The 56299-nt window shown below is 73.5% G+C and carries 48 protein-coding genes and 1 tRNA gene (1 of these 49 cut by a window edge); 28 read left to right on the forward strand and 21 right to left on the reverse strand.

The window, feature by feature from the left end:
- Positions 1-162 precede the first annotated feature (162 nt).
- The gene (locus tag ACZ6KO_RS24540; RefSeq protein WP_469306147.1) at positions 163-951 is read left to right on the forward strand and encodes a bestrophin-like domain; all 789 of its coding nucleotides are present in this window, start codon (positions 163-165) and stop codon (positions 949-951) included.
- Positions 952-960: 9 nt separating this feature from the next.
- On the opposite strand, the gene ACZ6KO_RS24545 is transcribed toward ACZ6KO_RS24540, so the two are convergent.
- Complete coding sequence (locus ACZ6KO_RS24545; protein WP_469306148.1) at positions 961-1821, reverse strand: TIGR03619 family F420-dependent LLM class oxidoreductase; 861 nt, start codon at positions 1819-1821, stop codon at positions 961-963.
- A gap of 135 nt (positions 1822-1956) precedes the next feature.
- Entirely contained in the window at positions 1957-3069 is a 1113-nt protein-coding gene (locus tag ACZ6KO_RS24550) for an ADP-ribosylglycohydrolase family protein (RefSeq protein WP_469306346.1), read from the reverse strand.
- 762 nt (positions 3070-3831) lie between these two features.
- Between ACZ6KO_RS24550 and ACZ6KO_RS24555 the strand changes: the two genes are divergently transcribed.
- Positions 3832-4908 carry a tyrosine-protein phosphatase gene (locus ACZ6KO_RS24555; RefSeq protein WP_469306149.1) on the forward strand — a complete coding sequence of 359 codons (1077 nt, stop codon included), beginning with the start codon at positions 3832-3834 and terminating at the stop codon, positions 4906-4908.
- 129 nt (positions 4909-5037) lie between these two features.
- Positions 5038-6261 carry a tyrosine-protein phosphatase gene (locus ACZ6KO_RS24560; RefSeq protein WP_469306150.1) on the forward strand — a complete coding sequence of 408 codons (1224 nt, stop codon included), beginning with the start codon at positions 5038-5040 and terminating at the stop codon, positions 6259-6261.
- A gap of 19 nt (positions 6262-6280) precedes the next feature.
- On the opposite strand, the gene ACZ6KO_RS24565 is transcribed toward ACZ6KO_RS24560, so the two are convergent.
- The 3 genes from ACZ6KO_RS24565 to ACZ6KO_RS24575 all read right to left on the reverse strand — a co-directional run bounded on the left by ACZ6KO_RS24565 (position 6281) and on the right by ACZ6KO_RS24575 (position 12027).
- Positions 6281-8860 (reverse strand): bifunctional FO biosynthesis protein CofGH, encoded by a 2580-nt coding sequence (locus tag ACZ6KO_RS24565; RefSeq protein ID WP_469306151.1) that lies wholly within the window; start codon positions 8858-8860, stop codon positions 6281-6283.
- A gap of 40 nt (positions 8861-8900) precedes the next feature.
- Positions 8901-9683 (reverse strand): SDR family oxidoreductase, encoded by a 783-nt coding sequence (locus ACZ6KO_RS24570; RefSeq protein WP_469306152.1) that lies wholly within the window; start codon positions 9681-9683, stop codon positions 8901-8903.
- A gap of 1141 nt (positions 9684-10824) precedes the next feature.
- Positions 10825-12027, reverse strand: a complete 1203-nt coding sequence (locus tag ACZ6KO_RS24575; RefSeq protein WP_469306153.1) for an aminotransferase-like domain-containing protein — start codon at positions 12025-12027, stop codon at positions 10825-10827.
- Between the two features lie 138 nt (positions 12028-12165).
- On the opposite strand from ACZ6KO_RS24575, the gene ACZ6KO_RS24580 reads away from it, so the two are divergent.
- Entirely contained in the window at positions 12166-13029 is an 864-nt protein-coding gene (locus tag ACZ6KO_RS24580; protein WP_469306154.1) for a hypothetical protein, read from the forward strand.
- Between the two features lie 136 nt (positions 13030-13165).
- Here ACZ6KO_RS24580 and ACZ6KO_RS24585 read toward each other — a convergent pair whose 3' ends face one another.
- The 3 genes from ACZ6KO_RS24585 to ACZ6KO_RS24595 all read right to left on the reverse strand — a co-directional run bounded on the left by ACZ6KO_RS24585 (position 13166) and on the right by ACZ6KO_RS24595 (position 15503).
- Positions 13166-13378: a DUF397 domain-containing protein gene (locus tag ACZ6KO_RS24585; protein WP_401453195.1), complete on the reverse strand. Its 213-nt coding sequence runs from the start codon at positions 13376-13378 to the stop codon at positions 13166-13168.
- 226 nt (positions 13379-13604) lie between these two features.
- Positions 13605-14489, reverse strand: coding sequence for a helix-turn-helix domain-containing protein (locus tag ACZ6KO_RS24590; RefSeq protein WP_469306155.1), 885 nt, complete (start codon positions 14487-14489; stop codon positions 13605-13607).
- A 246-nt stretch (positions 14490-14735) separates the two neighbouring features.
- Positions 14736-15503, reverse strand: a complete 768-nt coding sequence (locus tag ACZ6KO_RS24595; protein ID WP_469306156.1) for a GOLPH3/VPS74 family protein — start codon at positions 15501-15503, stop codon at positions 14736-14738.
- Between the two features lie 183 nt (positions 15504-15686).
- Between ACZ6KO_RS24595 and ACZ6KO_RS24600 the strand changes: the two genes are divergently transcribed.
- The 4 genes from ACZ6KO_RS24600 (at position 15687) to ACZ6KO_RS24615 (ending at position 21688) form a co-directional block, all read left to right on the forward strand.
- Entirely contained in the window at positions 15687-18926 is a 3240-nt protein-coding gene (locus tag ACZ6KO_RS24600; RefSeq protein WP_469306157.1) for a D-alanyl-D-alanine carboxypeptidase family protein, read from the forward strand.
- A 60-nt stretch (positions 18927-18986) separates the two neighbouring features.
- On the forward strand, positions 18987-20864 hold the full coding sequence (locus ACZ6KO_RS24605) for an MFS transporter (RefSeq protein WP_469306158.1): 1878 nt from the start codon (positions 18987-18989) through the stop codon (positions 20862-20864).
- A 109-nt stretch (positions 20865-20973) separates the two neighbouring features.
- Positions 20974-21174 carry a hypothetical protein gene (locus ACZ6KO_RS24610; protein ID WP_469306159.1) on the forward strand — a complete coding sequence of 67 codons (201 nt, stop codon included), beginning with the start codon at positions 20974-20976 and terminating at the stop codon, positions 21172-21174.
- 208 nt (positions 21175-21382) lie between these two features.
- Positions 21383-21688, forward strand: a complete 306-nt coding sequence (locus ACZ6KO_RS24615; RefSeq protein ID WP_469306160.1) for a hypothetical protein — start codon at positions 21383-21385, stop codon at positions 21686-21688.
- Between the two features lie 24 nt (positions 21689-21712).
- Here the strand turns inward: ACZ6KO_RS24615 and ACZ6KO_RS24620 are convergent, their stop codons facing one another.
- From ACZ6KO_RS24620 to ACZ6KO_RS24630, 3 genes are all read right to left on the reverse strand, one after another.
- Entirely contained in the window at positions 21713-22588 is an 876-nt protein-coding gene (locus ACZ6KO_RS24620) for a nitroreductase/quinone reductase family protein (RefSeq protein ID WP_469306161.1), read from the reverse strand.
- A 224-nt stretch (positions 22589-22812) separates the two neighbouring features.
- A tRNA-Arg gene (locus ACZ6KO_RS24625) sits at positions 22813-22885 on the reverse strand.
- Positions 22886-23052: 167 nt separating this feature from the next.
- Positions 23053-24747 carry a hypothetical protein gene (locus ACZ6KO_RS24630; RefSeq protein WP_469306162.1) on the reverse strand — a complete coding sequence of 565 codons (1695 nt, stop codon included), beginning with the start codon at positions 24745-24747 and terminating at the stop codon, positions 23053-23055.
- 203 nt (positions 24748-24950) lie between these two features.
- On the opposite strand from ACZ6KO_RS24630, the gene ACZ6KO_RS24635 reads away from it, so the two are divergent.
- Positions 24951-25898, forward strand: coding sequence for an endonuclease/exonuclease/phosphatase family protein (locus tag ACZ6KO_RS24635; RefSeq protein ID WP_469306163.1), 948 nt, complete (start codon positions 24951-24953; stop codon positions 25896-25898).
- Between the two features lie 15 nt (positions 25899-25913).
- On the opposite strand, the gene ACZ6KO_RS24640 is transcribed toward ACZ6KO_RS24635, so the two are convergent.
- Both ACZ6KO_RS24640 and ACZ6KO_RS24645 read right to left on the reverse strand, forming a co-directional pair.
- Positions 25914-26393, reverse strand: a complete 480-nt coding sequence (locus ACZ6KO_RS24640) for a RidA family protein (RefSeq protein WP_469306164.1) — start codon at positions 26391-26393, stop codon at positions 25914-25916.
- 67 nt (positions 26394-26460) lie between these two features.
- Positions 26461-27738, reverse strand: a complete 1278-nt coding sequence (locus ACZ6KO_RS24645) for a M6 family metalloprotease domain-containing protein (RefSeq protein ID WP_469306165.1) — start codon at positions 27736-27738, stop codon at positions 26461-26463.
- A 350-nt stretch (positions 27739-28088) separates the two neighbouring features.
- Here ACZ6KO_RS24645 and ACZ6KO_RS24650 point away from each other — a divergent pair, with 350 nt between their 5' ends.
- The 4 genes from ACZ6KO_RS24650 to ACZ6KO_RS24665 all read left to right on the forward strand — a co-directional run bounded on the left by ACZ6KO_RS24650 (position 28089) and on the right by ACZ6KO_RS24665 (position 32701).
- Positions 28089-28709 carry a TetR/AcrR family transcriptional regulator gene (locus tag ACZ6KO_RS24650; RefSeq protein WP_469306347.1) on the forward strand — a complete coding sequence of 207 codons (621 nt, stop codon included), beginning with the start codon at positions 28089-28091 and terminating at the stop codon, positions 28707-28709.
- 104 nt (positions 28710-28813) lie between these two features.
- Entirely contained in the window at positions 28814-30358 is a 1545-nt protein-coding gene (locus tag ACZ6KO_RS24655; protein ID WP_469306166.1) for an MFS transporter, read from the forward strand.
- A 153-nt stretch (positions 30359-30511) separates the two neighbouring features.
- Positions 30512-31279, forward strand: coding sequence for a dioxygenase family protein (locus ACZ6KO_RS24660; protein ID WP_469306348.1), 768 nt, complete (start codon positions 30512-30514; stop codon positions 31277-31279).
- A 435-nt stretch (positions 31280-31714) separates the two neighbouring features.
- The gene (locus tag ACZ6KO_RS24665; protein WP_469306167.1) at positions 31715-32701 is read left to right on the forward strand and encodes a sigma-70 family RNA polymerase sigma factor; all 987 of its coding nucleotides are present in this window, start codon (positions 31715-31717) and stop codon (positions 32699-32701) included.
- Positions 32702-32805: 104 nt separating this feature from the next.
- Here the strand turns inward: ACZ6KO_RS24665 and ACZ6KO_RS24670 are convergent, their stop codons facing one another.
- Positions 32806-33774, reverse strand: a complete 969-nt coding sequence (locus ACZ6KO_RS24670; RefSeq protein ID WP_469306168.1) for a helix-turn-helix transcriptional regulator — start codon at positions 33772-33774, stop codon at positions 32806-32808.
- A 61-nt stretch (positions 33775-33835) separates the two neighbouring features.
- On the opposite strand from ACZ6KO_RS24670, the gene ACZ6KO_RS24675 reads away from it, so the two are divergent.
- The 3 genes from ACZ6KO_RS24675 (at position 33836) to pfkB (ending at position 37296) form a co-directional block, all read left to right on the forward strand.
- Positions 33836-35404 carry an MFS transporter gene (locus ACZ6KO_RS24675; protein ID WP_469306169.1) on the forward strand — a complete coding sequence of 523 codons (1569 nt, stop codon included), beginning with the start codon at positions 33836-33838 and terminating at the stop codon, positions 35402-35404.
- Positions 35405-35590: 186 nt separating this feature from the next.
- On the forward strand, positions 35591-36352 hold the full coding sequence (locus ACZ6KO_RS24680) for a DeoR/GlpR family DNA-binding transcription regulator (RefSeq protein WP_469306170.1): 762 nt from the start codon (positions 35591-35593) through the stop codon (positions 36350-36352).
- Positions 36349-37296 carry a 1-phosphofructokinase gene (pfkB, locus tag ACZ6KO_RS24685; protein ID WP_469306171.1) on the forward strand — a complete coding sequence of 316 codons (948 nt, stop codon included), beginning with the start codon at positions 36349-36351 and terminating at the stop codon, positions 37294-37296. The genes ACZ6KO_RS24680 and pfkB overlap by 4 nt, the downstream gene beginning before the upstream one ends.
- Before the next feature lie 56 nt (positions 37297-37352).
- Here pfkB and ACZ6KO_RS24690 read toward each other — a convergent pair whose 3' ends face one another.
- The gene (locus ACZ6KO_RS24690; RefSeq protein WP_469306172.1) at positions 37353-38141 is read right to left on the reverse strand and encodes a DUF6227 family protein; all 789 of its coding nucleotides are present in this window, start codon (positions 38139-38141) and stop codon (positions 37353-37355) included.
- 191 nt (positions 38142-38332) lie between these two features.
- Here ACZ6KO_RS24690 and ACZ6KO_RS24695 point away from each other — a divergent pair, with 191 nt between their 5' ends.
- Positions 38333-38974: a vitamin K epoxide reductase family protein gene (locus tag ACZ6KO_RS24695; protein ID WP_469306173.1), complete on the forward strand. Its 642-nt coding sequence runs from the start codon at positions 38333-38335 to the stop codon at positions 38972-38974.
- A 107-nt stretch (positions 38975-39081) separates the two neighbouring features.
- On the opposite strand, the gene ACZ6KO_RS24700 is transcribed toward ACZ6KO_RS24695, so the two are convergent.
- Positions 39082-39492 carry a rodlin gene (locus ACZ6KO_RS24700; RefSeq protein ID WP_469306174.1) on the reverse strand — a complete coding sequence of 137 codons (411 nt, stop codon included), beginning with the start codon at positions 39490-39492 and terminating at the stop codon, positions 39082-39084.
- A gap of 270 nt (positions 39493-39762) precedes the next feature.
- Between ACZ6KO_RS24700 and ACZ6KO_RS24705 the strand changes: the two genes are divergently transcribed.
- Together ACZ6KO_RS24705 and ACZ6KO_RS24710 are read left to right on the forward strand one after the other, a co-directional pair.
- Positions 39763-40260 carry a hypothetical protein gene (locus tag ACZ6KO_RS24705; protein ID WP_469306175.1) on the forward strand — a complete coding sequence of 166 codons (498 nt, stop codon included), beginning with the start codon at positions 39763-39765 and terminating at the stop codon, positions 40258-40260.
- A gap of 120 nt (positions 40261-40380) precedes the next feature.
- Positions 40381-40620 carry a chaplin gene (locus ACZ6KO_RS24710; RefSeq protein WP_469306176.1) on the forward strand — a complete coding sequence of 80 codons (240 nt, stop codon included), beginning with the start codon at positions 40381-40383 and terminating at the stop codon, positions 40618-40620.
- 98 nt (positions 40621-40718) lie between these two features.
- On the opposite strand, the gene ACZ6KO_RS24715 is transcribed toward ACZ6KO_RS24710, so the two are convergent.
- The 4 genes from ACZ6KO_RS24715 to ACZ6KO_RS24730 all read right to left on the reverse strand — a co-directional run bounded on the left by ACZ6KO_RS24715 (position 40719) and on the right by ACZ6KO_RS24730 (position 43420).
- A complete protein-coding gene (locus ACZ6KO_RS24715; RefSeq protein ID WP_469306177.1) occupies positions 40719-41060 on the reverse strand; it encodes a hypothetical protein in 342 nt (113 codons plus the stop codon).
- Between the two features lie 155 nt (positions 41061-41215).
- Positions 41216-42442: a chaplin gene (locus ACZ6KO_RS24720; RefSeq protein ID WP_469306178.1), complete on the reverse strand. Its 1227-nt coding sequence runs from the start codon at positions 42440-42442 to the stop codon at positions 41216-41218.
- Positions 42443-42576: 134 nt separating this feature from the next.
- Positions 42577-42810 (reverse strand): chaplin, encoded by a 234-nt coding sequence (locus tag ACZ6KO_RS24725; protein WP_469306179.1) that lies wholly within the window; start codon positions 42808-42810, stop codon positions 42577-42579.
- 199 nt (positions 42811-43009) lie between these two features.
- On the reverse strand, positions 43010-43420 hold the full coding sequence (locus ACZ6KO_RS24730) for a rodlin (RefSeq protein WP_469306180.1): 411 nt from the start codon (positions 43418-43420) through the stop codon (positions 43010-43012).
- Between the two features lie 276 nt (positions 43421-43696).
- Here ACZ6KO_RS24730 and ACZ6KO_RS24735 point away from each other — a divergent pair, with 276 nt between their 5' ends.
- The 9 genes from ACZ6KO_RS24735 to ACZ6KO_RS24775 all read left to right on the forward strand — a co-directional run bounded on the left by ACZ6KO_RS24735 (position 43697) and on the right by ACZ6KO_RS24775 (position 55278).
- Positions 43697-44800, forward strand: coding sequence for a DUF3344 domain-containing protein (locus tag ACZ6KO_RS24735; RefSeq protein WP_469306181.1), 1104 nt, complete (start codon positions 43697-43699; stop codon positions 44798-44800).
- A gap of 46 nt (positions 44801-44846) precedes the next feature.
- Positions 44847-46031 carry a glycosyltransferase gene (locus tag ACZ6KO_RS24740; RefSeq protein ID WP_469306182.1) on the forward strand — a complete coding sequence of 395 codons (1185 nt, stop codon included), beginning with the start codon at positions 44847-44849 and terminating at the stop codon, positions 46029-46031.
- A complete protein-coding gene (locus tag ACZ6KO_RS24745) occupies positions 46028-47557 on the forward strand; it encodes an exopolysaccharide biosynthesis polyprenyl glycosylphosphotransferase (protein WP_469306183.1) in 1530 nt (509 codons plus the stop codon). Before ACZ6KO_RS24740 ends, ACZ6KO_RS24745 begins: the two co-directional genes overlap by 4 nt.
- 2 nt (positions 47558-47559) lie before the next feature.
- Positions 47560-48966, forward strand: coding sequence for an O-antigen ligase family protein (locus ACZ6KO_RS24750; RefSeq protein WP_469306184.1), 1407 nt, complete (start codon positions 47560-47562; stop codon positions 48964-48966).
- A 353-nt stretch (positions 48967-49319) separates the two neighbouring features.
- Complete coding sequence (gene murJ, locus ACZ6KO_RS24755) at positions 49320-51029, forward strand: murein biosynthesis integral membrane protein MurJ (RefSeq protein ID WP_469306349.1); 1710 nt, start codon at positions 49320-49322, stop codon at positions 51027-51029.
- On the forward strand, positions 51019-51807 hold the full coding sequence (locus tag ACZ6KO_RS24760; protein WP_469306185.1) for a polysaccharide deacetylase family protein: 789 nt from the start codon (positions 51019-51021) through the stop codon (positions 51805-51807). Before murJ ends, ACZ6KO_RS24760 begins: the two co-directional genes overlap by 11 nt.
- A gap of 53 nt (positions 51808-51860) precedes the next feature.
- Positions 51861-53030 carry a glycosyltransferase gene (locus ACZ6KO_RS24765; RefSeq protein WP_469306350.1) on the forward strand — a complete coding sequence of 390 codons (1170 nt, stop codon included), beginning with the start codon at positions 51861-51863 and terminating at the stop codon, positions 53028-53030.
- A gap of 122 nt (positions 53031-53152) precedes the next feature.
- The gene (locus tag ACZ6KO_RS24770; protein ID WP_469306186.1) at positions 53153-54139 is read left to right on the forward strand and encodes a YveK family protein; all 987 of its coding nucleotides are present in this window, start codon (positions 53153-53155) and stop codon (positions 54137-54139) included.
- Positions 54136-55278, forward strand: a complete 1143-nt coding sequence (locus tag ACZ6KO_RS24775) for a GNAT family N-acetyltransferase (protein WP_469306187.1) — start codon at positions 54136-54138, stop codon at positions 55276-55278. Before ACZ6KO_RS24770 ends, ACZ6KO_RS24775 begins: the two co-directional genes overlap by 4 nt.
- A 5-nt stretch (positions 55279-55283) precedes the next feature.
- Here ACZ6KO_RS24775 and ACZ6KO_RS24780 read toward each other — a convergent pair whose 3' ends face one another.
- On the reverse strand, positions 55284-56299 hold the 3' portion of the coding sequence (locus tag ACZ6KO_RS24780; protein ID WP_469306188.1) for a glycoside hydrolase family 26 protein. Its footprint extends 556 nt past the window's final position; only the last 1016 of its 1572 coding nucleotides appear in the window; its start codon lies beyond the right edge, outside the window; it ends in the stop codon at positions 55284-55286.

A 56299-nucleotide genomic window follows, 5' to 3' on the forward strand; every position in this document is an offset into this window, starting at 1 on the left:
TACGTCCCCCCCCCCCCCCCCCCCCCCCCCCCCCCCCCCCCCCCCCCCCCCCCCCCCCCGGCCCCCCCCCCCCCCCCCCCCCCCCCCCGGGGGGGGGGGGCGCGGGCGCGGGCCCCCCCCCCCCCCCCCACGCCTCGCCGCCCGCTGCTCGTTGATCCGGGCATGGCCCTCTGGTTACTGAACACCTTCAGCACCTTCGTGCTCGCCGTCGTCCTCGTCGGCGGCCTCGTCCTGCTGGCCGTCGCCGGCAGCCTCGCCGCCCGCCGCCGCTTCCCGCACCTCGCGGCCGGCGAGCACAACGAGATGGTGGGCGTCATCCTCGGCATGTTCGGCGCGATCTACGGCATCATCCTGGCCTTCGTCGTCGTCACCCTGTGGACGCAGATGGAGAGCACCCAGAACATCGTCGCCGCCGAAGCGACCGACCTGGCCCTCGTCGTCCGCAGCGCCGAGGCCTTCCCGCCCGCCGACCGCGCCCGCGTCGAGCGCTCCGTCGGCGACTACGTGCACGCCGTCGTCGACGACCAGTGGCCCAGGATGCGCGCCGGCAGACCCAGCTACGAGGCCACCGCCGAGGAGACCCACGCCATGTACCGGGCCCTGCAGGCGTACGAACCGTCCGGCGCCCGCGCCCAGACCTTCTACGACGAGGCCGCCGCCCACCTCAACGCCGCCGCCGGCCAGCGCCGCGCCCGGATCACCATGGCGGAACAGGCCCTGCCGACCCTGCTCCAGGTCCTCGTCTACGGCGGCGCGCTGGTGATCGTGCCGCTCACCTTCCTCTTCGGCCTGCGCAGCCTGAAGATGCAGCTGCTGTTCGTCTCCGCGGTGGCGGCGCTCATCGGCTTCAGCCTGCTGCTCGTCCTGGTCCTGGACCGCCCGTTCGCGGGCGAACTGAGCGTCAGCGCCGCCCCGTACAAGGAGGCGGCACTGGCCCAGTTCTGGCGCTAGACCCTCTCCTCAGAGGTACTGCGCGAAGTCGTCCAGGACCCGCAGGATCTCCGCCTCCGGTGCCGACGGCAGCTGCGCCACGACCTCCTCGATCCCGAGGGAGGCGAAGTGCGCCAGCTTCCCCGGGGTCGGGTGCACGGCGTACGGCACCACCTGGAGCGCCTTCGGATCGCGGCCGGCGGTCTCCCACACCGCGCGCAGCACCGGCAGGGACTCCGTCAGGCCGCCGCCGCCGATCGGCATCCAGCCGTCCGCGTGGTCGGCGACGGCGGCGAACAGCTTCGGCCCGGCCGCGCCCCCGATCAGGGTCCGCGGCCCGTGCAGCGGGACCCCGGCGGCCAGTTCCCGGGGCATCTGCACCGGCTTGGGGTACGCCGAGCTGGCCCGCACCGAGCAGAACTGGCCGACGTACGCCGTCGGCTGCGGCGCCCACAGCGCCCGCATCAGAGCCATCCGGTCGCGCACCAGCTCCCGCCGCGTGGCCCACTCGACGCCGTGGTCGGCGGCCTCCTCGACGTTCCAGCCGTACCCCAGGCCCAGTGTGAACCGCCCGCCGCTGAGGTGGTCGAGGGTCGCGACCTGCTTGGCCAGCCCGATCGGATCGTGCTGCGCCACCAGGGTGATCCCCGTCCCCAGGTGCAGCCGCTCGGTGACGGCGGCGGCCTGCCCGAGCGCGACGAACGGATCGAGGGTGCGCCCGTACATCTCGGGCAGCTCCCCGCCCATCGGGGCGGGGGTGTCCCGGTCGGCGGGGATATGGGTGTGCTCGGGCAGGTAGAGCCCCCCGAACCCACGCTCCTCCAGGGCCCGTGCGAGCCGGACGGGCGTGACCGTCCGGTCGGTCAGGAAGATGGTTGTGGCGATCCGCATGTGCGCTGACACCTCCGTCGCGTAGGGGGCACACGGTAGGGCGTAACGCCTGGGGACGGCAGGGGGCGCGGCCGCCCGGTGTGCCGGGCGCGGCCGGCGCGCCGCGGGCGGCCGGCGCGCCGCGCGTGGCCGTGGTTACGCGCGGGGGTAGCGGGTCAGCCAGGCCGGGGAGGACTGGGCCGGGCCGTGGAGGGCCGGGCCCTGGGTCATCTCCAGGGCGAAGTCGTCGGCCAGTTCGAGCAGGGTGGGGCGGCCCTCCAGTTCGGCCAGCCAGGCCGCCGGGAGCGCGGTCTCCCCGTGCAGGGCGCCGAGCAGGGCGCCGCACAGCGCGCCGGTGGCGGGGGAGTCGCCGCCGTGGTGGACGGCCAGGCGCAGGCCGTGGGCCACGTCCTCGGCGACGTACGCGCAGTAGACGGCCACCGCCAGGGCGTCCTCGGCGCCGGTGTCGGGGCCCGCGGCGAGCGACTCGACCGTCGCGGCCGACGGCACGCCCCCGGTCACCGCGGCCAGCCCGCGCCGCAGGGCGTCGGTCACCGGCTCGTGCCCCGGGCGGGAGCCCAGCAGGGCGAGGGCGCGCTGGACGGCGGGGTCGAGGGCGTCGCCGCGGGCCAGCCCGTGGACGATGACGGCGAAGGCACCGGCGGAGAGGTACGCCGTGGGGTGGCCGTGGCTCTGGGCGGCGCACTCGACGGCGAGCTGGAGGACGAGCGCGGGCTCCCACCCGACGAGCAGGCCGAACGGCGCGGACCTGGCGGTGGCGGCCGCGTCCCGGGCGGCGGGGTTCTTGGGCCGGTCCAGGGTGCCGAGTACGCCGTCGCCGAACCCGGTCAGGCAGGCGCGGCCGGGTCCGCGGCGGGTGTAGAGCCACTCCTCGTGCGCGAGCCAGCCGTTGTCCTCGCGGCGCTCGTCGGGGCCCCAGTCGTGCTGGGTGGCCGCCCAGCGCAGGTACGCCCGGTGGAGGTCGGTCGGCGGGTGCCAGGTGCCGGTGTCCCGGCGGACGTGGGCGCGTATCAGGCCGTCGACGGTGAACAGCGTCAGCTGCGTGGCCGCGGTCACCGCGCCGCGCCGGCCGTACGCGGGGGCGGGTCCGGCGAGACCGTCGGGGCCGTGGGCCGCGCGGACGGCGTCGAGGGTGAGCCCGGCCAGCGGGGCGCCGAGGGCGTCCCCGAGGGCGCCGCCGAGCAGGGTGCCGCGGACCCGGCTGCGGAAGTCCTGCTGCTCGGCCCGGCCCCACAGTCCGGTGCGCAGGACGGCGGCACCGGCGGTACGCGCCCCGGCGGCGTGCTCGGTGGCGTGCCCTGTGGGGTTCGGGTCCGCGTTCGCGCGCGCGTCCGCGTGCGGGCCTGCGCCTGCGCCTGCGGCGTGGCGGGCGGCGGCCTGGTGGACGGGTACCGGCTGGAGGGAGGTGGCCTGGTGGGCGGGTACGGCTTGGAGGGCGGTGGCTCGTGGGGCGCCCGTCGTACCGGCCGCGGCGTGCGCCGCCGGCGTCCTCCCGGTGTCCGGGTCCGCCGCCGCACCCGGGTGCGGCACCGGTCCGAGGCCGGCGCCGGCGTCCGGTCCCGCTCCCCGGCCCGCGCCCGGCTCGTGGCCCGGCGGTGTGTCCTGCTGCCGGCCCTGTCCCGTAGCTGTCCCGTCCATCCCGCTCCCCCGCGCGTGAGCTGTGCGCCTGGCGCGCACTGTAGTGGACAGGATCGGTCGCATTCGGAAGCGGCGGGCCGGGCGGCGGGTAAGTGGGCGCAGAACGGCCGGAATACGGATGGGTTCCGGCCGGGGTGACGGGCTCGGTCCCGGCCGTGCTCCTGGCCGGGGTGAGTGCCGCGGTCCGGGCCGGGACGGCCGCCGCGCGGCCGGCCGTCCGGCGCCGCGCGGCCGGCCGTCCGGCGCCGCGCCACCGACCAAGATCGGCACGGAACGTCCAGGTGGCACGTTTTGCCACTCGATGGCAGGGGGGCGGTTTCCAGCCATACCTCGTTCATGCCGCGTTCGCCGGGGGCCCAGAGCCTCGACGCCATGAAGAAGGCACTCCTCACCGCGACCGCCGTCGCCTCCGCATGCGCGCTCTCCCTCGCCCTCGCCCCCACCGCCAGCGCCCACTGGGGCTGGGGCCAGGACCGGGACCGGGACCACCGGTCCGTCCCGTTCACCGCCGCCACCGTCACCGCCGGGGCCGACGGCTCCTACACCCTCAAGTGGGCCGCCCAGGGCACCAAGCGGGTCGAGATCAGGGCCAACGGCAAGGTCGTCGCCAAGGGCGGCGCCCAGGGCGAGGCCGTCGTCACGGGCCTGCCCGCCGCCGACCGCCAGTGGTTCGACTTCAAGGCCGACCGTGGCCAGGGCCTCCACCTCGCCGACCGCCTGATCAAGCTCGACGGCGCCGTCAACTTCCGTGACGCGGGCGGCCACCGCACCGCCGACGGCCAGTGGGTCAAGATGGGCGAGGTCTACCGCTCCGACGCCCTGAACAAGCTCACCGAGGGCGACCTCGCCAAGCTCCAGCGCCTGCGCGTCAAGACGGTCTTCGACCTGCGCATGGCCGACGAGCGCACCAAGGACGCCGACAAGGTCCCGGCCGGCGCCACGTACGTCGTCGCCGACGTCCTCGGCGGCTCCGGCTCCTTCACGACCATGCCGCGCACGCCCGACGAGGCCGTCAAGGCCATGGTCGACGCCGAGAAGGTCATGGTGAGCTCCGCGCCCGCCAAGGCCGCCTACACCCAGGTCTTCGACGGCATACGCCGCGACGACCGGCGTTCGGTCCTCTTCCACTGCACCGCCGGCAAGGACCGCACCGGCTGGGCCGACGCCGCCCTGCTCACCGCCCTCGGCGTGCCGCGCGAGACCGTCATGGCCGACTACCTGGCCAGCAACGACTACCGCAAGGCCGCCAACGACGCAATCCTCTCCCACCTGCCCGCCCAGCAGGCCGCCGTCTACAAGCCGATGCTCGACGTCCGTCCCGAGTACCTCAACTCCGGCTACGACGAGGTCGAGGCCCGCTACGGCTCCTTCGACCGCTACCTCAAGGACGGCCTCGGCATCGACGCGCGCGAGCTGAAGGAGCTGAAGAAGGACCTCCTGGTCGGCTGACACCGGCCGACCCCGCGCCGTACGCCGCCCGGCCCCACCGGCCTCCAGGGGCGAAACGCCCGTGGACAGGGGTGAGGCAGGGGTGGGCAGGGGTGCGGATGCCCCGCGTCACCGCACAGCCTCGGCAGCATGAAGAAGGCTACGTACACCGCGACCGCGGTCGTCTCCGCATGCTTCCTGTCCCTCGCCCTCGCCCCCACCGCCGGGGCCCACGACCCCCAGGACCACGACCCCCGGGCACGTGCCCACCAGGCCCAGGGACTTCAGGCCCAGGATCGCCAGGCCCACCCCCGCCAGGCCCACGACCCCCAGGGCCTCGGCCGCCCGGGCGGCGCCCACCCCGACCGCAGCCCGGCCCCGTCCACCGGCATTCCCTTCACCTCCGCGACCGTCACCGCCGGCGCCGCCGGGACGTACACCCTCAGGTGGCACGCCCCCGGCGCCGAGCGGGTGGAGATCAGAGCCGACGGCCGGGTCGTCGCCGCCGGCGGCGCCTCGGGCGAGGCCGTCGTCACCGGCCTGCCCGCCGCCGTCCGCCAGTGGTTCGACTTCAAGGCCGACCGCGGCCAGGGCCTCCGCCTGGCCGACCGCCTCGTCAAGCTCGACGGCGCGGTCAACTTCCGCGATCTCGGCGGCTACCGGACCGCGGACGGCCGGTGGGTCAGGATGGGCGAGGTCTACCGCTCCGAATCCCTCGGCCGGCTCACCGAGGCCGACCTCGCCGCGCTCGAACGGCTCGGCGTCAGCACCGTCTACGACCTGCGCATGGCCGACGAGCGCGCCAAGGACGCCGACAAGGTCCCCACCGGAGCCTCGTACGTCGTCGCCGACGTCCTCGGCGGCAGTGGCGCCATGCAGACCGCGCCGCGCACCCCCGACGAGGCCGTCCAGTTCATGATCGACACCGGCCGGGCCATGGCCGGCTCGGCCTCCGGCAAGGCCGCCTACGGGAAGGTCGTCGACGGCATCCTGGAGGAGGGGAGCCGCGGCGACGGGATCCACGGCGAGGGCCGGGGCGCCGCCGTGTTCCACTGCACCGCCGGCAAGGACCGCACCGGCTGGTCCGCCGCCGCACTGCTCACCGCCCTCGGCGTGCCGCGCGAGACCGTCATGGCCGACTACCTGGCCAGCAACGACTACCGCAAGGCCGCCAACGACGCGCTGCTCGCCCGGCTGACGCCCGAACAGGTCGCCCTCTACAAGCCCATGCTCGACGTCCGCCCCGAGTACCTGGGCGCCGGCTACGACGAGGCCCAGGCCCAGTACGGCACCTTCGAGCAGTACGTCGAGGCCGGGCTCGGCCTCGACGCGCGCGAGCTGAACGTACTGAAGTCGGACCTGCTGGTGGGCTGATGTCCGGGCCGCCGCCCCGTCAGTCGACCAGCGGCAGCAGCTCCGGAAGGTGGCCGTCCGACGCGGCGGCCGCCTCCCGGCGCTCCGGCGGCACCTCCCCGTACAGCGTCGTACGGGGCCGTGCCGGCCGCCCGGCGGCCTCCGCGATCGCCTCCAGGTCCCGCACGGCCTTGTACGAGCCGTAACTCGACCCCGCCATCCGCGAGATCGTCTCCTCCATCAGCGTCCCGCCCAGGTCGTTCGCCCCGGACCGCAGCATCTCCGCCGCACCCTCCGCGCCCAGCTTCACCCAGCTCGTCTGGATGTTGGTGATGTGCGGGTGCAGCAGGAGCCGGGCCATCGCCGTCACCGCCCGGTTGTCGCGCACCGTCGGCCCGGGCCGGGCGATGCCCGCCAGGTACACCGGCGCGTTGGTGTGGATGAAGGGCAGCGTCACGAACTCCGTGAAGCCGCCCGTCCGTTCCTGGATCCGCGCCAGCGTGCGGAAGTGGCCCAGCCAGTGCCGCGGCTGGTCCACGTGCCCGTACATCATCGTCGAGGACGAGCGGATGCCCAGCTCGTGCGCCGTCGTGACGACGTCGATCCAGTCGGCGGCCGGCAGCTTGCCCTTCGTGAGCACCCACCGGACCTCGTCGTCCAGGATCTCCGCCGCCGTGCCCGGAATGGAGTCCAGGCCGGCCTCCTTGGCCGCCGTCAGCCACTCCCGCACCGGCATGCCCGTCCGCGTCGCGCCGTTGACGACCTCCATCGGCGAGAACGCGTGCACGTGGATGCCCGGCACCCGCTCCTTCACCGCCCGCGCGATGTCGAAGTACGCCGTCCCCGGCAGGTCCGGGTGGATCCCGCCCTGCATGCACACCTCGACCGCGCCGACCTCCCAGGCCTGCGCCGCCCGGTCGGCGACCTGCTCCAGGGACAGGGTGTAGGCGTCGGCGTCCGTACGGCGCTGCGCGAACGCGCAGAACCGGCAGCCGGTGTAGCAGACGTTGGTGAAGTTGATGTTCCGCGTGACGATGTACGTCACGTCCTCGCCGACCACCGACTTGCGCAGGTCGTCCGCGACCCGGCACAGCGCGTCCAGCGCCGGGCCGTCCGCGTGCAGCAGGGCGAGGGCCTGCTCGTCGGTCAGCTTCTCCGGATCGTCGGCGGCCCGCGCCAGCGCCGCCCGTACGTCCGTGTCGATCCGCTCGGGCACCATGCCCGGCGCCGCCGCCTCGCGCAGGGCCTCCCAGTCGCCGTAGACGTGGTCGAAGTCCTCCCGCCGGTCCCCGGTGCGGCCCTCGGTGTCGATGGCGGTGTGCAGGTCCGTGCGCCCGGCGGAGGTGAAGGCCTCCTCCGGCTCCTGCCACGGGCGGCCCGTGACCTCGGCCGTCTCGTTCGCCAGCCCCGTCTCCGGATCGGCCAGCGCCCGTACGTGCGGCAGCAGCCGCGGGTCCAGCCACGGCTCGCCGCGCACCACGAACTCCGGGTACACGCACAGCCGCTCGCGCAGCGCGAAGCCCGCCGCCGCCGACCGCTCGGCCAGCAGGTCGATCTGGGGCCAGGGGCGCTCGGGGTTGACGTGGTCCGGGGTCAGCGGGGAGACCCCGCCCCAGTCGTCGATCCCGGCGCCGATCAGGCGGGCGTACTCCCCGTCGACCAGGTTCGGCGGGGCCTGCAGGCAGCCCGAGGGGCCCATGATGTGCCGGGCGACCGCGATGGTCGCCACGAGGTCGTCCAGCTCGGCGTCCGGCATCCCGCGCATCGCCGTGTCCGGCTTGGCGCGGAAGTTCTGGATGATCAGCTCCTGGATGCCGTGGTACGCCCGCGAGACCCGCCGCAGCGCGAACAGCGACTCCGCCCGCTCCTCGTACGTCTCCCCGATCCCGATCAGCAGACCGGAGGTGAACGGCACCGACGAACGCCCGGCGTCCTCCAGCACCCGCAGCCGTACGGCGGGCTCCTTGTCCGGCGACCCGTGGTGCGGCCCGCCCGGCTCGGACCACAGGCGCTCGGCCGTGGTCTCCAGCATCATGCCCATGCTGGGCGCGACGGGCTTGAGCCGCTGGAAGTCCGCCCAGGACATCACCCCCGGGTTGAGGTGCGGCAGCAGCCCGGTCTCCTCCAGGATCCGGACGGAGATGGCCCGCACGTACGAGATCGTGTCGTCGTAGCCGTGCGCCTCCAGCCACTCGCGCGCCTCGGGCCAGCGGTCCTCGGGCTTGTCGCCGAGGGTGATGAGCGCTTCCTTGCAGCCCAGCTCGGCGCCCCGGCGGGCGATGTCGAGCACCTCGTCCGGGGACATGAACATCCCGTGCCCGGCCCGCCGGAGCTTGCCGGGGACGGTGGCGAACGTGCAGTAGTGGCACTTGTCGCGGCACAGCCGGGTGAGGGGGATGAACACGCTCTTCGAGTACGTGATCACCCCCGGCCGGCCCGCCGCCGCCAGTCCCGCGTCGCGCACGCGCGCGGCGGAGGCGGCCAGGTCGTCCAGGTCCGCTCCGCGCGCCTGGAGCAGGACCGCGGCCTCGGTGACGTCGAGGGCGACTCCGTCGCGGGCCCGCCGCAGCGCGCGGCGCATGGCGTTGTCGGTCGGGGCGGCGTTGCCAGGAGTGGTCATGCTGTGAGGATACGATCCGCCGATCGGCGCGTGGAGGGCGTCATCGCATCAGCTCACCGGCGTTGACCAGCAGCGACTGGCCGGTTATCGCCCGCGCCCGGTCGGAGGCGAGGAAGGCCGCGGCGTCGGCGACGTCCCCGTCGGTGGCCAGTTCGGGCAGGGCCATGCGCTCGGTGAGCCGCCCCAGCACCTCGTCCTCGGGGACCTGCTCGCCGTGGGCGGTGAAGGTGACGTACGCCTGCACGGGCGGGCCCCACATCCAGCCCGGGAGCACCGTGTTGACGCGGATGCGGTGCGGGCCGAGCTCGCGGGCCATGGAGTACATGGCCGAGGTCAGGGCGCCCTTGGAGGCGGCGTACGCGGCCTGCTGGACCTGCGAGGGGGCGGCGACGGCGGACTGGGTGCCGATGATCACGACCGAACCGCCGCGCTCCTTGAGCGCGGGCAGACAGGCCCGGGTCATCCGGAGGGTGCCCAGCAGGTTCACGTCGAGGACCTGCTGCCAGGTGCCGAAGTCGGCGTCCTCCAGGCCGCCGAAGTACGAGTCCCAGGCGGCGACGTGCACGACGGCGTCGACCCGGCCGAAGCGCTCCAGGGCGAGGGCGGCCAGCGCCGCGCACTGGCCCTCGTCGGTAATGTCGGTGGTCCGGTACGCCGTGTGCGCGCCGTCGGGATCGATCTCGGCGGCGGACTTCGCCAGGTTCGCCTCGGTCCGCGCCCCGAGGACGGCGTTCCCCCCGTCCCGCACGACGGTGGCGGCGACCTGATGCCCGAGCCCGGCGCCGACGCCGGAGACGATGACGGTCTTCCCTTGGAGCAGCATGAGACGAGACCTCCGGGCCAGACGGAACGGCGGACACCGATGGATACGGACTGACGGTGCGTCAGGTTACGGGGGGAGGCGAGGGGAGGGAAGGGGTGGGCGTCGGGCGTTGAGGACGTTTGCCTCCTGCGCGTTGGGCGTTGTGGGGGTTCCGGGGTCATCCCGTCAGTCCTCACTGTCCTTCCGTGCCGGGCCGGCCTGTCAAGAGCGCTCCTTCGTCGCGTCGCTTCGCGATTCCGCTTCGCTCCACTCCTGACAGGCCGTCCCGTCCCGGAAAGACAAGGACTGTCGGGACGCCCCCGAAAGAACGGGAGGTCGCAGCCTTTCCATGCCCGGGGGTTCCAAGGGCCTGCCCAGTGGCCCGGCCAGTCCGTTTCCCGTCCACGCCAGGTGCGGAAGCCGGCCGGGAGACCGGGGACGCGCCCGATCGCTACGCGCCCCTGCCGGCATAGCGGGTGCGTCCCGGCCGTGGCCGGACATAAGCCGCCTCAGGTTGTCGCTCGCTGCTTTCTCAGGCGTCTGATCCCCGTCTGGTGATACCCAGCGGGGCAGTCAGCGGGAGTGCGAGCCCGGAAGTGGCCGTCATAGTGGAGCAATCCGGGCATTCTGCGGGCTCTGGAGAGATTCTCGCGCGGAGTGGATCAGGTGACCGCCCGCCAGTGCCCATCTCTCGCAACTTCCGGCCCCGGCAAGCTCCCTTAGGCCCCTGAAGAGGCTTCCGGCCCAAAACCGGGCCGCAGCCGCCCATCCGCAGGAGCGCGTAGCGATCGATGGCGGCCTATGTCCGGCCACAGGCGGTCCGCGCCCGCTATGCCGGCCGAAGCGCGTAGCGATCGGGCGCGCCTGCTCGCCAGGGGGCGGCTTCCGCACCTGGCGTGCGGGGGAACCTGCTGGCCGGGCCCCGGGGCGGCCCTTGGAACCCCTCGCCTTGGTGGAGTGCCGACCTTCCGTTCTTTCGGGGGTGTCCCGACAGTCCTTGTCTTTCCGGGACGGGACGGTCTGTCAGGAGTGGAGCGAAGCGGAATCGCGTAGCGACGCGACGAAGGAGCGCTCTTGACAGGCCGGCCCGGCACGGAAGGACAGTGAGGACTGACGGGATGACCCCGGAACCCTTACAAGGCCAAACGGGCAGCGGACAAGGTCACCCCGCCCGACGCCCGCCAGGGCCCGACGCACGCCCCAGACGCTCGGCCCCCACGGCGATCTCCTCCGCCGTGTGGGTCGTGAACGACAGGCGCAGGGTGCGCGGGTCCGGGGTGCCCGTGTAGAAGGGGGCGCCCGGGACGAATGCCACGTCATGGGCCACCGCCGACTTCAGGAGGGCCGCGGCGTCGTAGCCCTCCGGGAGGCGGGCCCATATGAACATGCCGCCCTCCGGGCGGTTCCAGGTCGAGCCCTGCGGCAGGGCCTCCGGGAGACCGGCGAGCAGGGCGTCCCGCCGCACCCGGTAGGCGGCGCGCACGGCGGCCACGTGGTCGTCGAGGTCGGCCGCCGCCAGGTAGTGCGCGGCCGCGAGCTGGTCGACCGTCGAGGTGTGCAGGTCCGCCGCCTGCTTCGCGACCCCGGCGGCCCGCCGCAGCCCGGCCGGCGCGCGGAGCCAGCCGAGACGCAGGCCCGGCGCCATCACCTTGGAGAAGCTGCCCAGCAGTGCCGTACGGTCCTCCGCCCCCGCGTGCGCCGCGAGCCAGGGCAGGTGCCGGCCCTCGTAGCGCAGGTCGCCGTACGGGTCGTCCTCGACCAGCCACAGCCCCAGCCGCCCCGCGATCTCGGCCACCGCCGCGCGCCGCGCGGCCGGCAGGGTGCGGCCGGTGGGGTTCTGGAACGTGGGAACGGTGTAGAGGAGCTTGGGCCGTTCGCGCGTGACGATCTCCGCCAGCGCGTCCGGGAGCAGGCCGTCCTCGTCGCAGGGCACCGGGATCACCCGAGCTCCCGCCAGGCCGAAGGCCTGGAGGGCCGCGAGGTACGTCGGGTTCTCGACGAGGACCACGTCCCCCGGTTCGACCAGGGTGGACGTGATGAGGCTCAGGGCCTGCTGCGAGCCCGTCGTGATCAGGACGTCGTCCGCGTCGGTGGGCAGCCCGCGGGCCGTGGCCCGGGCCGCTATCGCCGCGCGCAGCTCCGGCGCGCCCTCCGTGGTCGAGTACTGCAGCGCCCGCGCCGCGGACGCCGCGAACGCGGCGTCGTACGCGGCCCGCAGGCCCTCGGTGTCGAACAGCTCCGGCGCCGGCAGCCCGCCCGCGAAGGAGATCACGCCGGGCCGTTCGGTCAGCGCGAGGATCTCGCGTACGGGCGAGCCGCCGACCGAGGTCGCACGGGCGGCGAAGGCGGGGGGATGCGCGCTCACGGGGGCTCCTTCGATGGCCGGATGTGAGCGCAGCCTAGCGAGGAAGGTGCATACGCCACCTAGTTATCCACATGCTGAGCCGGTGCGGATCCCGCTCACCCTCTCGCAAACTGACACGACATCAGCTAGACCCGTCCCATGGCGAATCAGCAGCGAGACACCGAGCCCCCTGCCGACACCCGCGCCGACGTCTACGGCGAGCTGGCGGCCGTCGGCCCCTACGGCGTGCGTCCCGGTCACGCCCTCATCACCATGGTGGAGCCGCATCCGGGCCACGAGTACGCCTACAACCGCTGGTACGAGGACGACCACTACTACGCGGGCGCGATGGCGATGCCCTGGATGTACGCGGGCCGGCGCTGGGTGGCCACCCGTGAGCTGCAGGAGCTGCGCTACCCCGAGAAATCGGCCATCGCCCAGCCCGTGACCGCCGGCTGCTACATCTCGACGTACTGGATCACCGACGGCCGCTACGACGAGCACATGAAGTGGACCGTCGGCATCAACAAGCGGCTGAACCGGGACGCCCGCGTCTACCAGGACCGGACGCACGTCTTCACGTCGTTCCAGGACCACGAGGCGACCGTGTACCGCGACGGGGCCGCCGGTCCCCGCGACTTCCACGCGCTGGACCACCCGTACGCCGGTCTCGTGGTCCAGGTGATCGACGCGGACGGTCCGCAGCGGCGCGCCGAACTGCTGGAGTGGCTGCGCTCGCGCGCCCTGCCGAAGCGGCTGCACGGTTCGCCGGCGGCGATGGTGACCGTCTTCCGGCCGACGCCGCTGCCCGGCGACCGGATGACGTACGTCAAGCAGGTCGAGGGGGTCGACACCCGGCTCACGCTGCTGTGGTTCCTGGAGGCCGACCCGCGGACCTGCTGGGACCGCTTCCAGGGGCTGGACGCCGAGGTCGAGGGGGCCGGGCTGGGGCGGGTGGAACTGGTGGCGCCGTTCATTCCGACGGTGCCGGGGACGGACCGGTACGTCGACCAGCTCCGCTGACCCGGTCCGGATCGCGCCCCGGTCCGGGACATGGCCGAGCCCCCTCGGCTGAGACGGCGGACCAGTCGAGAGGGCTCAAGTCAGTTGTGGTGCGGTGGTGCGGTGGTGCGGTGGTGCGATCGCCGGGGGCGGTTCCTCAGACGAGGTGCCCCAGCCGGCCCTCGGTCACCTCGGTGACGAAGGAGCTCCAGGAGCCCGGCGCGAAGGTGAGGGACGGACCCTGCTGCACCTTCGAGTCGCGGACGGCGATGGCCTCGGTGACAGGGGACTTGACTTCGACGCACGCGCCGTTTCCGCCGGAGTAGGAGGACTTGGTCCAGTTTTCCGTCGCGCCCAGTCGAATAGCCATGTTTTTCTCCGGTTCAGCGAGTTGTTTCGATGGGGGGCGCCGACCGGACGAATTCCCGGTTTCCCAGGGCTTTTCCGGCCGACGTGATCGACGCTACCGGCACCGCCCGACGGCTGAAGAGAGCATTCACCCATCTGGATGGCATATTCCGGCCGGGTCTTCCGTGGCCGGGTGTTGCCGGTGTACGGTGCGGGCCCCCTTGTCGCCTGCCCGGTTTCCTCCGCTTTTACTTCCCCTTGCCCGCATAGTTGCCGATGATGTCCGAGATGAACTCGCGGGTCTGCTCCACATTGAGAGCCTGGGCCCGCAAGTGCTCGTACATGACGCTGTACCGCTGAACGTCGTTCGCCTTCTCCAGGTACAAATCGCTCGTGACGCCCTCGATGTAGACGACGGTCGAGTCGGAAGTGTCCGGGAATTCGAGAATGGCGTACTGGCCGTTCACGCCGGGGTGCGCGCCCATCGAGAAAGGCATCACCTGCACGGTGATGTGCGGGTGCTCGGACTGCTCTATCAGGTGCTCCAGCTGCCGGATCATCAGCTGGGCGTCGCCCACGCAACGCCGCAGCGCCGCCTCGTCGATGACCGCCCACAGGCGCAGCGGACCGATGTCCGGGTTGTTGTTGTCGGTCTCGGAGAGCCGCAGCTGGCGGCGCATCCGCACCTGGACCCGCTTGTCGATGTCGGCGGGCGCGGTCTCGGGCAGGGCGCCGCGGATCAGCGCGTTGGCGTACTCCGGGGTCTGGAGCAGACCGGGGACGACCTGGGGTTCGTACGTGCGGAGACTGGCCGCGTCCGTCTCCAGGCCGATGTAGACGCTGTACGGGATGTCGCCGAACGCGTGCCACCAGCCCTGCTGGCGGGAGTCCTTGGCCATCTGCATCAGGGAGTCGACGAGCCGGCGGTCCTCGACCTCGTACACGTCGCACAGGTCACGGACGTCACGCTGGCTGATGGACCGCCGGCCGTTCTCCAGGCGGCTGATCTTGGACTGGGAGACCAGGAGGCGTTCGGCGACCTGCTCGGCCGTCATGCCCTTGTCCTCGCGGAGCTTGCGCAACTCCATGCCCAGTCGGCGGCGTCGGACGGTGGGATTGACATTGGACGCCACGGGAACGGCACCTCCGCTTGCTCAGGTCTTCGCTGTCTCTGCGTATCTGATGGTGAGCAGACTGCCACCGAAGCCCGTCCCTGCGCTGGGGAACTGCGGGAATGCAGACGCGCGGGGTGGCGAGACCGGTCGAAACGGCCCTCGCCACCCCGCGCGCCGGCGGCTCCCGAAGGTGGTTCTGGTGGATCGGATGAATCAGGTGGATCAGGTGGATCGGTCGTGCTGGTCCGTCCGCCGGCCCGTGGGTCAGCGTGCGGCTACGCGGGCCATCGCACCCGTGCGGCGCGGCTGCATCGGTACGCCACCCGCCGTCGCCGCCGCGTGCGCCGGAACGGACGCCGCGCCCGACGCCGAGGCCGATGCCGTCGCCCGCTCGCGGCGTGGCTGAGCGGCCACCCCGTTCTGGACGTCCATCACGGCGTGCGCCACGAGGCCGCCCATCGGGTCGTGCCGGATCAGGTCCCGCAGCCTGGAGCGGGATGACCGCCCCTCGTTACCGGGGTACAGATGCTTGCCGAGCCCGACCGCGTGGGCCAGCGCGGCAAGTGCCGCGGTCCGCGGGTCCGGCGGTACGCCGGTGCGGATCGCACTGTCCAGCCGGGCACGGATCTCCCGGCTGATCGCCGTGTCGGTCGCCTGGTAGCGAGTCGTCGGCAGCACCCCGCACATCTGCCCCGCCACGGCATGGACCATGCCGCACCGTTCGAGATGCGAGAGATACGTCTGGCGGAGCCCCAGTCGGGGTCCGCCGATCCAGTGGACGGCCCGTACCGGACTGCCGCGGCGGCGCAGCAGTTCCAGTGCGGAGTCCAAGGTCGGATCTCCTGTCGGCCGTGGCATCACCACGGCGATACGATCCCCGTCAGGGGCTATCCGTCCCGCCAGAGCCAGCTCCACTAGCTGGGCCCCGGCAAGGCCGAGGTCGAGCGACTGCGGCTGCGCCGTGGTGCCCGTGGTCGGGTCCAAGGCGAGCAGCAGAAGCTCCTCGGGAATTGTTCTGCGGCTCCTGCCCATCCATGCCTCCCCGCGTGGATGAATGACAGGGTGACGCCTCTCACATTCATCTGTCGAGAGTGCCTGTTCGCTTTGTGGGGGAACCAGCAGCTATGTCGTTCTCGTCTAGCACGGGGGCGATGCCCCCGAGACGGGACACTGTTAGACGGTTCGGACAGCCGGACGGCGATCGAGGAGGAACTGGTGGCGGGCGAGTCCCCCGACAAGTCGGTAGAGCAAGGTGAGTCGTCTGGGGAGCGCGGCGAGGAGCGCGACCCGCGTCTGTCGGTGCTGCGTCCGCGTGACCCCGAGCCGGAGCCGGATGCGCTGAAGGCGGCGGTGGCGGCGTGGGTCGCGACCGCCGGCGACGACGCCGGATCCGGCACCGCCGGGGCGGAGGCCGACCAGGCCGACGAGGTCGATGAGGCCGAGGACAAGGGCGCGGTCAAGGTCGAGGCGAAGGCGAAGGCGGACGGGGAGGCGGAGGCGGGGGCTGGCCGCACGGACGACGCGAAGTCGCCCGGACGGGTGGACTCCCCGAAGGACGCGGATGACGAGCCGTCCGGTTCCGAGACCGCGCCGGCCGCGTCGACGAAGTCCGCCGAGCGGTCCACCGAGCGGTCCGCCGAGCCGTCCGCCACCGATTCCGCTTCGGACTCGGCCGAGAAGGCCGAGAAGGCCGAAGAGCCGGTGGACAGCGAGCGTACGGCCGTCTTCCGGGCGCCCCGCATCGACACCGGGGCCGGGACCAAGGCCGCCGCCAAGAAGGCCGCCAAGGCCGGCGACGCCCCCGCGGAGGCCGCCGAGGAGCCGGCGGACAGCGAGCGTACGGCCGTGTTCCGGGTGCCCCGCAGCGACGCCGGGCCGAAGAACGGCCAGGCGCCTGCCAAGGATTCCGCTTCTGCATCCGAGCCCCAGGATGACCGCAAGGCTGACGGGGCCGAGAAGTCCGGCTCCGGGCGGGGGACCTCGGTCGACCCGCGTGCCGCGGTCACCGAGGACGAGCCGGCGGGCGGTTCCGCCAAGGATTCCGCTTCTGGCTCCGCCGGTGAGGACAAAGGTTCCGCCGCCCCGCGTTCCATGTTCGAGCCGCGCGTACGTCCGCGGCCCGCGGGCGAGCCCGCGGACAGCGAGCGTACGGCTGTCTTCCGCGTGCCCAAGGCCGACGGCGGGCCGGTGAAGTCCGAGGGCGCGACCGCCCCGCGTGCCGCCGGCGCCGATGAGCCGGCCGACAGCGAGAAGACCGCGGTGTTCCGCGCGATCCGTCCCGCGTCGGATTCCGCTTCCGCGTCGGGTTCCGCACGGGCCGACGAGGGGTCGAAGCCGGAGGGCAAGGACACGAAGGACGCGAAGGACGCGAAGGACGCGAAGGACGCGAAGGACGCGAAGAAGGACGCGCCGTCCGCCGCGCCGAAGCCGGACGCGAGCGACGCCAAGGGCGCGGACGACCCCCGGCGCGCCGAGGGCGCCAAGGGGGCGACTGCGGCCTCCGGCGACTCCGGGCGTTCGTTCTTCGAGCCGCGCCAGCGTGCCGCAGCGGCCCCCGCCGAGCCCGCCGACAGCGAGACGACCACCGTGTTCCGGGCCGTGCGGCCCGACGCGAAGCCGGCCGGGGACAAGCCGAAGGCCGAGGGTGAGGCCGAGGACAAGGCGGAGGGCAAGGCCGAGGGCGAAGGCCGCCCCGGCAGCACCTTCGTGCCGCTGCGCACCGACGACGGCCGCCCCCGTCCCGCCGGTCCGGCCGGCCAGGGCGCCAAGGGCGGCAAGGGCGACGACGGCGACAAGAAGGACACCGCCGCGGCCCCCGAGGACGGCAACGCCGGCAAGGACGGCAACGCCGGCAAGGGCGGCACGGCCGCCGACCGCGGTGCCAAGCCGGCCTCGCAGGGCGTCCGGGTGGGCAAGGACGCCCGGCCCGCGGGCGCCGCCAAGCCGGCCGCCCCGGCCGCCGGGAAGGCTCCGGCCGCCAAGCCCGCCACCCCGGCCGCCGGGAAGACCCCCGCCGCCGGGCCTGCCGGGAACACCCCCGCCGCCCCCTCCGGGAAGACCCTGGCTCCGGCCGGGCTGTCCACCGCCGGGGCTCCGCCCGCCGCCACGCACAAGCCCCCGGTCGAGCACCGGGGCGCCGAGCGCACCACCCAGCAGCCCCTGCCCCCGCGGCCGCCGCTGGACATGCTCGCCGAGCTGACCAACAACCCGCCCCCGCCGCCCAGCGCGATGCGGACCACCGTGCGGCGGGTCAAGATCTACACACCGCTGGTCGCGCTGCTCGTGCTGATCCTCGGCGTCGTGCAGCTGTTCCGCCCGCTGCCCGCCCCGAAGCTGACGATGACCGCCAAGTCCTCGCACACCTTCGGCGGCGAGAAGCCGAACCTGCCCTGGCCCACCGAGGGCCAGGCGTCCGTCTACGCGTCCGGGCTCGGCACCCTCGGGACCTCCGGCGAGCAGAAGCCCGTACCGATCGCGAGCGTCACCAAGTCGATGACGGCGTACATCATCCTGCGCGACCACCCCATCAAGAAGGGGGAAAAGGGTCCGTTGATCGACGTCGACAAGCTCGCCGAGACCGAGGGCAAGAAGAACGACTCGGTCAACAACGAGTCCACGCTCGACACGGTGAAGGAGGGCGAAAAGATCTCCGAGTACGACGCGATCGCCGCCCTCATGATCCCGTCGGCCAACAACATCGCGCGGCTGCTGGCCCGCTGGGACTCCGGCGGCAACCCCGAGGCGTTCGTCAAGAAGATGAACGACACCGCCAAGGAACTCGGCATGACCAACACCACGTACACGGACCCCTCGGGTCTGGACGCGACCACGGTCAGCACCGCCGAGGACCAGGTCAAGCTGGGCCTGAAGCTCGTCGAGATCGAGACGCTGCTCGACATCACCAAGAAGCCGAAGTGGACCGACCCCTCCGGCAAGACCTGGGACAACTGGAACAAGCTCGTCCCGTACAACGACTCGCTCGGCATCAAGACCGGCACCACCAGCAAGGCCGGCGGCAACCTGCTCTGGGCGGCCCAGAAGAAGGTCGGCAACACCAACCAGCTGATCGTCGGCGCGACCCTCGCCCAGCACAAGCCGCCGATCATCGACAGCGTCGTCGCGGCGAGCAAGCAGCTGATGCTCGCCTCCCAGAAGACCCTGACCGGCGAGACGGTGGTCAAGAAGGGCCAGGTCGTCGGGTACGTCGACGACGGTCTCGGCGGGCACACTCCGGTCGTCGCCACCGCCGACGTCCAGGCGGTCGGGTGGCCCTCGCTGACCGTGGCGATCAAGCTCGGCGACGGCGGGAAGAGGATCCCGGAGTCCGCGAAGGCGGGCACCGAGGTCGGGGTCCTGACCGTGGGCGAGGGCGCCAGCCAGGTCAAGGTCCCCGTGGCCCTCAAGACCGATCTGGACACGCCGGGCATCGGCAGCAAGCTGACCCGCATCGCGTGACGGCCTTCCGGCGCCCCGGGCAACCCCGGGGCGCCGGAGCGCGTCTTGGGAGCGGGACCGATGTTGGGGAGTACAGCAGTGACCACCACCGCTGAGCAGACCGCCGAGACCGCGGGCGGTGACACCGGTATACGGCCGCCCGGACACGGCCCGGTGCGGGCCGGCGGGCCCCGTGCCGCGGGGCGTGCGGTGCTCGGCGCGGCCAAGCGGCACCCGGCGGTCGCCGCGGCCGCCGTCGCCGCCGTGCTGCACGTGGTCTGGTTCTACGTCTTCGCCAACAGCGGCGGCGACCTCGCGGCCCAGGACGCCTGGGCCGAGTTCGTCGGCCGCCACCCGGACTCCGCGTACAACCTCGCCTGGTACGGCGGCATGCACCCGGTGTCGTACAGCGTCGTCTCCCCGTACCTGATGCACGTCCTGGGCGTGCGGACGACGATGATGATCGCCGGGACGGTCTCGGCGGCGCTGTGCGCGCTGATCCTCAGCCGCTGCCGCGGCGCCGTCCGCGAACCGCTGTGGCCGGCCCTGGCCGGGGTGTACGGGCTCTTCTGCAACGCGCTGTCGGGCCGGGTGACCTTCGGGCTGGGCGTGATGTTCGCGCTCGGCGCGGTCGCGGCCGCGTTCTGCTGGCCGCGCAAGTGGGCGCACCGGCGCTGGTCCAAGGCCGCCGTGGCGGCCCTCCTGGCGGGTACGGCCACGGCCTCCAGCCCGGTGGCCGGGCTGTTCCTCGGCGTGGTGGCCGCGGCGCTGTTCCTGAGCGGGCGACGGCCCGGGGCCTACGCCCTGGGGCTGGCACCGGCCGCGGTGGTCGGGCTGTCGGCGTGGCTGTTCCCGTTCTCCGGCACCCAGCCCATGAAGATCGGCTCGGCGTGGCTGCCGTTCGTCTTCGCCCTGGCGATCCTGTTCCTCGTCCCCGAGCGGTGGCGGACGGTCCGGATCGCGTCCGGGGTCTACGCGCTCGGCGTCTTCCTGACCTGGGCGATCGACTCGCAGGTGGGCTCGAACGTCACCCGGATGGTCATGCTCTTCGGGGGTGCCGTGCTGGTGGCGGCCCTCCCGTACGCGGTGGCGCGCTCGCGCCACCGGTACGCGGTGGTGGCGGCGATCGTCGGGCTGAACGTCTGGATCACCACCAACAGCATCACGGACATCGTCCGCACCACCCCGAAGGCCGCCTGGAGCCGTGAGCTGGCACCGCTGGTCGACCAGCTGCAGAAGACGGGGGCCGAGCGCGGCCGCGTCGAGGTGGTCCCGGCCAGCAGCCACCGCGAGTCCTCGGTCTTCCCGTCGTACGTCAATCTGGCGCGTGGCTGGAACCGGCAGGCCGACCTGGAGCGCAATCCGCTCTTCTACGACGACACGCTCACCGAGGACAGCTACCGGGCCTGGCTGGAGCGCTGGGCCGTGCACTACGTGGTGCTGCCCGCCGACAAACCCGATTCGGGGGGCGTGAGCGAGGCGAAGCTGGTGCGCGCGGGGCTGCCGTACCTCCAGCAGGTGTGGGGCGACGCGAACTGGCAGCTGTTCAAGGTGCACGAGCCGACCCAGCTGGTGACCGGGCCCGCGACGGTGGTGCGGGCGGGCGCGGACCGCATGGTCATCGACGTCAAGGCGGCCGGCCGGGTGATGGTGCGGATCCCGCACTCGCCGTGGCTGGGGCTGGTCGACGCCGAGGGCCGGGGGGTGGCCGGGCCGCAGGAGAGCGCCGAGTCCAAGCGGCGGGGTGCGGCGCCGAAGGCGTACGTGAACACGGCCGGGTGCCTGTTCAAGGCGGCCCCGGACGCGGAGGGCGACGTGTGGACGGAGCTGCTGGCGCCGGCGCCGGGGGAGTACCGGATCGCGTCGCCGTACCAGCTGCCGCGCGGCACGGGGTGCCCGGAGGAGCTGATCCACCAGGTGCTGGGCCCGCCGGCGCGCCCGTCGGGCTACCGGCCGTGACGACCCCCTCACAGACCCCCTCACGGACGCCCAAAGGGTGCATTTGTCCGGCTGTCCGCATACGATCCGAGTAGTCCGATTGGGTGCTTCCCGAGGGAGTGACGACGGGATGAGCGAAGAGCAGAGGCAGGAATTCCGCGAGGCCTTCCGGGCCCAGGAGCCGGACCGGGCGCCGCGTCCGGCGGGCCACGGGTTCGACGGCCCGGTGCGGAGCAAGATCAAGGGCGGGGCCCACACGAAGGCGGAACTGAAGCGCGCCGGTACCCCACAGGGCGACCGCATCGGCGAACGCAGCAAAGGGCTGAGCTGAACCGCACGGCTGTCATACGCATCGTCCCGCCCTTCCGGCTCCTGGCCGGGAGGGCGCTTTTCGTGCGCCCGGCGGACAACCGGATCCCGTCGTGACACCTTCGCGCCCGCACATCCGCGCCATCGTTACCTTCCCTACGCACGGCCCCGACGTGACCCCCGTAGCGTCGTCCGTACGAAGCGACCGCCGACACGAAGGGAACCCACCCATGCGTCCCACTGTCCGTACCGGCCCGCGTACCGTCCTGCGCAACGCGGCCGTCGTCGCGGGTGCCGTCGTCGCGCTCGCCCTCCCGGGCGGCGCCGCCCTCGCCGCCGACGCGCAGCCCGCCACCGGCACCGCCACCGTCTCGGCCGCGCAGGACCCTGCGGGCGAACCGGTCCCGACGATCCCGGACGCGGGCGGTGTCGTCCACGGCAGCGGGCTGCTGATGGCGGGCGCCGCCGGCATGGCCGCCGCCGGCGCCGCCGGCCTCACCTTCGCCCTCCTCCGCCACGGCCGCACCGACCACTGACCACGGCGGCCCCGGACCACAGCACTAGGGGGCGCCCAGCGCCCGCAGGACGGGCAGCAACTGCTCCTCCTCCCGGTCCAGATGCCCCTCCAGCTCCCGGCTCATCGCCTCCAGCCGCCCGACGATCCCGGCCCCTTCCGCTTCCCCTTCCCCGACCTGGTCGAGCAGCTGCACGATCTCCTCCTGGAGCCGCGACACGACCCGGTGCTCCCGCGCCAACCGCTCGAAGAACGCGGCGAGATGGGGATGCTGCGACGCCAGGTAGGGGAAGAGGCCCGCGTCCTCGCTCTTGTGGTGGAACTCCAGCGACTGGCAGAACGCCAGGCAGTGCTGGCGCAGCTGGAGCCCGAGCGGGGCCGGCCCGCCCCCGCCGGCGGCGACGTGGTCGCGCGCCTCCCGCCGTACGTGCCCCAGCTGTGCCCGCAGCCAGCCGTGCACCTCCAGCAGCTTCCCGGCGATCCCGTCCTCCCCGCTCGCCGTCTCGTGGGTGCGCTGGAGCACGACGACGGGAATCTCCCGCTCCGTCCGCTCCTGGTACTCCCCGTACCCCGGCTCCTGCCGTACGACGTGGGCGAACAGCTCCGCGCGGTGCGCCCCGGCCGCGGGCACGGCCACGGCCTCGTACTCCTCGGTGCCGGTCTCGACCCGTACGAGCGGGTGCGCGAGCAGATTGTGGAACCAGGCGGGATGCCGGTCGGCCCCGGCGGCGGACGCGACGACGAGCAGCTGCTCCCCGTCCGGCTCCCGCACGAATCCGAGCGGCACGGTGTGCTCCCGCCCCGACCGTGCCCCGGTGGTGGTGAGCAGGACGAGCCCGGCCCCTTCGAAGGGCCCGCCGACCTTGCCGGCGTTGGCACGGAACTCTTCTATGACAGCTTCATTGAACGACTGGACCGACACGAGAGGTGTCTCCTTCACGGTGTGTACGCGTACGACGGTGCGTCTACAGCCCGTGAAGATCAGCCGAAGCCGGTGGGATACGCGCCCATGTGGCGCTCCTCGACTCCCAGGTGTCTGCCCGATCGCCGCCCGGCCCACTTCTCAGTAGGCGGCGCCACGCAGCACGCCCCCATGAAACCACGAAGATCCCCCGGCCGCCATGGCCGAAGGATCTTGTGTGGGTGTGCCCCCGGCAGGATTCGAACCTGCGACACCGGCTTTAGGAGAGCCGTGCTCTATCCCCTGAGCTACGAAGGCGGGGCAGGGCCCGCCACGCGGGGCGGCCCAGGGACAGCGTAGCGGATCGGTGTGCCGCTCCGCGGCTGCGTTCGGCGGTGACCAGCGTGCCCGGGGCCGCTGACCACCGTGCCCCGGGGCGGCCTGGGCGGCCGGTCCCCGGGGCACGGTGGTGGTGGTGCGGTGCGTCAGTTCTGGTCGTACAGACCGAACATGTCGATCACCAGGTCGGTCGGGTGCCAGCTGCCGTTGAAGAAGTCGACGATGCCGGTCTTGCCGGTGCTCGCCTGGACCAGGTTCGGGACGGTGGCGTCCTTCGACCAGTTCAGGTTGGAGGAGTTCGGCGCGACCGGCTCCACGGCGGTGCCGGTCTCGTACTGCTCCATGGTGTTCGGGTCCGGGAACACCGTGAGGTGGCCGCTGCCGCGGGTGTCGGTGACCGTCGCGTTCAGCGCGTAGGCCTTGACCGAGGGCTGGTCGAAGGACAGCGGCAGGGGCAGGATCTCCCGGCCCGGCATCTGTCCGATGCCCATCTCGCGCGTGTCCAGCAGACGCGTCGGCGAGACGGGCAGGTAGGCGGCCTGGCTGTCGGTGCTGTAGTAGCCGACGACGTCCACGATCACGTCGGTCGGGCTCCAGGCGCCGTTGCGGACGTTGATCTTGCCGTCCGGGCCGACCGGAACGATCACGGAGTTGGCGACCGTCAGGCCGGCCGTGAAGTTCAGGTTCGACGTGATCGGCGCCTGCTGCCCGCCCGGGTAGACCGTCAGGTGACCGGAGCTCTTGGGCTCGGTGACGGTGACGTTGAGCGCCACCGCCTTCACGCCGGCCGCCGGGACCCCGGCCTTGCCGGTGATCTGGACGCCGAACGACTCCTGGCCGTTGATCTGGCGCTTGGCGGGCGTGCCCTGGCCCTCGCGGCTGTCGACGATACGGGTGGGGTTCACCGAGGTGTAGCCGCTGGCGGCGGAGGGGGTGAAGTACCCGGTGACGTCCGCGATCAGGTCCACCTGGCCACCGCTGCGGTTGTACAGCTCGACGTACCCGTCGTCGCCGACCGGCACGATCGACATGTTGGGAACGGTCTGGCCCGCGACGAAGTTGACGTTCGACGTGGTCGGCCGGTCCTCGCCCGAGGGGTAGGCGGTGATGTGCCCGCCGCCCGCGGCGTTGGTGACGGTGAGGTTGAGGGCCACGGCGCTCACGCCGGCCGGGATGCCGGAGTTGCCGCCGACCTTCACGCGGGTCGTGCCGAACGGGGCGACGGCGGCGGCGCTGGCCGCGCCGGTGCCGTCCCGGGTGTCCAGCAGACGGGTCGGCGCGTGCGGGGTGAACTCGGAACCGGCGGTGGTGATGGGGAGCTGGTTCACCTCGGACACGTTGTTGGTCGTGTCCGTGACGGTGACCTTGACCGTGTAGGTGCCGACCTCGGCGTAGGTGTGCGGCTTGATCACGTCCGCGGTGTTGGTGACCCACTCGGTCGTGGTCTGGCCGTCGCCCCACTGGATGTCGACGCGGATCTGGGCGGTCACGCTGCTGGTGACGTACGACTCCAGCTGGATGCCGTGCGCGCTGGTGCCGAAGGCGTAGAGGCCCACGCCGAGGTCCGGGTTGGCGACCGTGGCCACGGTCGGCGCGCCGGCGGCACCGTTCACGGCGGACGGCGCGGACTTCGCGGCCGGGGCCTTGGGCGCGGCCGTGCGGACGGACCGCTCGGCGGGGCTGCTGAAGGTGGCCGACTTGGCGGCGGCCGCCACCGCGGACTTCGACAGGTCGGTCTTGGCGGCGGTCGCGGCCAGGACGCGGTCCGCGGACGGACCGTCCGCCTGCGCCACGCCCGGTACGAGACCAACGACCGCCGCGACGACGGCGGCGGAAATCATGACTCGGCGACGCTGCACCGGTCCCCCCTGATGTCTTGAACTGATGTCTTGAACTAGTTCAGATCGTTGAAGCGTGCACAGCGTACACATGTTCGCCGCCGCTGTTCAGGGGGGATCGGCAGGCTCTTCCCGGAAGTCGTCCGTCCGCCCGTCGGCCCGGCTGCGGGTGGCCGGAAACCCGGCACCCGGTCCCGGGCGTCACCATGGTCATGACCGGGAAAGTGATCGACCGACGGCGGCGGCGCGGGGTGGGTACCGCCGTGGCCGCCGGGGGCGTCGCCCTCGTCCTGCTCGCGCACGGCTGGATACCCGACCGGCCCGGGAACCTCGGGAGTCTCGTCGAGACCTTCCTGCCCTGGGCCGGCGCCGCCGTGCCGGCGCTGGCCGTCCTCGCGCTCGTACGGCGCTCGCGCACCGCGCTCGTCGCCGTGCTGGTCCCCGCCGTCACCTGGGGTTTCCTGTACGGCGGCACGCTCACCGGCAAGCAGCGGCCCGTCGAAGGCGATCTCACCGTCGTCACGCACAACGTCGACGACGCCAACCCCGACCCCGCCGCCACCGCCCGCGCGCTCGCCGCGACCGGCGCGCAGCTGATCGCGCTGGAGGAGCTGGTCGAGCCCGCCACGGCCGCGTACGAGCGGGCGTTCGCCGACCGCTACCCGTACCACGAGGTCCGGGGCACCGTCGGCCTCTGGAGCGCCTTCCCCCTCCGCGACACCCGGGCCGTGCCGATCATGCCGTTCACCCGCGCCCTGCGCACGACCGCCGAGACGCCGAAGGGCCCGCTGACGGTGTACGTCGCCCACCTCGCCTCGGTGCGGCTGAGCCCGTCGGCCGGTTTCACCACCGCCCGCCGCGACGCGGCCGCGGGCCGGCTGGCCGAGGCGGTCCGCGGCGGCCCGGCCGGGCGCACCCTGGTCGTCGGGGACCTCAACGGCACCGTCGACGACGGCGCGCTCGCCCCGCTGATGTCGGGCCTGCGCGAGGCCCAGGACGTGGCGGGTGAGGGCTTCGGGTTCAGCTGGCCGAAGGGGCTGCCGGTCGCCCGCATCGACCACATCCTCGTACGCGACCTGACACCGGTGGCCGCGTGGACCCTTCCGGCGACGGCCAGCGACCACCTGCCCGTCGCCGCGTCGGTCAGGTTCTGAGGACGTGACCCGGGGTCACACGGCCATCGGGGTGTGCAGCTCCACGACGATCTCGACCTCCACCGGCGCGTCCAGCGGCAGGACGGTCACCCCCACCGCGCTGCGTGCGTGGATCCCGGCGTCGCCGAACGCGGTGACCAGCAGCTCGCTCGCCCCGTCGACCACCCCCGGCTGACCGGTGAAGTCCGGGGCGCTCGCCACGTATCCGGTCACCTTCACGACGCGCTTCACGCCGGAGAGGTCACCGGCGACCGAGGCCACCGCCGCCAGCGCGTTCAGCGCGCACCGCTGCGCCAGTTCGGCGGCCCGGCCGGCGCCGACCTCCGCGCCGACCTTGCCGGTCACCGGCAGTGCGCCGTCGACCATCGGCAGCTGGCCGGAGGTGTGGACGTAACTGCCGCTGCGTACGGCCGGCACGTAGACGGCGACAGGCGCGGGGGCCGGCGGGAGCGGCAGCCCCGCCGCGGCGAGCCGGTCCTCGGGGGTGGTGGTCATGCCCCTATCCCTTACCCCTTCGGCCCGCCGCCGGGGTCCGCGCCACGCCCGGGCCGGGCGCGGCGGGTCACGGACGGGTGACGCGGACCTGGTAGCTGCCGCCCCGCGTCTCGCCCACGACGGCGATGGAGATGCCCGCCGCCTCGTCGGTGAAGGTCTCGCCGGGCCGGAAGGGGGCGTCGGAGAGCTCGGCGTGCACGTTGGGACGGCGGGTGCAGCCGCCGCTGGTGTCCGAGCTGTCGTGCACGGTGACCGGGCCCTGTCCGGTGTCCACGGCGGAGTCCACCTTGTAGATGAGGACGCCGGGCCGGCACACGGACTCGTCGTTGCCGGCCTGGGTGCGGACCTCGAGCGCGTAGCCGGAGCTCTCCGAGAGCGGGACGAAGGCCAGTTTGGTGCCGCCAGTGACCGCCAGCGGGGACAGGACGTGCTCGCTGGTACCGGACTTGGCGGCGCAGCTGATCTGGGAGCTGTCGAGCCAGCCGAGCTTCCACTTGTGCCAGCCGAGGAGGTCGTTGTTGGCGCCCCAGTCCTCGCTCATGATGTCCCAGTGGCCGACCGCGCCGCCGCCGTCGGCGGTGTAGAGGTCGGGCAGTCCGAAGACGTGGCCGTTCTCGTGGGGGAGCACCCGGTAGCCGGTCTCCCGGTAGGTGCCGGAGCCGTCGTCCTGACGGCTGTAGACGAAGGACGTGTTGGCCAGCGGCACGCCGTCGGCGACGGGCGCCTCGGCGTTGCCGGAGAACGTCACCGACAGGACGGTGTCGAGGGCGGAGGGCCCGGCGTTCGGCGTGACCAGGATGTTGACCAGGTCGTACCGGGAGAAATCGACCTCGGCGTCGGCGGCCTTCACGATGTGCTCGACCAGCTGGCGGTAGCCGGGCTCGTAGGGGGAGCCGCGTTCGATCCCGTACGCCGCGAACGGCATCGGCATCCGCAGCCAGGACCTTATGGGCGCCTCGGGCTGGTAGGCCAGGCGGCCGTAGGAGCTGGTGCGGAACCAGTCGGAGGTCTGGGGGAAGAACTCCGCCAGCCGGTCGAGGGCCGTGCCCTCGCCGGCCGCGTCGGGGAAGTCGATCATCAGGTTCAGGGCCCGGACCTCGCCCGTGGACCGGGAGTACCCGGGCGGGGTCGGCAGCCCCTCGGACATCTGCACGCCCATGGTGCCGGCGATCCGGCAGGGCGCGAGGGCGGACTCGGTGCTGGCGGCGACCGAGCCGGCGGCGGTGCGGGTCCGTGTGGACAGCCCGGTGCTCGCGGTCGCCGCGATCCCCAGGGCCAGGGCGGTCAGACCGACGAGGGCGCTGGTGCGGCGGTGTGTGCGTATCCGGCGGCGGGTCTGCGGCATGGCGGTCGCCTTCCGGTCCGCGGCAGCCGGCCGGGCCCGGTCTGCGCTCCGTGCGTTTCACCCTCCGACGCGCCGGGCGGGGCCGCGCGCCGGGTGCGTCCGAACGGGAACCCGGATGTGGCCCGGCTCACACGGAGGGGTGAAATAACCGGGGACGGAATCCCCGTTTGAACCTGTGTCCCGCACAAGCGGGGACCGGCTCCCCGTTTCGGGGCGGCCGTACGCGAGGCGGGAGGCCCGGAGTGAAGCGATCGACCAGCGCGACGGGTGCGACCGGTGTGACGGGTGCGACCAGCGCGATCGGTGCGACCGCCACGGCCCCCGCCGCGGCCCCCGCCCCCGGGTGCCGGATGCCCAGGCCCCGCGCCGACGCCGTACGCAACCGCGAGCGCATCCTCGCGGCCGCCCGCGAGATGCTCGTCGAGCACGGGGCGCACGTGCCCTTCGACGAGATCGCGCGCCGGGCCGGCGTCGGCAACGCCACCCTGTACCGGCACTTCCCCGACCGGACCACCCTCGTCCACCAGGTCGTCCTGTACGTCATGGACCGGGTCACCGCCCTGGCGGAGGACGCCCTCGCCGAGGAGCCGGACGCCTTCGCCGCGCTGTGCCGCTTCGCGCACGCCGCCGCCGACGAACGCATCGGCGCCCTGTGCCCCATGCTCGCCGACGACTTCGACCACGACGACCCCGAACTCCTCGCCGCACGCACCGCGTTGGCCGAGATCAGCGAGCGCCTGATGGACGCCGGCCAGCAGGCCGGCGTGCTGCGCGCGGACGTCGCCGTCGGGGACCTGATGATCGCCCTGTCCCAGCTCAGCCGTCCGCTGCCGGGCACCGCGTGCCTGGACGCGGCCCCCTTCGTCCACCGTCACCTCCAGCTCTTCCTGGACGGGCTGCGGGCCCCGGCCCGCTCCGAACTGCCCGGCGTGCCCGTCACGTTCGACGATTTGAAGCAGAAAACCATGTGACGTCGCGGGACACTCCCGCTAGCGTCGACAAGCCATCCCATATATCCCCGCACCATCCCTTTCTGGCGCTTTCCCGCCATACGCACCGAGAAGTGGGTACCCCCATGTCCAAAACGGCCGCGTCCGCATCGCCGGCTGCCGTCCCCGACGCCGATCCCAGCCGCTGGAAGGCGCTGGTCTTCATAGCCCTGGCCCAGCTGATGGTCGTCCTCGACGCGACCATCGTGAACATCGCGCTGCCGTCCGCGCAGCAGGACCTCGGCATCTCCGACGGCAACCGCCAGTGGGTCATCACCGCCTACGCGCTGGCCTTCGGCGGACTCCTGCTCTTCGGCGGCCGCATCGCCGACCTGTGGGGCCGTAAGAACGCCTTCGTCGTCGGTCTCGTGGGCTTCGCCGCGGCCTCCGCGCTGGGCGGCGCCGCGACCGGCGAGGCCATGATGCTCGGCGCCCGCGCCCTGCAGGGTGCCTTCGGCGCGCTGCTCGCGCCCGCCGCGCTCTCGCTGCTGGCCGTCATGTTCACCGACGCCAAGGAGCGGGCCAAGGCCTTCGGCATCTACGGTGCGATCGCCGGTGGCGGTGGCGCGGTCGGCCTGATCCTCGGCGGGTTCCTCACCGAATACCTCGACTGGCGCTGGACGTTCTTCGTCAACATCCCCTTCGCCGTGGTCGCCGCCGTCGGCGCGTACCTCGTCATCCGCGAGCCGGCCGACGCGCGCGGCCGCGCGTCGCTGGACATCCCCGGCGTGGTGCTCTCCACCCTCGGTCTGGTCGCGCTCGTCTACGCCTTCACGCGCGCCGAGTCCGACGGCTGGACGGACGGTACGACGATCGCGCTGTTCGCCGGTTCCGTGGTCCTGCTGGCCGCGTTCGTGCTGGTCGAGTCGCGGGTGAAGTCCCCGCTGCTGCCGCTGCGCGTCCTGATGGAGCGCAACCGCGGTGGCGTGTACCTCTCGCTGGGTCTGGCCGTCATCGCGATGTTCGGCCTGTTCCTCTTCCTCACGTACTACCTGCAGGTGGTCAAGGGCTTCTCGCCGGTCAAGACCGGCTTCGCCTTCCTGCCGATGATCGCGGGCATGATCACGGGCTCCACGCAGATCGGCGCCCGTCTGATGACCCGCGTCGCGCCGCGGCTGCTGATGGGTCCCGGCTTCCTGGCCGCCGCGCTCGGCATGCTGATGCTGACGCAGCTGGAGGTCGGCTCGTCCTACGCGGCGCTGATCCTGCCGGCGCAGCTGCTGCTGGGCCTCGGCATGGGTACGGCGTTCATGCCGGCGATGTCGCTGGCCACGCACGGGGTCGACCCGGCCGACGCCGGTGTGGCCTCGGCCATGGTCAACACCTCGCAGCAGGTGGGCGGCGCCATCGGTACGGCGCTGCTGAACACGATCGCCGCGTCCGCCACCACCGCGTACCTGACCGACCACGCGGCCGCGGCGGCCGCGGGCGGCCCCGCGGCGCAGCTGGTCCAGGCCGAGGCGATGGTGCACGGCTACTCCTCCGCCATCTGGTGGGCGGTCGGCATCCTCGTCGCCAGCTCGGCCATCGCGCTGACCCTGATCAACACCGGCCGCCCCTCGGCGGGCGGGGCCGTGGCCGCGGGTTCGGGCCAGGACGCGGACGTGAAGGTTCCGGTGATCGCCCACTGAGCCGCGCCGCGGCCCGCGGCCCGGTGCGTGGTGCCGTGGCGGGTGCGGGGAAATAAGCACCGACCCCCCTTGGTTCAAATTTGAACCAAGGGGGGTTAGCCTTTCCCCGTCGGACGAATCCCGAGGGAGCGCACCGTGACCACGACCACCCGTATGCCGGCCCTGTACCTCAGCCACGGCGCGCCCCCGCTGGCCGACGACCCGGTCTGGCCCGGCGAGCTCGCCGCCTGGTCCGCGGACCTGCCCCGGCCGGCCGCGATCCTCATGGTCTCCGCCCACTGGGAGGAGGCGCCGCTGGCCCTCGGCGCCACGGAGCGGGTCCCGCTCGTGTACGACTTCTGGGGCTTCCCCGAGCACTACTACCGGGTCCGCTACGACACCCCGGGCGCCCCGGCGCTCGCGGAGTCCGTCCGGGGGCTGCTGCGCGGCCCCGGCACCCCGGTCCAGGACATCCCCGACCGGGGGCTGGACCACGGCGCGTACGTCCCGCTGGTGGAGATGTACCCGGACGCCGGCATACCGGTCCTCCAGATATCCCTGCCCACCCTGGACCCGCGCCGCCTGATGGACGTGGGCCGCAAGCTCGCGCCGCTGCGCGACGAGGGCGTGCTGATCGTCGGCAGCGGCTTCTTCACCCACAACCTGGCGGCCCTGCGGCACCCGGGCGGCGGTGTCCCCTCCTGGTCGGCGGAGTTCGACGCCTGGGGCCACGAGGCCCTCGCCGCGGCCGACGTGGACGCCCTGCTGGACTTCGAGGCCAAGTCCCCGGCCGGCGCCCTGGCCCACCCCCGCACCGAACACTTCGCCCCCCTGTTCGTCACCCTCGGCGCCGCGGACGCGACCGGCGACCTCACGTCCCGCCGCGACCCGGTGACGGGCTTCTGGATGGGTCTGTCGAAGCGCTCGCTCCAGTTCGGCTGAGGGCGCTCGCTTCGGTTCGGCTGAGGCCGGGGCTGCGGTCGGGTGTCCGGCGCTGGTCGCGTATCCGGCAAATCGGTCGGGGTGGGCAGGCAACCCGGCGGGCGGAGGCGGCGTCTTCCAGGGGGAAGGACGGCCGAATGCGCGGCGAGCGGGTGTGACGGGCGTCTCACCGGGGGAGGGTGGCGCGGCTCCGGATCGACGGCGATCAGGGGGCTGACCTGCGCGTCCGTAGGTCTCGCGGTATCCCGCTCCGGGAGGTGGCGGCGCAGGATACTGCAAGATCTCGGAAATGGGGACGGAGTGTGGGAATTCTGTCCCGATTCCAGTCGTTGTTTCCTTTCGGATGCGGGTGCCCGGGACAGTGTTCGGGAGCCGCAGCCAGACGCAAGACGCACAGCAGCCGCACCGCGACCGAACCTTTGCAAGGGAGCACGCATGGCAACCCGCGCCGTCGCCCGTCGTCAGTCCGACACGGCCTCCAGCGTCCGCGCCGTCGGCGGCGAGATAGCCGACCGCGACCTGGTCGGCATGTACCTGGACGAGATCGCGCGCACCCCGCTGCTCGACGCCGCCAAGGAAGTGGAGCTCTCCCAGATCATCGAGGCGGGCGTGTTCGCCCGGCAGATCCTCGACGGTGAGATCGACGCCGCCAAGGGGGGCGCCGCCACACGTGAGGAGCTGGAGACGCTCGCCGCCGAGGGCGAGCGTGCCAAGGAGGTCTTCATCCGGTCCAACCTCCGCCTCGTCGTCGCCGTCGCCCGCCGCTACCCGCGCAGCGGCCTGCCCCTGCTCGACCTGATCCAGGAGGGCAACGCGGGCCTGGTGCGCGCGGTGGAGAAGTTCGACTACGCCAAGGGCTTCAAGTTCTCGACGTACGCCACGTGGTGGATCCGCCAGGCCATCACGCGCTCGATCGCCGACCAGTCCCGCACCATCCGGCTGCCCGTCCACCTCGTCGAGGAGCTCGGCCGGATCCGCCGGGTGCAGCGCGAGTTCAACCGCGAGCACGGCCGGGACCCGGAGCACGCGGAGATCGCCACCGAGCTGGCCTCCACCGAGCAGCGCGTCGGAGACGTCCTGGACTGGGCCCGGGACCCGGTCAGCCTGAACATGTCCGTGGACGACGAGGGCGAGACGCAGTTCGGCGACCTGCTGGAGGACACGTCCGCGATCTCCCCCGAGCAGTCCGTCCTCTCCCTGCTGCGCAGCGAGGAGCTGGAGGACCTGATCGGCAAGCTCGACCAGCGCACGGCGTCGATCATCAAGATGCGGTACGGCATCGACGACGGCCGCGAGCGCACGCTGACCGAGGTCGGCAAGCAGCACGGGCTGACGCGCGAGCGGATCCGCCAGATCGAGAAGCACGCGCTGCTGGAGCTGAAGCGGATGGCCCGCGACACCGGCTTCGACGCGGTCGCCTGACCCGGGCGACCCCCACAGACCGCCCCGGCACCTATCCCCCCCAGGTGCCGGGGCTTTCCCGTCCCGGACCCGTCCCGGACAGCCCCGGCCGCGCCCGGACACCCTCAGGCCGTCCGGGCGGCCCCGCCCGCCGCGCGGGCCAGCCGGCCCGCCATCACCTCCACGCACTCCGCCAGCGCCGCCGGCTCGTGCACGGTGAAGTCCGGCCCCGCCGTCGCCAGCCGCATCGCCACCCACTCCACGTCGCCGCGCGAGGTGAAGCTCAGCCGGCACGTCCCGGCGGTCAGCGCGACCGGCTCCCCCAGCCAGGCCGGCAGCGTCCCCGCCAGCTCCGGGGCCGGCGCCGCGAAATCCACGACCACCCGGTACGCCTCCCGCTCGCCGCCGCCCGAGTACACCGCCCCCTCGAGGTCCGGCAGCTCCCGCGCCGCGAACCGCGCCCCCGTCGCGAACGGCTCCGTCACCCGGTCCACCCGGAAGGTCCGCCAGGCGTCCCGCTCCAGGTCGTAGGCGATGAGGTACCACCGCCGCCCCGTACTGACCAGGCGGTACGGCTCGACCAGCCGTCGCGAGTCGGCGCCGTCCCTCGCCCGGTAGGCGAACCGCAGCCGCTCCTGCCCCGCCGTCGCCGACGCCATCACCGTCAGCGTCTCGGGGGCGATCGACGCGCCGTCGCCCCGGGTCACCGCCACCGTCGCCGACTGCAGCGCGCTCACCCGGTGCCGGAGCCTGGAGGGCAGCACCTGCTCCAGCTTGGCCAGCGCCCGTACGGACGCCTCCTCGATCCCCTCGATCGCGTGCCCGGCCCCGGCCCGCAGTCCCACCGCGATGGCCACGGCCTCCTCGTCGTCCAGGGTCAGCGGGGGCAGCGCCGCCCCCGCCACCAGCCGGTATCCGCCCTCGGCGCCCAGGCTGGCCTCGACCGGGTACCCCAGGTCCCGCAGCCGCTCGATGTCCCTGCGGATCGTCCGCCGGCTCACGCCGAGCCGGGTGGCGAGCTCGCTGCCCGGCCACTCGCGCGGCGTCTGCAGCAGGGACAGCAGACTCAGAAGTCGTGCGGGTGTGTCCGTCATGTCATCAGGCTGCCAGCTAAATAGGACACGAACCGACCTACACGCGGTCTAGGTTCTTTCCATGACCACCGAGACGTCCCTCACCCCGCCCGGGAACGAGACCGGGCCCACCGAACCGGCCGCCCCCGCCGACCGCCGCCGCTGGCTCGCCCTCGCCATCGTGATGACCGCCGCCTTCATGGACCTGGTCGATGTCACGATCGTCAACATAGCCATCCCCAGCATGAGCGCCGACCTGCACACCTCCACCAGCGCCATCCAGTGGATCACCGCCGGCTACGCGCTCGCCTTCGCCGCCGGCCTGATCACCGGCGGCCGCCTCGGCGACATCTACGGCCGCAAGCGCGTCTTCCTCTTCGGCATCGCCGGTTTCACGGCCGCCTCGCTGCTCTGCGGAATCGCCGCCAACCCCGGCATGCTCGTCGCCTCCCGCCTGCTCCAGGGCGCCATGGCCGCCCTGATGGTCCCCCAGGTCCTGGCGATCATCCACGTCACCTTCCCGCCGCACGAGCGCGGCAAGGTCTTCGGCCTGTTCGGCGCGATGCTCGGCCTCGGAGCCGTCTCCGGCCCGATGCTCGGCGCGCTGCTCACCGAGTGGAACCTCTTCGGCCTCGAATGGCGCCCGATCTTCCTGATCAACCTGCCCATCGGCATCGCCGGCCTGATCCTGGGCCGCCTGTTCATCACCGAGTCCAAGGCCCCGCGCGCGCTGCGGCTCGACCTGATCGGCGTCGTCATCGCCACCCTGGGCATGGTCATGCTGATCTACCCGCTCACCCAGGGCCGCGAGAACGACTGGCCGCTGTGGGGCTTCGTGTGCATGGGCGCGGTCCCGCTGGTGATCGCCGGTTTCATCGCGTACGAGAAGTACAAGATCAAGAAGGACGGCTCCCCGCTCGTCGAGCTGTCCCTGTTCAAGGTCAAGAGCTTCGCCGCCGGCATCGGCGTCCAGCTCACCTTCGGCATCGCGACCGGCATCTTCTTCCTGACCTGGACGCTCATGATGCAGATGGGCCTGGGCTGGAGCGCCCTGCGCGCGGGCCTGACGGGCATCCCCTTCTCCATCTCCGTCTCCTTCGCCGCCGCCATCTCCGTCCAGAAGCTGGTGCCCCGCTTCGGCCGCAAGGTCCTCCAGGCGGGCGCGCTGACCATGGCCGCGGGCCTGGTCCTCTACATCTGGTCGTCCGGGCACTACGGCATGGACATCGCCCCCTGGCAGATGGCCGCCCCGCTGGTGCTCATGGGTCTGGGCATGGGCCTGATCGTGGCCCCGCTCACCGAGACCGTGCTCTCCGAGGTGCCGCGCGAGCACGCCGGCTCCGCCTCGGGCCTGATCAACAGCACCGGCCAGATGGGCAACGCCCTCGGCCTCGGCCTGACCTCGGTCGTCTACTTCGGTGCCATCGAGAACGAGCACATCGTCGGCCCGCAGTACGTCGAGGCCTTCCGCGGCGCGCTGTGGTGGGTCGTCGCCGTCCTGGTCGTGATCTTCGCGGTGATGTTCCTGCTGCCGCGCCAGGCCCCCGCCCCGGGCTCGGGCTTCGAGGCGGAGGCCGGTGCCGCTCCCGCCGACGAGCCCCTCGCCGACGACGGTGACGACGTCGCCCCGCGCAAGGTCCCGGTGGCGTAGCCGCCGGAGCGCCGGCCCCGCCCCCCGGGAACCCGGCCCGGCCCCGGCCCCCCTTCACGGACATGCCCGCCCTCGAGGCGGGCATGTCCGTTTTTGTTAGGCTCCGCCCCTTTCGCGGCGTACGGTGGAGGAAATCCGCCGGAACCCACAGACCCGGACACCGAACGGACCCGAACGGGCACCCTCATGTACGCACCGGAGCGCCAGCAGGAGATCCTCCGCCTCACCCGCGACGCGGGCCGTGTCGACGTGCTCTCCCTCGCCGACACGTTCCAGGTCACCGCCGAGACCGTCCGCCGCGACCTCAAGGCCCTGGACCGGGCCGGGCTGGTCCGCCGGGTGCACGGCGGCGCCATACCGGCCGGCCGCCTCGACTTCGAGCCCGGCCCCGCCGGATCTACGCCGGCCGGGCCCGACGAGAAGGACCGCATCGCGGCCGCCGCCCTCGTGCAGCTCCCCGCCGACGGCAGCGTCATCCTCGACGCGGGCCCGGTCACCGCACGGCTGGCCGCGGCCCTCCCGCCGGACACCGCGCTCACCGTGGTCACCCACGCCCTGCCCGTCGCCGCCCGGCTCGCCGGCCACCCCGGGGTCGACCTCCACCTCGTCGGCGGCCGGGTCCGCCCCCGGACCCGGGCCGCCGTCGACGCCTGGGCGCTGCGCGCGTACGGGGAGATCCGCGCCGACGTGCTCTTCCTCGCCACCCTCGGCTTCACCCCCGGCGGCGGGCTCACCACCACCGACCTGGCGGAGGCCGCCGTCAAGCGCGCCGCCGTCGCCGCCGCCCGCCGGGTGGTCCTGCTCGCGGAATCCGCCCAGTGCGGTCAGGAGCACTTCGCGCGCTTCGCCGCCTTCACGGACGTCGACCTGCTCATCACCGACGCGGGGCTGGACCCCGCCGACAGGGCGGCCATCGAGGCCGCCGGGACGGAAGTCACGCTCGCATGATCCTCACCGTCACGCCCAACCCCTCCCTCGACCGCACCTACGAGATCTCCTCACTGGTCCGCGGCGAGGTCCTGCGCGCCACCGAGGACCGGGTCGAACCCGGGGGCAAGGGCGTCAACGTCGCCCGCGCCGTGGCCGCCGCGGGCGTGCGCACCACGGCGGTGCTGCCGCTCGGCGGCCCGCCCGGCACGCTGATCGCCGAACTCCTCGGCGCGCAGGGCGTGGACGTCACGGTGGTCGCGATCGCGAGCCGTACCCGCTCCAACGTCTCCCTCGCCGAACCCGACGGCACCGTCACCAAGATCAACGCTGCGGGTCCCGCCCTCTCCCCGTCGGAGTCCCTCCTGCTGCTGGAGTCGGCCGCCACCGGCGCGGCCACGGCGAGCTGGGTCACCGGCTGCGGCAGCCTCCCGCCCGGCCTGCCCCAGCGGTGGTACGCCGAACTCGTCGCCCGCGTCCGTGCGGCGGGCGCGCGGTCCGCCCTGGACGCCGCCGCCCCGGTGCTGCGGGCCGCGCTCGCGGCCCAGCCGGACCTGGTCAAGCCGAACACGACGGAACTCGCGGCGGCGGTCTCCCGGCCACTCGCCACCCTGGGCGACGTGGTCACGGCGGCCCGGGAACTGCGCTCCCTGGGCGCGGGCGCCGTCCTGGCCACCCTCGGCCCGGACGGCCAGCTGCTGTCCGACGCCACCGGCACCTACTACGGCACCGCCCCGGCCACCGTCGTCCGCAGCAACGTCGGCGCGGGCGACGCCGCGCTCGCGGGCCTCCTGATCGCGGGCGGCTCGGGTCCGCGGGCCCTCGCCTCCGCCGTGGCCCACGCGACGGCCGCGGTCCAGCTCCCCGGCACGGCCATGCCCACCCCGGAGGACCTGCGGCCCGCCGAGGTCCGCATCACCGAGGACCTGCCCCTCACCCTCCGCCTCACCCGCCCGGCGGGCTGAGCACGGCCTGCCCGCCCGGGTCGGCCTGCCCGCCCGAGTCGGCCGGGTCGCCCGGGTCAGCGCACCCGGGCGCGCAGCTCCATGGCGCCGCGCGCGGCGGCCTCGCTCTCGTACACCTCGCACATGTGGCGCCCGTCCGGCGTCGCCGTGTGCTCGACCTCCCAGAGGCTGTACTCGCTCCCGTCCAGCAGCACGAACGCGTGCTCGTACAGGCTGAATCCCGCGTCCCTGCCGTCCGCCAGGCACTGGCGGGTGCCGAACGCCTGGGTGATCTGGTGGGCGTACGCCGACCGCAGCAGCGCCGCCACGCCGGCGCCCGGCCGGTCCCGGTTCTCGGCGCGGCGCAGCACCCGCCGGGCGTGGTCGGCGGACTGCTCCACCGCGTACTCCCGGTGCCGTCGGACCGGCGCCGCGGACGCCGCGAACAGGGCGCCGAGCACCGCCGCGTCGCCCGACAACTCGTCCTCGCCGGCCGTCAGCGTGAAGTCCAGCACCGCCGCCGGCTCCTCGCCGAACAGCCGGGTCGCCGCCAGGCAGGCCTCCGCCTTGGACGTGAAGACCTCGTGCCGGGTCGCCCGGTCGCCCTGCTGCCGGTAGGCCAGCTCCCACAGCGACACCGAAGTGCCGTCCGCCAGCAGGTAGGTGTGCCGGTGGGTCTCGCGCCACACGCCCGACGCGGGGCTGTGGTGCGTGGTGTACAGCGAGGAACTGTGGGCGAGCGCGGTGGCCAGCCGCTCGACCAGCAGGTCGGGCAGGTCGAAGGAGTTGAGGGCGCGGCCCAGGAGTCGGCCGAGGTGCGCCTCAGTTGTCTCGTACGGATCGATGTGATCCTTCGGGTCGCTCAACGTGGGTCTCCAGGCCGTCGCAGCTTGTCACTTCGCGGAAGCTCAACGTAACCCCTCGCTCTGACATCACGTCCGGGGTTCGGTAAAACGTCCGGGAAGGATCCCCGGTTCCCGCACCCCTTCCGGTCAACTTGCGTACGGATACGCATGATTCACCATGATCCGTGGGGTAATGCGGGACTATGGGCCGCATGGCAACGAATACAGTGGGCGTTCCCCGTCAGCAGGGGCGGCCCCGCAGTCGACCCGAGGACGAACCGGCCGCGCCCCCCAGGGGGTTGGCCTGGCTGCTGGTGCTCACCGGGGCCGCCGGGCTGCTGGCCTCCTGGGTGATCACGCTCGACAAGTTCCTGCTGCTGGAGGACCCGGACTTCAAGCCGGCCTGCAGTCTCAACCCGGTCGTCTCCTGCGGCAGCGTCATGCAGAGCGAGCAGGCGGCGGCCTTCGGCTTCCCCAACCCGATGCTGGGTCTGGTCGCGTACGGCGTCGTGGTCTGCGTCGGCGCGGGCCTGCTGGCCGGAGCCGGCTACCGCGGCTGGTTCTGGCTGGGACTGAACGCCGGCACCGTCTTCGGAGTGGGCTTCTGCACCTGGCTGATGGTCCAGTCGCTCTACGAGATCAACGCGCTGTGCCTGTGGTGCTGTCTGGCCTGGGTCGCCACGCTGGTGATGTTCTGGGCCGTCACCGCGCACAACGTCCGCTCCGGCGCCCTGCCCGCCCCGGGCCCGCTGCGGCTGTTCCTCACCGAGTTCGCGTGGGTCCCGCCCGTCCTGCACACCGGGATCATCGGGATGCTGGTCCTGACCCGCTGGTGGGAGTTCTGGACCGGCTGAGCCGCCCGTACGGCGGTACGCGAGGGCCCCGGCAGCAGCAGGCTGCCGGGGCCCTCGTCAGATGCTCCCGGGGCGCCGGTCGAACGGGCCGGAACGAGGAGCGGTGATCAGCTGCCGGCGGAGACGTTGCCGGAGAGGACCGGGATGTTGCTCAGGATGTGCGAGAGGGACTCGTCGCCCTTGGCCTGGGTGGAGTTCTCGGCGCACTGCTGGTTCATCGGGTTGCTGAGGACGTTGATGTCCTGGACGCCGATGTTGAGGAGCGCCGCGACCGACTGGAGGTTGAGCTTCGCCGGCAGGCCGATGCAGGGCTTGTTCAGGGTGCCCTGGACCAGGCCGAGCTGCGGGCTCATCGGGCCTTCGGTCTTCTGGTTGCCGTAGATCTGGGCGGCGCCGTTGCCGTTGACGGTGTTGATGCCGTTGTCGTTCCCGATGGCCATGGCCGGGGCGGCCACGGCGGCGCCCGCGCCGATCACAGCGGCAGTGGCTGCGGCGGTGGCCATAATCTTCTTGAGCATCTTGGTCCTTTTGTCGCATGAGTGCCCGCTGATGGAGCGCCCTGGACAACCGGCCCGTCGCGGGTTTGGTTCCGGCGCTTCACTCGATCGGCGTGCGCGGGCCCGGCTTTTCCCCCGCCGGGTGAGCCGCTTGCGGATGCCTGCGCGAAGCCCGTACACGGCCCGCAGCCGCCCAAGATCGTGTTGCGCTCCGTGAAAGGTGTTCGCACGGTGGGTGAGGAAGCGGATCACCGTGGTCCGCTCCCCTGTGCGACCACCGAAGGAATGCCCATGCACCGCACGAAGGCGTCCCGCTTCCTTGTCCCCACGGCCCTTGTCGCCGTCATAGTCTTCGGCGCGGCCGCCCCGGCGAGCGCCCTCGTCCGCGAGGAGTCCGGCGGCGGCCGGCAGCAGCAGCTCGAACGGCTGGAGCGGCAACTGGAGGAGCGGCTGGAGCAGCGGGCGGCGGCCGGCCCCATCGACGACCTCGTCAAGAGCATCCTGGACGCCATCAAGGGCCTGCTGCCGGCGGGCGTCTCGCTGCCGGAGATCACCATCCCGGAGATCAAGCTGCCCGAGATCAAGCTCCCGGAGATCCCGGGCGTGAACCTGCCGGCGATCCCCGGGGTGACGCTCCCCAACATCCAGCTGCCGCCGGTGCAGCTGCCCGCGACCGGGACCGTTCCGGCCGTTCCGGCTGTGCCCGCGATCCCTGCCGTCCCCGCGATCCCGGCGATCCCGGCGATCCCCGACGTCCCCGACGTCCCGAATTGGCCCGAACTGCCGTAGCACTATTGGGCTGAACAGGTCTGATCGTGCATGGACCCGTGTCGTTGGGGGAGAGTGGACCGTTTTGCTCGGTGTGAGCCCCGGATCGGGGCAGTACATCGAGCAGAAGGTGCACTTCCCATGAACACTGCCAAGAAGGCCGCCGTTGTCCTGGCCGGCGCTGGTCTCGCCGTCGCGGGTGCCGCGGGTGCCGCTCTCGCCGACTCCTCGGCCGAGGGCGCGGCTGTGGGCTCCCCGGGTGTCCTCTCCGGCAACCTGGTCCAGGTCCCGGTGCACATCCCGGTGAACGTCTGCGGCAACACGGTGAACATCATCGCCCTCCTGAACCCGGCGTTCGGCAACGTCTGCGTCAACGACTGACGTTCGACGGCACACGCCACTGTGGGCGCCACCGGCATCGGCCGGTGGCGCCCACAGTTCTAGGGTCCGCCCACAGTTCTAGGGCCGGGGCGGAGCGGTCAGCCCTTGCCGCCGTTGAGGTGGATGCCGCCGAGCATCGGGGTCACCTGCGTGGCCGTGTTGGCCAGGCCGAGCACCTCGCCCGGGGCGTTGTTGCGGACCTGGTTCACGCCCTGGGTCGCGCCCGCGACCTTGTCGAGGGTGGCCCCCTGCTCGGCCAGGCCGTTGCCGACGGTCTGCGGCAGGGCCTCGGAGACCGGGTTGGCGGCGTTCAGGACCTCGGTCACCCCGCCCGTCACGCTCATGGGGGGCATGGCGGAGGTGTCCGCGAAGGCGGGGGCGGCGGCGCCGAGGGCGGCGACGGAGCCCGCGAGCACGGCGGCGACCTTCGTGTACTTCATTCTTTTACATCCTTTTCCAGCGGCGACCGACGCGCCGCTTTCGACCTGGGTAACGATTCCGTGCGGGTACGGAAACCCTGTGGCCGGTTCTTTTCGCACGTCGGCCGGAGAACCCGACAAGGGATTCTCCGGCCGATATTTCTTCCGATATTCCGTCAGGCGGCGCGCGACCTCCGGTACAGGATCGCCCCGCCGAGGATCAGGGCCGTGGCGAGCGCGGCCGCGGCGGCCGGCTGCCCGGCCCCGGTCTCGGCCAGCATCGGGCCGGTCGCCCTGGCGACCGGGGCGGCGGGCACCGCCGGGGCGCCCGCGGCGGGAGGCGTCACGGGGACGGCCGGGGCGGGGGCCGGTGCCGGGAGCGGTGCCGGGGGCAGGTGGATCGGCCGGTCACCCTCGGGGCTCGCGGGCGGCTGGTCGAGCTGCGGTGCCTGCGGTGCGGGGGCCGGGGCTGGGGCCGCCGGAGGTACGGAGACCGAACTGCCGTGGTGCGGCGGCGCCGGTGCGGGGAGCGTCGTCGGGGGCTGCTCCTCCTCGACGGGCTTGGGGAGCGGCGCCGGCGCCTCCTGCTGGACCGGGGCGGGCGGTACGGGCGCGGGGGCCGGCGCGGGGGCGGGCTGCGCCTCGGGCGCGGGCACCGGGGCCGGCAGCGGCTTGGGCAGCGGCGCCGGCTTCACCTCGGGCCCGGGAGCGGGCTTCGGTTCCGGCCTGGGCTGGGGCTTGGGGGGCGCGGGGTGCGGAGCCGGGGCCGGGGCCGGGTGGGGCGCGGGGTGGTCGTCGCACTCCTCCTCGGCGTCGCCGCCGTATCCGCCGCCGCCGTGCCGGGCCGCGTGCCGCGGCTCGTGCCGGGCCTCGTCGCGGGTCTCGTGCGGTACGGGTGCCGGGGCCGGCGCCGCGTGCCGCGGCTTGGCGTGCCGGGGTGCGGGCCCGGGCGGCTCCGTGCGGTGCTCGGGCCGGGCCTCGTCGTCGGCCCGGGGGGCGGCGTGCCGCTGGTCGTCGAAGTAGCGGTCGATGGCCTCGGCCTGCTGGGGGCTGAGGTAGCGCCGGTAGTCGTGACCACCGCCGTCGCCGGAATCGCCGTGCCTGGAGGTGCTGTGGCCGGAGTCGCCGTGCCCGGAGGCGCCGTGGCCGGAGGTGCTGCCGCAGGTGTTGCCGAAGGCCGGGTTCAGCCCCGCCGCCGCGTCCACGCTGTTGCCGCACACGTTGGGGGACAGCGTGATCGGTACCGAGACGCTGTTGCCCGCCAGTACGCCCGGCGAGTGCGAGGCCTCCGCCGTCGCCCCCGACGCGTAGGCCGCGCCGCCGGCGATCGACAGCAGACTCGATGCCGCGGCGGCCGTGAGCACCCCCTTGCCCAGTACCTGTCGGCTCAGTACCTGTCGCATGGGTCCTTCCCTGTCTACCGGCTCCGCGGCCGGTCATGAATCGGAGGTGGCCTCGGAGTGCACCGCCGTGCACTCCGAGGCCACTTTCGAGGAGGTGTGCCCGCGCGGGCACGGACGCTTGGTGGCGCGCTGGGTCAGCGGTTGATGCAGACGTTGCCGAAGGCCGGGTTCAGAGCGCCGACGAGGTTCACGCTGTTGCCGCAGAGGTTGATCGGGATGTTCAGCGGGACCTGGATGAGGTTGCCGGAGAGCACGCCGGGGGAGTCCGAGGCCTTGCCCACGGCGTCGGCGTCGGCCAGGGCGGGGGAGGCAGCACCGGCGGCCATCAGAGCGCCGGCGGCGAGGACCACTGCCTTCTTGTGCGTCATTTTCTTTTCGTTCCTTCCCGCAGCGGGGTGTCCACTGCAGAATTAACAACGAGCGGCCAGGGGAAAAGAAACCGCATATTTCGCGGACGGGCCGGCCCGGGCCGTATTCTCCGGAATTCTGGGAAATCGGGGCCGGACACGCGGCGAGGCCGCCGCGTCCCGAAGGTGCGGCGGCCTCGGCTGCGGGTGACCGGGCGGATCAGCTGCCCGCGGAGACGTTGCCCGACAGGATCGGGATGTTGTCCAGGATGTGCGAGAGCGGCTCGTCGCCCTTGGCCTGGGTGGAGTTCTCGACGCACTGCTGGTTCATCGGGTTCGACAGGACCGGGATGTCCTGGACGCCGACGTTGATCGCGGCGAGCAGCGACTGGGCGTTGAGCTTCGCCGGCAGGGCGATGCAGGGCTTGTTGAAGGAGCCCTGGATCAGCGCCATCTGGGGGCTCATGTGGCCGTAGGTGGCCTGGTTGCCGTAGATCTGGGCGGCGCCGTTGCCGTTCACGGTGTTGATGCCGTTGTCGTTGCCGATCGCCATCGCCTGCGGAGCCATGGCCGCGCCCATGCCCGTGACGGAGGCGGCGACAGCGGCCGCGGCCATCATCTTCTTGATCACTGTTGTCCCTTTTCTGCAAGATTGCCCGGTACAGGAGCAACCGGCTCAACTCCCGTGCTCCGGCCGGGGTTGCGCCGCTTCACCCGGATGCCGACGTTTCGGTCCTCGCGGTTGACGGCCGCGCCCTGGTGCAACCGCTCAACGACTCGCCCTCCGCGAGGGTGCGTGCGATCGCCCAAAAGGCCGTACAAGCGAGTCCGGCGTGATTTCCCGCTCGATTTCTGACAAAGTGCACTCCTGTTTTGTCGCCTTGATCGAAAATGGAGACAGGGTCACATGGGTTCCACCCGCAGAATCCTCGGTGCGCTCGCCCCCCTGCTGTCCTGCCTCGTCCTTTCGGGTAACGCGCCGGCCGCCCTGGCGGCCCCTCCGGCCCCCAAGGAAATGCCCCGGATCCCGTTCACGCAGCGTTATCAGGCCGTGCAGCACGGCGGGCTGGTCCGGGCCTCGAACTCAGGGATCAGCTGCCGCAAGGAGCGGGCCGCCGCGGCCGAGCCGTGCGGCGAGGTCAAGCAGGGTGCGGCCGGGGTCAACAGCGACTACGAGATGTTCTACAGCGAGGTCGACAAGGACCCCGACACCTACAACTCCACCCGCGCCGAGCTGAAGGTGCCCGCGGGCGCGAAGGTCTCGTACGCGCGGCTGTACTGGGGCGGCAACCTGCGGGTCGGTGAGCAGAAGCCGCCGCAGGACAACGGCCGGGTGCTGGTCGCCGAGCCGGGCGGCGCGTACTCGGAGGTGCTGGCGGACACCCGAATCGGGCACCGCACCGACGACGGCAGCGACGCCTACCAGGCCTCCGCCGACGTCACCCCGCTGGTGCGCCGCGGCGGCGCGGGGATGTGGACCGTCTCCCAGCTCAACATCGCCATGGGGCACTCGGGCGTGGGTGCCTGGGGTGGCTGGACGCTGGTCGTCGCCTACGAGAAGGCCGACGAGCCGCTGCGCCGGATCTCGGTGTGGGACGGCTTCGCGGCGCTGTGGGCGGGCGGCCGCCAGGAGGCCCTGGAGACGGTGGACGTGGAGGGGCTGGACGTGCCGGCGGGCGGGACCGGCCGGGCCGGCGTGGTCGCGTACGACGGGGACCGCGGGACGCTCGGGGACTCACTCACCGTGACCGCCGACAGTGGCCGCCGGGTCCAGCTCAGCGACCCCGAAAACCCGTTCAATGATGTGATGAATTCTACTATCACAGAATTCGGACGTCCCTCCTTCAGGCGACAGCCCGAACATATGAACAATCTCGGATATGACGCGGACGTGTTCGATCTGAGTCCCGCTCTGTCCGGTGGTGCCCGCAGCCTGAAATTCCAGTTCGCGGGCGAGAATCAAGGTCATTTCCTCGGCGTGCTCTTCGTGCAGACAGACGCGCGCCGCTGAACGCAGGAGACCACTCCACGTGCCGTCAGAACATGTGTCAGAACACGTGACCGTCTTCCATCTCGTCCAGCCCGTGGAGGGCGGTGTCGCCAGGGTCGTCACCGATCTCGTCCGCGCCCAGTCCGCCGCGGGCCTGCGCCCCGTCGTGGGCTGCCCGCGCGGCGGGCAGCTCGCCGAGGCGGCCCGCGCCGCCGGGGCCGAGGTGCTCACCTGGCGGGCGTCGCGGTCGCCGGGCCCGGGGCTCGCCGCCGAGGCGGTCGCCGCCGCCCGCCTGGTGCGCCGGGTCCGCCCCGACGTGCTGCACGCCCACAGCGCCAAGGCCGGCCTCGCCGGCCGCCTGGCCGTACGCGGCGCGGTGCCCACCGTCTTCCAGCCGCACGCCTGGTCCTTCGACGCGGTCGGCGGCACCACCGCCGCACTCGCCCTCAGATGGGAACGGTTCGGGGCCCGTTGGGCCGACCGGGTGCTCTGTGTCAGCGAGGCCGAACGGAGCGCGGGCGAGTCCGAGGGGATCACCGCCCACTGGTCGGTGATCCGCAACGGGGTCGACCTCGGCCACTTCCGCCCCGGCGGCCCCGACCCCGTCCACGACAAGGCACGGGCCCGCGCCGGACTCCCGTTGCCCGCCGGGTTCCGGGGCGAGGCGCCGCTGGCCGTGTGCGTCGGACGGCTGTGCCAGCAGAAGGGCCAGGACGTCCTGCTGCGGGCCTGGCCCGAGCTGCTCGCGACGGTTCCCGGGGCCCGGCTCGCCCTGGTGGGGGACGGTCCGGACGCCGAACGACTGCGGCGTACGGCCCCGCCCGGCGTGTTCTTCGCGGGCGCCGCCGCCGACATCCGACCGTGGCTTCGGGCCGCCGATCTCGTTGTACTGCCGTCGCGGTGGGAAGGCATGGCGCTCGCCCCGCTGGAAGCCATGGCCTGCGGCCGCCCGGTCCTGGTCTCCGACGTCAGCGGTGCCAGGGAGAGCCTGCCGCCCGGCCACGGCCGGCTCTGCCTGGTGCCGCCCGAGGACCCGGGCGCGCTGGCCAAGGCGCTGGGCGTACTGCTCACCGACCCGCGGCTGCTCGCCGAGCTCGGGGAGCAGGCCGGGCAGCACGCCCGGACCGACTTCGACGTGCGGCGGACCACGGACGCGGTCACCGGCCTGTACCACGAACTGCTGGGCAGGCCCTCCCCCAGGCTGCGCCGCGGGGATCCCCAGCCCTTGAACCAGGAGCGCATCAGCCGATGACGATGGACAGCGCACACGCACCCCACGCCGGGCGGGGCGGCGGCTCACCCGCCGCCGGACCCGCCGCGGGCCCTGCCTCCACCACTGCCGTCCGCCGTTCGGTGACCGCCATCCACCCCCCGCGCGGGCCCCGGGCCGACGCCTCCCGTCCGGCCGTACGGCCGCGGCGCGTCCGCCGCCGCGAGAGCGCCGTCCCGCTGCTGGCCACCGACGCGCTGGCCGCCGTACTGACCACGGCGGCCGTGCCCGGCCTGGACCTGCCGCGCGAGGCCGCCGCGCCCGTCGCGGTCCTGCTGGCCGCGCTGCACGCCCAGGCCGGGCTGTACCGGCAGCGGCTGGCGCCCTCCGCGCTGCTCGAACTGCCCGCGCTGGCCGGCCGGTCCGCCGTCCTGTGGTGCGTGACCGCGGCCGTCGTGGCCGCCGTCGACCCGCGCCAGGCCCTCGGCTGGGGCGCGCTGGCCACCGCCGCCTGCCTCCAGCTCGTCCTCGCCTGCTCCGGGCGCGGCCTGGTGCACCTGCTGCGCCGCCGCTCCGCCGTCCGCCGGCCCGCCTCCGCCCTCGTGGTCGGACCCGGGGCCGGGGCGAGCGTGGTGGCCGCCGCCCTGCACCAGCGCCGCGAGTACGGTCTGCGCCCGGTCGGCCTCGCCGACACCGGGGCCGCCGCCGGCGAGGGCTCCTCGGCGGTCGTGCCGGTGCTCGCCTCCCACGAGGACATCCGGCGGGCCGTCATCCAGAACTCGGTGCGGCACGCGGTGTTCACCCGGCCGCCCGAGGCCGACGAACACACCGCGTCGCTGGTCCGGCTCTTCCACGACCACGGCTGCCGGCTCTGGCTGGCCGACCCCGTCGGCACCGCGAAGATCACCGGGATGCGGGTGGCACAGCCCGCCGACCACCTCTGGGGCTTCGCCGTCCAGCCGCTGCTGCCGCGTCCGGCGCGGCCGGCGGAACGCTGGGTCAAGCGGGGCATCGACTCGGCCCTGGCCGCGCTCGCCCTGATGGCGGCCGCGCCCGTGATGGGGGTGTGCGCCCTGGCGGTACGGATCTCCGACGGCCCCGGGGTGATCTTCCGTCAGGAGCGGGTCGGGCTCTACGGGCGGCCGTTCACGCTGCTGAAGTTCCGTACGCTGCGCGCCGACGAGCACGAGTCCGCCACCCGGTGGACGGTGGCCGGCGACCGCCGGATGAGCGCGGTCGGCTCCTTCCTGCGCAAGTCCTCCCTCGACGAGCTGCCGCAGCTGTGGAACGTGGTGCGCGGGGACATGAGCCTGGTCGGACCGCGGCCCGAACGGCCCTTCTTCGTCGCGAAGTTCTCCTCGATCCACCCCGGCTACGAGGCCCGGCACCGGATGCCGGTGGGGATCACCGGCCTCGCGCAGATCAACGGGTTGCGCGGGGACACCTCGATCGAGGACCGGGCCCGCTTCGACAACCACTACATCGACACCTGGTCGCTGTGGCAGGACCTGTGGATCCTGGCCCGCACCGCGGCCTCCTTCTTCCGCTTCCGGCTGGGGGGCAGCTGATCATGGCCCTTGCCGTCTCCGGCGCGTACGCGCCCCCGCCCGCTCCCGGCCGCGGCGGGGCGGGCCCGCTGCGCCGCCACTGGCCGCTGCTCCCGCTCGTCGCGACCGTCCTGCTGCTCCTCGCACCGCTCCCGGCCGGTGACGCCACCGCGTCGGGCAAGGTGAGCCCGGCCGACGCGGCCTCGCTGCTGCTGGTGTTCGTCTGCGCCGTACGGGCGCTGCGGGGCGAGGTGCGCCGGCTGACCCCGGTGGGCGCGGCCGTCCTGGGGGTGCCGGCGCTCGGGCTGGCGGTCGCCACCGTCACCGCCGCGGACCCGTACGCGGCGCTGCCCGGCTTCGTGCGCTACCTCCAGGTGTTCGTGCTCGTCCCGGCGGCCGTGGTGCTGCTGGTGCGCGACGCGCGGGAGTTCCGGCTGGCGGCCGGGTGCTTCGTGGTCCTGGCCCTGGTCCAGGGCGCGGTGGGGGTCGTGCAGTACGCGACGCACACCGGCGCCTCGTACCAGGGCGAGGACATCCGGGCCGTGGGCACCTTCGGTCCCGGCGACGTCATGGGCATGGCCACCGTCGTCGCGTACGGACTGGTCGTGGCGGCGGCGGTGGCGCTGGCGCCGGGGACCGGCGTGCGCACCCGGCGCGTGGCCGGGGCGTGCGCGCTCGCCCTCGTCCTTCCGCTGGTCCTCTCCTTCAGCCGGGGCGCGTGGATCGCGACCTTCGGCGCGGCGCTGGTGGTCATGCTGATGGCCGGCGTGCGGCGGGCGCTGAAGGTGCTCTGCGCGCTGGTCGCGAGCGGCGTGGTGCTCGTCGGCGGCCTCGGCGTCGGTTCGGACATGGTCGCCGAGCGGCTCACCTCCATCACCCAGGTCGGCTCGGCGCCCGACCAGTCGGTCACCGACCGGTACACCATGTGGGCGGCCGCCTCCTCGATGTGGAGCGAGCACCCGGCGGTGGGCGTGGGCCTCAAGGGCTTCCCGGCGCACCGGGACGGGCACTCCTCGCTGGGGCTGTCCTCGGGCAGCGACACGGCGGGCGCGGGCCAGGCGTACCTCCGCCAGCCGCTGCTCTCCCCGCACAACATGTACCTGCTGATCCTCAGCGAGCAGGGGCTGGTCGGCCTGATGGCCCTGGCGGGCGGCTGGGCGGTGCTGCTGGCCGCGGGCCTGCGCCGCGCCCTGCGCCCGGACCCGGCGGCGCGGCGCATGCGCGACTGCGGTCTGATCGCGGCGGGGCTGTTCATCTGGCAGCTGACCGACTTCCTGTACGCCGACATCGGCGGCCCCTCGACGGTCCTCACCGGAGTGATCATCGGCATGGCCGCGTGGTGGGCCCTGACGGGTCCCGGTGACGGCGGACGTGAGGGCGCCGTCCCGGTGGGCGGCCGGCGGGCCCGTGAGGGTGCGGCCACCCGGTGACCGATACGACGCCCCTCACGGGCGCCCGGCGGCCCGGCCCCGGCCATCAGGCCGGGCCGGGCCCCGCCCGCGTTCAGGCCACCGCCGTCGCCCCGGCGGCCGCCGCCGCTTCCGCCGCCGTTGCCGCCGCCGCGGAGGCCGGCGCACGGCAGGCGCCGCCCGCGGGCAAGCAGCCGTCCGGTCCGGGGCCGCACCCCGCGACGGCCCGGGGCGCCCAGGCCCCCGGGGTGTTCGGGACGCGGGCCGGCGTCCGGGTCGTGGCGTCCGGGGGCGCCACCCTGCCCGGCGCCCCGCCGGACCGCCCGCGCACGCCGCCCGCCCGCCCGGCGGGATCGGTGACCGGGGCCCGCGGGGTGGTGCCCGGGGGCGGCGGCCGTGAGAGTGGAGTGCGTGCGGCGGGATCCGGGGGCGGGGCCCCTGCGGCGGCGCCCGTGACCGGGGCCCGTGCGGGCGGGGCCACGGGGGGCGGGGCCGCGCCGCTCGGGCGGTTCCTGGCCAAGGCCGCGGCCGTCACCGCCGGACTGACCGCCGCCGGCGCGGTGTTCGGGCTGGTGCGCGACCAGGCCATTGCCCACCTGTTCGGCGCCGGGCACGACAGCGACGCCTTCCTCATCGCGTGGACCGTGCCGGAGATGGCCTCCACGCTGCTCATCGAGGACGCCATGGCGCTGCTGATGGTGCCCGCCTTCAGCCACGCCCTCGCCCGGCGGGCGGCCAGCAGGGCCGGGCTGACCCGCAAGGAGGCGCGGGTACAGGACCCGGTGCGGCTGCTGGTCGGGGCCACGCTGCCGCGCCTGCTGGTGTTCCTGGCGGCCGTGGCCTCCGTCCTCGTCGTCGCCGCCCCCCTCGTCGTCGGGGTGCTGGCCCCGGGGCTGCCGGATCCCGGCCTCGCCGTCCAGTGCACCCGGCTGACCGCCCTCACCGTCCTGACCTTCGGCATCGCCGGGTACTTCAGCGCCGCGCTGCGCGCCCACCGGTCCTTCCTGCCCCCGGCGGCGATCTACGTCTCGTACAACGTCGGGATCATCGGCACGATGATCGCCCTGCACGCCGTGTGGGGGGTGCGGGCGGCCGCCGCCGGGGTGGCGTGCGGCGGGCTGCTGATGGTCCTCGTCCAACTGCCCGCCTTCGTCCGGCACGTGGGCTTCGGGCCGTCGCGGGCCCGGGGAGCCAGCCGCCGCCAGCGGGACCGGGACCGGCCCACGCTGCTGGCGCTCGGGATGATCGCGCCGGTCATCTTCTTCGCCGTCTTCCGGCAGTCGCAGGTCCTCGTCGAACGCTTCCTGGCCGCCTCGCTGCCGCCCGGCGCCATCTCGCACCTCAACTACGCGCAGAAGGTCGCGCAGATGCCGATGGTGCTGTCCCTGATGATCTGCACCGTCACCTTCCCCGTCGTCGCCCAGGCCATGGCCGGCGGCGAGCGCGAGAAGGCCCGGCGGCGGGTCGAGCAGGACCTGACGCTGGCCTCCCTCGCCGTCCTCATGGGCACCGCCCTCGTCATCGGCTACGCCCCGCAGATCATCCAGGTCCTGTTCGAGCGCGGTGCGTTCACCCACGCCGACACCCTCACCACGGCCTCCGTGATGCGCGTCTATGCGATCGGCCTGCTCGGCCACTGCCTGGTCGGGGCGCTGTCCCGGCCCTTCTTCTCCACCGCCCGCCCCACCTGGTTCCCGGCCCTGGCCATGGGCTGCGGACTCCTCGTCAACATCGTGGCGGGGGCCTTCGCGGTGGGCTGGTGGGGCACGTACGGCATCGCCGCCGCCAACGCCGCCGGCATCTCCACCACGGCCGTGCTGCTGCTCACCGGGCTCGGCTCGCGGATCATCGCGATCCAGGTCCGCCGGGTCGCCATCAGCCTCGGCCGGCTCTCCGTCGCCGCCGTCACGGCCTGCGCCACCGGCTGGATCGCCGGCCCCATGATCCCCGACCCGCTGCTCAGCGCCGCGCTCGGCTGCCTGCTGGTCCCGGCCATGTTCGGGGCCTCCGGCATGGCCATACGGGCGCTCGAGATCACCGCCCTGCCCACCCTGATCATCCAGAGGTTCCGCAATGTCCGCTGACACCGACACGGCGTACGCCACCGCCGCGTCGCAGGCCCCCTCCGCCCGCCGCCGGGCGGCGGCCCCGTGGGTCCTCATGTACCACTCGGTCGCCGAGTTCACCGACCCCTCCGAGGACCCGTACGGCATCACCGTCACCCCCGCGGCCCTGGAGGCGCAGCTGCTGTGGCTGCGCGCCCGCAAGCTGCGCGGGGTGTCCGTCGGTGAGCTGCGCGCCGCCCGCGCGGCCGGACGCGGCGCCGGACTGGTCGGGCTGACCTTCGACGACGGCTACACCGACTTCCTCGCCGAGGCGCTGCCGCTGCTGCGCCGGCACGGCTGCACCGCCACCCTGTTCGTGCTGCCCGGCCGGCTCGGCGTGGACAACGTGTGGGACCCGCTGGGCCCGCGCAAGGCGCTGCTGACCGCCGAGGGCATCCGCGAGGTCGCCGCCGCCGGGCAGGAGATCGGCTCGCACGGGCTGCTCCACCAGCACCTGAGCGGCCTGCCCGACGACGTGCTCCAGCAGGAGCTGCGCGGCAGCCGCGAACTGCTCCGGGAGATCACCGGCCGGCTGCCCGAGGGCTTCTGCTACCCGTACGGCACCCTCGACGCCCGGGTCGTCGAAGCCACCCGCGCGGCCGGGTACGGCTACGCCTGCGCCATCGACCCCGGGCGGCTCGCCGGCCCGCACGCCATGCCGCGCACCCACATCAGCCAGGCCGACGGGCCGGGCCGGCTGCGGATCAAGCGGCTGCGCCACCAGGTGCACGCGCTGCGCCGGGCGGTGCGGCGGTGACCGCGCCGGCCGCCCCCGGGACCCCGGACGCGCCCGCCGTGTCCGGGCCGGACGTGAAGGCGCTGCACATCATCACCGGGCTCGGCGTCGGCGGGGCCGAGCAGCAGCTGCGGCTGCTGCTGCGCCATCTGCCGATGCGCTGCGACGTGCTGACCCTGACCAACCCCGGGCCGGTCGCCGAGGGGCTGCGCGCCGACGGCGTGCGGGTGGTGCACCTCGGGATGCGGGGCAACCGGGACCTGGGCGCCCTGCCGAAGCTGGTGAGGTTCATCCGGCGCGGCCGGTACGACCTGGTGCACACCCATCTGTACCGGGCCTGCGTGTACGGGCGGCTCGCCGCCCGGCTCGCCGGGGTCGGGGCGACCGTCGCCACCGAACACTCCCTGGGCGAGGGCGAGATCGAGGGCCGGCCGCTGTCGGGCGGGGTCCGTGCGCTGTACCTGGCCAGCGAGCGGCTGGGCGCGGCCACCGTCGCCGTCTCCGACACCGTGGCCGCGCGGCTGCACGGCTGGGGCGTGCCCGCCGCGCGCGTGCATGTCGTACCCAACGGGATCGAGGCCGTCCGCTTCCGTTTCGATGCGGGCGTGCGCCGGGCCACCCGGATGCGCACCGGGCTGCCCGAACGGGCCTTCGTGGTCGGCGGGGTCGGCCGGCTGGTCCCGGGCAAACGGTTCGACGTCCTCGTACGGGCCGTCGCGGCGCTCCCCGGCGCGCACCTGCTGCTCGTCGGGGACGGGCCCGAGCGTGCGGCGCTGCGGCGGCTGGCCGCCGAGCTCGGCGCGCAGAGCCGGATCCACCTGCTGGGCGAACGCGACCCGCTGGGCGACAGCGCCGACGGCCGTACCCCGGGCATCCCGGCGCTGCTCGCCGCGATGGACGTGTTCGTCTCGCCCTCCCGCGAGGAGGCCTTCGGCCTCGCGGTGGTCGAGGCGCTCGCCGCCGGGCTGCCGGTCCTGCACGTCACCTGCCCCGCCATCGACGACCTGCCCGCCGCCCAGGCCCCCGGCGCCCGCCGGATCGGCACCGGCACCGAGGAACTCGTCGCCGCCCTGCGCGGCCACATGGAGGCGGGCGCCACCCGGCTGCCCCCGCCACCGGTGGTGCGCCACTACGACATCGCCCGCAGCGCCGAGCAGTTGCTCGGCGTGTACGCCCGGGCCCTCGGGCCGTCCCGGCCCGTACCGGACCTGCCGCGGCCGGCGGACCCGGCCGGCCGGGCCTGACAGGCCGGGCCCGACCGCGCGGCCGCCGCCCCCGGCGGTCCGGCACCGCAGATCCGCCCCAGACCTGCCCCCGCGGGGGCGCCGAACGAGACGAACCCCTCCACGAGGAAGAGATCACGCACATGGCCGACACCGCCGACCGCAAGAGCACGGATCGCACGAGCACGGATCGCAAGAGCACCGAGGGCACGAGTACGGAGCAGAAGAAGGCCGACACCACCGGGCCGGGGTCCGAGCCGCGGGACGAGTCCGGGGACGGGGCGCGCGCCGAGGCGAAGCGGGGCGAGGGACGCGGCGAACGGCGTGCCGAGCGCCGGGCCGAGCGGCGCGCCGAGCGCGCCAAGGAGGGCCGCGCCCGGTCGGCCGGCGGCGGACCGCGGGGCCGGCTGCGGGTGCCCGCGTGGTGGCCGCTGCCCGCCTGCGCCGTGCTCGGGCTCGCGCTGGGCGGGGCGTACGGGGTGCTCAAGGCCCCCGAGTACGCCGCCACCAGCTATGTCGTCGCCGTCCCCGACGAGACCACCGAACCGGCCACCGCCCTCGGATTCGCGCAGGCGTACGCCCGGATCGCGACCAGCAGCTCCACGCTCGCGTACGCCCAGCCGCGCGCCGGGCTCCCCGAGCGGCAGCTGCGCGCGCAGGTGCGGGCGGAGACCTCGCCCGAGTCCCCGATGATCGCCATCACCGGCACCTCCTTGCGCCCCGCCCAGGCCGCCGACATCGCCAACGCGGTCGCCGACGCGCTCTCCCTGAGCAGCAATCAGGCCGCCAAGAACACCGGTGTGCAGCTGCTGCTGTTCAACCAGGCCGTCACCCCGACCGACCCCGCCTCCCCGTCCGCCCCGATCAGCGCCGCCGTCGGCCTGTGCGCGGGCGGGCTGATCGGGGGCCTGTGGCTGCTGGTCGGGCCCGGCCGGGGCCGCCGCCGGGACCGGCAGCAGGAGCTGGAGCCGGAGCGGGGACCGGTGCGCGAGCAGGAGCGCGAGCGGGTGCGCGAGCAGGAGCAGGAGCCGGTCGTGGAGTTCGTGACCTCGCTGCCTGCCCAGGGCGACCACGGCGATCACGGCGACGCGGCCGTGGGCTCCGTGAAGGAGAAGGAGTCCGTGCGATGAGCGGGGGTGCCGCCGGTGCCCTGTCGGTGACGCTGTGCCGCGACCCGCGCCAGTTCGCCGCCCTGGAGGAACCGTGGAACCGGCTCGTGCGGGCGTGCCCCACGGCCACCCCCTTCCAGAGCCACGCCTGGCTGCACTCCTGGTGGCTGAGCTACGGCCGCGAGGGCCGGCTGCGGCTCGTCCTCGTGCGGCGCGGCGGCGTACTGGTCGGTGCGGCCGCCCTGATGCTCGTCCACCGGCCGCTGCCCCGGCTCGTCCCGCTCGGCGGGGGCATCACCGACTACTTCGACGTACTGGTGGACCAGGAGCACGCGGACCAGGTCGTCGCCGCCCTCGCCCGGGGGCTGCACCGCGCCGCCCGGCGGGCCGTCGTCGACCTGCGCGAGGTGCGGCCGGGGGCGGCCGCCGAGGGGCTGTACCGGCACTGGCCGGGCGTCCGGCGCCGGCTCGCCGACTCCACGTGCATGGAGCTGCCCACGCTGCCCTTCGACGAGCTGGTCAAGCGGATGCCGACGGCCGGCGCCCAGCGGGTGCGGGCCAAGCTGCGCAAGACCGACGCGGCGGGCCTTCAGGAGCACGAGGTCACCGAGCAGGAGGTGCCGCGCGCGGTACGGACGCTGCTGCGGCTGCACGAGCAGCAGTGGCGGGGGCGCGGGGTGACCCCCGAGCACCTCAAGCCGCGGTTCGCGGAGCACCTGACCCGGGCCACCCGGCGGATGGTGCGCAACGGTGACGGCCGGCTGACCGAGTTCCGGCTGGAGGGGAAGGTCGTCGCGGCCAACGTCACCCTGCTGTCGGCCGGGCTGAGCGGCGGCTACCTGTACGGCGCCGACCCGGAGCTGCGGACGCGGAAGGTGGACGTCGCCACGCTGCTGCTGCGGTACGAGGCGGGGCGGGCGCTGGCCGAGGGCCGGCCGGTGGTGAGCTTCCTGCGCGGCAACGAGCCGTACAAGAACCACTGGCGGCCCGAGACGGTGGTCAACCAGCGCTTCCTGCTGGCGACGGCCGCGCTCGCGCCCCTGCTGCGGCTGCACGAGTCGCAGGTGGCGGGGCGCGAGCGGGCGGTGGGCGTGCTGCGGGAGGCGCTGCCGGCCGCCAGGGACTGGCGGGCGCGGCTGGCCGAGCTGCGGGTGCGATGACCCTGCTAGAACGGCCAGAAGCTGTCCTTGCCGAGGTCGAAGCCGACGTCGAACCTGATGCAGACGGACTGTTTGCCGAGCAGCTTGGAGAGCCACTCGCCGAAGTTGACCGGGATGCACCACTGCCGGCTGTTGGGGACGGGTGTGGTCGGGGCCGGGTCCGGCGTCGGCAGGGGGCTGGGCGTCGGACTCGGCGTGGGGGTCGGGGTGGGCGCCGGGGCCGGGACCTCGGTCGCCGGGCCCGGGGTGGGCTGCGCCACGTCGGAGGGTGTGGGCGCGGGTGTGGGAGTGGGGGCCGGCGTGGGGGTCGCGGCCGGCTCCGGCGTCGGGTCCACGGGTGTGGGCGTGGGCGTGGGCGTCGGGGCCGGGGCCGGCTCCGGAACCTCGGGGCTCGGGAGCACCTCGGTGGGGGTCGGGGCCGGGACCACGGGGGTGGGCGTCGGGGCCGGGGTCGGCGTCGGGACCTCGGGTGCGGGGACCGGGGTCGGGGTCGGGGTAGGGACGCTCGGGGTCGGGACCTGGGGCGTCGGGATCTGGGGCGTCGGCACCACCGGGGTGGGCACGCTCGGGGTCGGGACCTGCGGCGTCGGCCGCGGCAGCGGCGCGGGCCGCAGCGCTTCCCGGAACACCTGCGACGAGCGGGGGTTCTGCTTGCACTGCCACACGCCGTGCGGGCAGTAGTCGGTGATGGTGTGGTAGAGCGGCTGGTGCTGCTCGATCCACCGCAGCATGCGCCGTACGTACTCCGGGTTGTCGCCCCGCCGGTACAGCCCCCACTCCGGGTACGAGATCTCTTTGCCGTGCATCTTCGCGAAGTCGACGTGCGCCTGGAGTCCGTACGGCTGGGTCACCTGGTCGTCGAACGTGTCGCCGGGCGCCTGGTCGTAGGAGTCCATCCCGATGATGTCGACGACGTCGTCACCGGGGTAGCACTGGGTCCAGCCGATGGCGTCCTTGCCGCGGTTGGGCGCGAAGTCGAACGTGAAGTCCTGGTCCTCCACCGACCGCATGGTGGTGACGA

The sequence above is a fragment of the Streptomyces sp. NPDC042102 genome (genome assembly GCF_055582305.1).

Excerpts from the sequence above, each read along its gene's own strand:
- ACZ6KO_RS24540 (WP_469306147.1), top strand. The coding sequence starts at position 163 with ATGGCCCTCTGGTTACTGAACACCTTCAGCACCTTCGTGCTCGCCGTC.
- ACZ6KO_RS24545 (WP_469306148.1), bottom strand. The coding sequence starts at position 1,821 with ATGCGGATCGCCACAACCATCTTCCTGACCGACCGGACGGTCACGCCC.
- ACZ6KO_RS24555 (WP_469306149.1), top strand. The coding sequence starts at position 3,832 with ATGAAGAAGGCACTCCTCACCGCGACCGCCGTCGCCTCCGCATGCGCG.
- ACZ6KO_RS24560 (WP_469306150.1), top strand. The coding sequence starts at position 5,038 with ATGAAGAAGGCTACGTACACCGCGACCGCGGTCGTCTCCGCATGCTTC.
- ACZ6KO_RS24565 (WP_469306151.1), bottom strand. The coding sequence starts at position 8,860 with ATGACCACTCCTGGCAACGCCGCCCCGACCGACAACGCCATGCGCCGC.
- ACZ6KO_RS24570 (WP_469306152.1), bottom strand. The coding sequence starts at position 9,683 with ATGCTGCTCCAAGGGAAGACCGTCATCGTCTCCGGCGTCGGCGCCGGG.
- ACZ6KO_RS24580 (WP_469306154.1), top strand. The coding sequence starts at position 12,166 with ATGGCGAATCAGCAGCGAGACACCGAGCCCCCTGCCGACACCCGCGCC.
- ACZ6KO_RS24585 (WP_401453195.1), bottom strand. The coding sequence starts at position 13,378 with ATGGCTATTCGACTGGGCGCGACGGAAAACTGGACCAAGTCCTCCTAC.
- ACZ6KO_RS24595 (WP_469306156.1), bottom strand. The coding sequence starts at position 15,503 with ATGGGCAGGAGCCGCAGAACAATTCCCGAGGAGCTTCTGCTGCTCGCC.
- ACZ6KO_RS24605 (WP_469306158.1), top strand. The coding sequence starts at position 18,987 with ATGTTGGGGAGTACAGCAGTGACCACCACCGCTGAGCAGACCGCCGAG.
- ACZ6KO_RS24610 (WP_469306159.1), top strand. The coding sequence starts at position 20,974 with ATGAGCGAAGAGCAGAGGCAGGAATTCCGCGAGGCCTTCCGGGCCCAG.
- ACZ6KO_RS24615 (WP_469306160.1), top strand. The coding sequence starts at position 21,383 with ATGCGTCCCACTGTCCGTACCGGCCCGCGTACCGTCCTGCGCAACGCG.
- ACZ6KO_RS24630 (WP_469306162.1), bottom strand. The coding sequence starts at position 24,747 with ATGATTTCCGCCGCCGTCGTCGCGGCGGTCGTTGGTCTCGTACCGGGC.
- ACZ6KO_RS24635 (WP_469306163.1), top strand. The coding sequence starts at position 24,951 with ATGGTCATGACCGGGAAAGTGATCGACCGACGGCGGCGGCGCGGGGTG.
- ACZ6KO_RS24640 (WP_469306164.1), bottom strand. The coding sequence starts at position 26,393 with ATGACCACCACCCCCGAGGACCGGCTCGCCGCGGCGGGGCTGCCGCTC.
- ACZ6KO_RS24645 (WP_469306165.1), bottom strand. The coding sequence starts at position 27,738 with ATGCCGCAGACCCGCCGCCGGATACGCACACACCGCCGCACCAGCGCC.
- ACZ6KO_RS24650 (WP_469306347.1), top strand. The coding sequence starts at position 28,089 with ATGCCCAGGCCCCGCGCCGACGCCGTACGCAACCGCGAGCGCATCCTC.
- ACZ6KO_RS24655 (WP_469306166.1), top strand. The coding sequence starts at position 28,814 with ATGTCCAAAACGGCCGCGTCCGCATCGCCGGCTGCCGTCCCCGACGCC.
- ACZ6KO_RS24660 (WP_469306348.1), top strand. The coding sequence starts at position 30,512 with ATGCCGGCCCTGTACCTCAGCCACGGCGCGCCCCCGCTGGCCGACGAC.
- ACZ6KO_RS24665 (WP_469306167.1), top strand. The coding sequence starts at position 31,715 with ATGGCAACCCGCGCCGTCGCCCGTCGTCAGTCCGACACGGCCTCCAGC.
- ACZ6KO_RS24670 (WP_469306168.1), bottom strand. The coding sequence starts at position 33,774 with ATGACGGACACACCCGCACGACTTCTGAGTCTGCTGTCCCTGCTGCAG.
- ACZ6KO_RS24675 (WP_469306169.1), top strand. The coding sequence starts at position 33,836 with ATGACCACCGAGACGTCCCTCACCCCGCCCGGGAACGAGACCGGGCCC.
- ACZ6KO_RS24680 (WP_469306170.1), top strand. The coding sequence starts at position 35,591 with ATGTACGCACCGGAGCGCCAGCAGGAGATCCTCCGCCTCACCCGCGAC.
- pfkB (WP_469306171.1), top strand. The coding sequence starts at position 36,349 with ATGATCCTCACCGTCACGCCCAACCCCTCCCTCGACCGCACCTACGAG.
- ACZ6KO_RS24695 (WP_469306173.1), top strand. The coding sequence starts at position 38,333 with ATGGCAACGAATACAGTGGGCGTTCCCCGTCAGCAGGGGCGGCCCCGC.
- ACZ6KO_RS24700 (WP_469306174.1), bottom strand. The coding sequence starts at position 39,492 with ATGCTCAAGAAGATTATGGCCACCGCCGCAGCCACTGCCGCTGTGATC.
- ACZ6KO_RS24705 (WP_469306175.1), top strand. The coding sequence starts at position 39,763 with ATGCACCGCACGAAGGCGTCCCGCTTCCTTGTCCCCACGGCCCTTGTC.
- ACZ6KO_RS24710 (WP_469306176.1), top strand. The coding sequence starts at position 40,381 with ATGAACACTGCCAAGAAGGCCGCCGTTGTCCTGGCCGGCGCTGGTCTC.
- ACZ6KO_RS24715 (WP_469306177.1), bottom strand. The coding sequence starts at position 41,060 with ATGAAGTACACGAAGGTCGCCGCCGTGCTCGCGGGCTCCGTCGCCGCC.
- ACZ6KO_RS24720 (WP_469306178.1), bottom strand. The coding sequence starts at position 42,442 with ATGCGACAGGTACTGAGCCGACAGGTACTGGGCAAGGGGGTGCTCACG.
- ACZ6KO_RS24725 (WP_469306179.1), bottom strand. The coding sequence starts at position 42,810 with ATGACGCACAAGAAGGCAGTGGTCCTCGCCGCCGGCGCTCTGATGGCC.
- ACZ6KO_RS24735 (WP_469306181.1), top strand. The coding sequence starts at position 43,697 with ATGGGTTCCACCCGCAGAATCCTCGGTGCGCTCGCCCCCCTGCTGTCC.
- ACZ6KO_RS24745 (WP_469306183.1), top strand. The coding sequence starts at position 46,028 with ATGACGATGGACAGCGCACACGCACCCCACGCCGGGCGGGGCGGCGGC.
- ACZ6KO_RS24750 (WP_469306184.1), top strand. The coding sequence starts at position 47,560 with ATGGCCCTTGCCGTCTCCGGCGCGTACGCGCCCCCGCCCGCTCCCGGC.
- ACZ6KO_RS24760 (WP_469306185.1), top strand. The coding sequence starts at position 51,019 with ATGTCCGCTGACACCGACACGGCGTACGCCACCGCCGCGTCGCAGGCC.
- ACZ6KO_RS24770 (WP_469306186.1), top strand. The coding sequence starts at position 53,153 with ATGGCCGACACCGCCGACCGCAAGAGCACGGATCGCACGAGCACGGAT.
- ACZ6KO_RS24775 (WP_469306187.1), top strand. The coding sequence starts at position 54,136 with ATGAGCGGGGGTGCCGCCGGTGCCCTGTCGGTGACGCTGTGCCGCGAC.